Origin of the sequence: Nocardiopsis sp. NRRL B-16309 (assembly GCF_001279585.1) — a bacterium.
GTDB lineage: Bacteria > Actinomycetota > Actinomycetes > Streptosporangiales > Streptosporangiaceae > Nocardiopsis.
The window spans coordinates 1-57,671 of the sequence record NZ_LGEC01000002.1 but is presented as its reverse complement, the minus strand read 5'-3'; the positions used below and the strand labels follow the sequence as shown (position 1 = coordinate 57,671).

Below are 57,671 nucleotides of genomic sequence, written 5' to 3'. Positions count from 1 at the left end.
CGCCGTGCTCGGCGCTGGGTGCGTCGGGCAGCGCCTTGGGCGCGTGCTTCTCGACGACCGCCCGGTGGCGAAGGACCGACCGGGCCTTGTTGACCACGGCCTGGCGCAGGTACGACAGGGCCTTGTTCGGATCGCGGAGGCGCCGCCACGCGCCGTGCATGGCCACGAACGCGTCCTGGACGACCTCTTCCGCGGTCGCGTGGTCGCGGACCAGCAGCGCGGCGAGCCGGACCAGCGGACGGTAGTGCTCTCGGTAGAGCTCCGTGACCGCGTGGTCGGCGTCCCATTCCACGGAAAGCGGAGCCGTTGGGGCTCCAGCCACGATGGTTTCAGTCGTCACATCAGTTCGACGCACACCCTTGTCGCGGGGTTTACGAAAGGGCATACCTCTTCTTTTCCAGGTAGACACGCGTTTCAATCCGAACACGCACAAGGTCGGCCGGTGTCGGACATGGTCGGCGACACGGCGCACAGGGGGAAAGAGTACCGTGCCCGCCAGGCGCGCCGGCAGGCCCCGAGCCTCCCGTTTCCGACGCACGGGGGTGCCCGGTGCCGAGCGAACCGGTGGTCGGCTGCGGCATCATGGGTGGCGAAAGCCCCGAGTCCGCGGCCGGGCCGACGGCCGCGACCCCCGTACGGAGGTGCGTGATGGCCCAGGACGACTGCCTTTTCTGCAAGATCGTGAAGGGGGAGGTCCCGGCCGAGATCGTCCGCGAGGGAGAGCGCACCCTGGCGTTCCGCGACATCAACCCCCAGGCGCCGACGCACGTCCTGGTCATCCCGCGTGAGCACGTTCCGGACGCGGCCACGGCGGCCGCCGCCGACACGGGCGTGATCGACGAGATCGTGCGCGAGGCCCGCGCCGTGGCCGAGTCGGAGGGCGTGGCCGAGACCGGGTACCGGCTGGTGTTCAACACCGGCAGCGGGGCCGGACAGACGGTGTTCCACCTGCACGCGCACCTGCTCGGCGGCCGCGGGCTGAACTGGCCTCCCGGGTAGGCGACCGACCGGCTCCGGAGCGCGGGAAAACGGATCGAGGGGGCCGTGGCCGCCTTGGTAGACTCGGTGCGTGGGCCCCGAGCGACCGGTGGGACCAGCGAGACACCGGTGGTCGAGGGCCGCGGGGCGCCGCGGCGGCGCTTCGACCGTTCACCAAGAGCGTCGGCCGCCCGGGCCGGAAGCCGGAACCGAAGGGTAGGGACAGCGGCCGCAAGGCCACACCATGGCCGAGACAACGCACACGCAGTCGCGACAGGACACCCAGGTCAAGGTCGTGGTGCCGGACGAGCACACGATGATCAGCCTGCTGGGCTCCAGGGACGAGCTCCTGAGGGCGCTGGAGCGGGCCTTCGCCAGCGACATCCACGTTCGCGGCAACGAGTTCACCATCACCGGTACCCCGGACGAGACCGCGGTGGTCGTCCGTGTGGTCGAGGAGCTCATCGAGCTCGCCAAGAGCGGCACCCACGTCACGCCGGACACCATCGAGCGCATGGTCCACATGCTGACCACCCCCGGTCAGGACCGCCCGGCCGACGTGCTGACGACCAACATCCTGTCCAACCGGGGCCGGACCATCCGCCCCAAGACGGTGAACCAGAAGCGCTACGTCGACATCATCGACCGGCACACGGTGGTCTTCGGCATCGGACCCGCGGGTACCGGCAAGACGTACCTGGCGATGGCCAAGGCGGTGAAGGCGCTCCAGGACAAAGAGGTCAACCGGATCATCCTCACCCGCCCGGCCGTCGAGGCCGGCGAGCGGCTGGGGTTCCTGCCGGGCACCCTCTACGACAAGATCGACCCGTACCTGCGGCCGCTCTACGACGCCCTGCACGACATGCTCGACCCCGACTCCATCCCCAAGCTGATGGCGGCCGGCACCATCGAGGTGGCCCCCCTGGCGTACATGCGTGGGCGCGCGCAGCCGGTCCACACCAACGTGCTGACACCGGACGGCTTCCGTCCAATCGGCGAGTTGGAGGTCGGTGACCTCGTCGTCGGCTCGAACGGTGAGCCGACCCCGGTGCTGGGCGTCTACCCGCAGGGTCCGAAGGCCACCTATCGGGTGACGTCGCAGGACGGTGCGTCGACGCTGTGTTCGGAGGACCACCTCTGGTCCGTCCGGACACGGGACGACACCAGGCGGAACAAGCCGTATCGAGTGCTCACCGCGAAGGAGATCGTGGAAAGCGGCCTCCGTACGGCCCACTACCGCAAGTACGAGCTCCCGATGCTCAGCGCACCGGTCGAGTTCCCGGCGCAGGACGTCCCGATGGACCCCTACGCCCTCGGGCTGCTTCTGGGGGACGGGTGCCTCACGGGCAGCACGACTCCGGGCTTCGCCACGGAGGATCCGGAACTCGCGGAGAGCCTCGAACGCCTTCTGCCTGGTGTCCGGGTGAACTGGAAGTCCGGTCCGGACTACGTCCTGAACCGTGAGACGCAGCCTGGCGACGTGATCACCATCGCCAACCCGGTGACGGCCGTCATGCGGGAACTGGGCCTGTGCGGCACGAATTCGGGCACGAAGTTCGTCCCGGACGCCTATCTGTACAACACGGCCGACGTTCGGCTCGCCGTACTGCAGGGGCTTTTGGACGCCGACGGTGGACCGGTCACGCAGGAGGGCCGGACGTGCCGCGTCCAGTACGGTTCGGCCTCACCACGGCTGGCCTCTGCGGTGCGCTTCCTCGCACAGTCCCTCGGAGGCGTCGCGTACGGTCGTACGCGGCCCGCAGAGGGCCGGGCGCCCGGCCGGGCCAAGGGGAGGGAGGTCTTCCATCGACAGGACGCCCACCTCCTCGACCTACGGCTTCCCGAAGGCGTGGAGCCCTTCCGGCTCAGGCGCAAGAGGGACACGTACAGGGCGTCCGGCGGCGGTCGGCCCATGCGGTTCATCGAGAGCATCGAACCGGCGGGGACCGAGGAGTGCGTCTGCATCCAGGTGGCGGCGGAGGACTCGCTCTACGTCACCGAGGACTTCCTGCTGACCCACAACACCCTCAATGACTCCTTCATCATCCTGGACGAGGCCCAGAACACCTCGCCCGAGCAGATGAAGATGTTCCTCACCCGGCTCGGCTTCGGCTCCAAGATCGTGGTGACCGGTGACGTCACACAGGTCGACCTCCCCGGCGGACAGTCCAGCGGCCTGCGCACCATCGAGAAGATCCTGCGTGACATCGACGACATCGCGTTCTGCCGGCTGACCAGCGCGGACGTGGTCCGGCACAAGCTGGTGGGCAAGATCGTGGACGCCTACGGCCGCTACGACGAGGCCCAGGGCGGCCGTCACGGCGCGAACGAGCAGCGCGGGCGCGACCCGCGGCGCGGTTCCGCCGACACCCCGAGCGAGACCCGGTCGCGGTCCGGGCACCCCGAAGACGGGGCAGACTGAACCAGTACAGCGTTCGAGCCGGTGGGCCCGCCGTGTGCGGGCCCACCGGTGTCGGGTGCCCGGAGACCCCGGACGCCCGGCCATGACGATTCCAAGTGAGGCATCCGAATCAGATGAGTATCGACGTCGCCAACGAGTCCGGCGTCACCACCGTCGACGAGGCGCGGCTCTCCCGGCTGGCCCGGCACGTGCTCGACGCCATGCGCGTCCACCCGTTGGCGGAGCTGTCCGTCGTGCTGGTGGACGAGGGGCCCATGGCCGACCTGCACGTGCGGTGGATGGACGAGCCGGGCCCCACCGACGTGCTGTCCTTCCCCATGGACGAACTGCGCCCCGGAGGCCCCGGCCGCACGAGCGAGCCGGGCGTGCTCGGTGACGTGATCATCTGCCCGCAGGTGGCCGAGCGCCAGGCGGAGAAGGCCGGGCACGGCACCACCGACGAGATCGACCTGCTGTGCACCCACGGCATCCTGCACCTGCTGGGCTACGACCACGCGGAGCCGGACGAGCACAAGGAGATGTTCGGACTCCAGGGCGAGATCCTGGCGGCCTGGCGTGAGCGCGAGGCCGTCGACGACGAGGGTGAGAGCAAGGCATGATTCCGTCGGTGTGGATCGACCCCGCGTCCGCGGGTGAGCCCGCCGCGTGGCTCAGCGCTTTCGCGGCCGCCCTCGCCCTGACTGCGGCGGCGGGCTTCCTGGTCGCGGCCGAGGTCGCCTTCACCCGGGTGGTGTCGGTCGGTACGCCGGTCGCCGGCACCGACCATGACACCTCGGCCGCCTCCGCCTGGGACCGCGTGTCGGCCGACCCCACGAGCCACCTCAACGCGCTGCTGTTCCTGCGCGTGGTGTGCGAGGTGTGCGCGGTGCTGGCCGCGGCACTGGGCATGGTGTTCCTGGTGGGCTTCGGCTGGCTCGCGCTGCTGCTGACCGCGGTGGTGATGGTGGTCGTGGAGTCCGTCCTCATCGCGATCGCGCCGCGCATCCTGGGCCGTCAGTTCGCGGAGCCGGTGGCCCGGGTCGCCGCGGTCGTCGTCCACCCGCTCCAGATCGTCGTGGGACCGTTCGTCCGACTGCTGGTGTGGGCGGGCCGGACGCTCACCCCGCGCGGCAAGGGCGACCGGGACGGCCCCTTCAGCACGGAGGTGGAGCTGCGCCGGCTCGTCGACCTCGCGGAGCAGGGGGAGGTCATCGACCCCGAGGAACGCCAGATGATCCACTCGGTGTTCAAGCTCGACGACACGTCCGTGCGCGAGGTGATGGTGCCGCGCCCCGACATCGTCTTCACCAACCGCGACGCCGACGCCGACGCCGTGCTGTCCCTGGCGCTGGCCAGCGGGTACTCGCGGATCCCGGTCACGGGGGCGGACGAGGACGACGTGGTCGGCATCGTCTACCTCAAGGACCTGGTCGAGCGGCTCCGGGACCGCTGGGCGGCCGCCTCGGGCGCCAACGGTGCCGACGTGCCGCTGTCCGCCGCCGACGTGATGCGCTCGGCGACCTACGTCCCCGACACCAAGCCCATCGACGAACTGCTGCGCGAGATGCAGAAGCAGCGCAACCACGTCGCGGTGGCCATCGACGAGTACGGGGGCACCGCGGGCCTGGTCACGCTGGAGGACATCGTGGAGGAGATCGTCGGTGAGATCACCGACGAGTACGACCACGAGATCCCGCCGGTGGCCTGGCTCGACGACGACCGGGTCCGGGTCACCGCCCGCCTGCCGCTGGGCGAGCTCGACGAACTCTTCTCCGACCGCGAGCTCGACGTGGCCGACGTGGAGACCGTGGGCGGACTGGTGGCGTTCGTGCTGGGCCGGGTGCCCGTCGGCGGGGCGCAGGCCGAATACGCTGGTCTCAGACTCACCCTGGAGGGCAAGAGCAGCCGCCGGAACCGGATGACCACGGTGCTGGTGGAGCGCCTGTCCGAGGACGCCGGCCACGGCGACGGGGGCAGGAACGACGACGTAAGGAGCACGGAGCAGTGACGGACACGACGGGGCTCGGCCCCGAGGACGGCAAGCTCATCACCCTCGCGCGCGCCTCACGCGCCCGCAACGCCGCGCCGGAGGGCGCGGCGGTGCGCGACGAGACCGGGCGCACGTACGTGGCGACGACGGTGGCACTGCCGTCCCTGTCGCTGACGGCTCTGCAGGCGGCGGTGGCCGCCGCCGTGTCCAGTGAGGCCTCCGCCCTGGAGGCCGCGGTGGTCGTCACCCAGGCGAAGGAACTGACCGAGGACGACCGCGCGGTGGCGGAAGACCTGAAGACCCAGGTGGTGGTGATCGCCGCCCCCGACGGGGTGCCCGCGAGCATCACCCGGCGCTGAGTAGGAACGATGAACGACCTCGACCTGGAGAGACTGCGCGTACCGCTGGAGATGCCCTCCTTCCCGGAGGGTTTCCGCAGCGGGTTCGCCTGTTTCGTCGGCCGCCCCAACGTGGGCAAGTCCACTCTGATGAACGCGCTGGTCGGGCAGAAGGTGGCGATCACCAGCAACCGGCCCCAGACCACGCGGCGTACCGTGCGGGGCATCGTGCACCGCCCCGAGGCGCAGCTGATCATCGTGGACACGCCGGGCCTGCACAAGCCGCGGACCCTGCTGGGGGAGCGGCTGGACTCGCTGGTGCGGTCCACGCTGGTCGAGGTGGACGTCATCGCGTTCTGCCTGCCCGCCGACGAACCGATCGGCCGGGGTGACACCTACATCGCCAGGGAACTGGCCGAGCAGACCAACACCCCGGTGGTCGCCCTGGTCACCAAGACCGACAAGGTCGACAAGGAGGCCGTGGGCAAGCACCTGATGGCCGTGGACGAGCTGGGCGACTGGGCCGACATCGTTCCGGTCTCGGCCCAGAGCGGGTTCCAGCTGGACACGGTCACCGGTGTGCTGTGCTCGCACCTGCCCGAGGGGCCGCCGCTGTACCCGGACGGCGACCTGACCGACGAGCCCGACGAGATGCTCGTGGCGGAACTCGTCCGCGAGGCGGCGCTGGAGGGCGTGCGCGACGAGCTGCCGCACTCCATCGCGGTGGTCGTGGACGAGATGTACGAGCGGGAGAACACGCGGCCGGGCAAGGAGCTGGTGGACATCTACGCGTCGCTGTACGTGGAGCGCCCCAGTCAGAAGGCCATCGTGATCGGCTCCAAGGGCTCGCGCCTGCGCGACGTGGGGTCGCGGGCGCGCAAGCAGATCGAGGCCCTGCTGGGTCAGCGGGTGTTCCTGGACCTGCGGGTGCGCGTGGCCAAGGACTGGCAGCGCGACCCCAAGCAGCTGCGGAAGCTGGGTTTCGACCAGCAGACGTAGTTTTCTGGGGGCCTCCGCTGTGTTTTTTGGGGCCTCCGCTCGTTCCTCGCGGCGGCCCCGTCTCCTCCTGCAGAACACTGGCGCGCCCCTCGCGACACCCCCTGTGGCCCCGCAGTCTGAACGCCCTACCTCCCCCTGGGGCTCACGCAGGACCACGCGTGCACGTTCCACCCCTGGGGCCTATGTCACAACCCGGGGGCCGACCTCCAACCCCCGGGTCTACGTCGAACCCCAGGGGCTGTGGGCGCGCGGTCGGCCCACCGGTGGGGCCGGGGTCAGCCCTGGTTGTTGAGGTCGGCGGCCAGGGCGGTGGCGCAGCGCTGCACGATCGGGGCGGCGCGGCTGACGAAGTCCCAGTGCACGCGGGCCTCGGGGCCGGAGACGGACACCGCCATGCCGGAGGGGGCGCCGTCGACCGGGACCGCGACGCAGCGGACGCCGATCTCCTGCTCGCCGTCGTCGATGGCGTAGCCGTCCTTGCGGATGCGGTGGAGCTCGGCGACGAACGTGTCGGGGTCGACGATGGTGCGGTCGGTGGCGGCGGGCATGCCCGTGCGCTGGACGGTGGCCAGCGCCTCCTCGTCGGTGAGCTGGGACAGCAGGGCCTTGCCGACCCCGGCCGAGTGCGGCAGGACCCGGCGGCCGACCTCGGTGAACATGCGCATGGCGTGCGGGGACGGGACCTGCGCGACGTAGATGACCTTGTCGCCGTCCAGCATGGCGAGGTTGGCGGTCTCGCCGAGGTCCTCCACGAGCTGGGCGAGGTGCGGGCGGGCCCAGGTGCTCATCATCTGCGAGGCCTTGTCGCCCAGGCCGATCAGCCGCGGGCCGAGCGCGTAGCGCCGCGAGGGCAGCTGGCGCACGTAGCCGTTGCCGACCAGGGTGCGGATGATGCGGTGGATGGTCGGAAGCGGCAGCCCGGAGGCGTCGGCCAACTGGCTGAGCGAGGCCTCACCGCCTGCCTCGGCCATGATCTCCAGCAGGGCGAAGGCACGGTCGAGGGACTGCACGCCGCCGGCGCGCTTGCCGGAGGTCTCCGGGCGCGGGGCGTCGATGGGGGGCAGCGAGTCTGACAAAGGTCATGCTCCCGAGTTGTGGGCCGCTGAAGTCATCGGTTCTATTCTGCAATACGAAAAGTACTTCCCGCCATCTCGATGCCGCGGTGAGGGCGACGGCCGCGTCGCGAACCGGGCACGGTGGGCGGCTTTCCCGCTGGGTATCCCTTGTTGTTCCGGATGGCAGAAGTTAGTATCCGCATATAGAAATCCGGAGTCCGGGCGCGGGGGAGCGCGGGGCTCCGGCCTACGGAGAGGACACTGAACACGTGGCATCGGACAGCCCTCTGGACCTCGGCGAACTCACGGCCGCGCTGGACGCGCGCCTGGCCGACGCCGACGCGCGCCTGGCCCGCGACTACCCGGGCGCGAACGCGGCCCGCCAGCCGGTCCACACCGTCTACGTCCCGGCGGACCGCGTCCGCGCCGGTCTGGCCGCCGACTGGGGGCGGCGTGCGTCGGAGGCGCTCACCGAGTTCGCGCCCAAGCCCGACGAGCTCGACCAGACGAGGAGGATGAGCGAGGCGGAGCTGTCCGACCTCCTCTCCCGCGTCCACGACAAGCTCGCCCGCGAGCCGATCGAGGACCTGCGCGCCGACCTGGAGGACGGTTACGGCGACCACGGCGACGAGGGCGAGGACGCCGACGTGACCGCCGTCGCCGAGGCGTTCGCCGCCGACCTCGCCCAGGGCGGCGCCACTCCCTACTTCGGCATCCGGATGAAGGGGATGGAGGCGGCCGGCCGGCACCGCGGCGTCCGCAGCCTCACCCTCTTCCTCCAGACCCTGCTGGACCGGCACGGCTCGCTCCCCGACAACCTGCTCCTCACGCTCCCCAAGATCACCTCCGTCGAGCACGTGGAAGCCATGGCCTGGGTGGCCGAGCGCCTGGAGCGGCGCTTCGACCTGCCCGAGGGGCGGCTGCGCTTCGAGCTGCAGATCGAGACACCGCAGTCGGTCCTGCTGCCCGACGGCACCGCGGCCGTGCCGCACATGATCCGCGCCGGGCAGGGCAGGGTCACCGCCCTGCACTACGGCACCTACGACTACAGCGCCGCCTGCGGGATCACCGCCGCGCACCAGAGCCTGGCGCACCCGGTCGCCGACCACGCCAAGGCGGTCATGCAGGTGGCCGCCGCCGGAACCGGCGTGTGGCTGTCCGACGGCGGCAGCAACGTCCTGCCGGTGGGCAGCCGCCAGGAGGTCCACGAGGCGTGGGACCTGCACGCCTCGCTGGTCCGGCGCTCCCTGGAGCGCGGCTTCTACCAGGGCTGGGACGTCCACCCCCACCAGCTGCCGATGCGCTTCCTGGCCACCTACGCCTTCTACCGGGAGGCCTTCGAGCCCGCCGCCGCCCGGCTCAGGGCCTACTTCGGAGCGGTCGCCGGCGGGGTGATGGACGAGCCCGCCACCGCGCAGGCGCTGGCGTCGGCCCTGGTCAACGGGCTGCGCTGTGGAGCGCTGGACGAGACCGAGGTCGCCGGGCGCACCGGAACGGACACCGCGACGCTGGTGGCCCTGGCCACGCGCCGCATCGGACAGGAGAACGCATGACCCACCACGACCTCCTCATTCGCGCCGCGCGCGCCATCACCCCCGACGGCGAGCGCGCGGTGACCGTGGCCGTCTCCGGCGGGCGCACCGCCGCGGTCCTGCCGGGCGCGGACGCGGACGCCTCCGGAACCCGGGAGATCGTCCTGGCCGGGGACGAGGTCCTGCTGCCCGGGCTGGTCGACTCCCACGTGCACGTCAACGAACCCGGACGCACCGAGTGGGAGGGCTTCGCGAGCGCCACGCGCGCCGCCGCCCTGGGCGGGGTGACCACGCTCGTGGACATGCCGCTCAACAGCGTGCCGCCGACCACCACCGTCGAGGGGCTGGCCGCCAAGCGCGCGGTGGCCCGGGCCCGGGTGAGCGTCGACGTCGGCTTCTGGGGCGGCGCGGTCCCGGAGAACTCCCAGCCGGGGCGGACCAAGGAGCTCGTGGCCCTGCACGAGCAGGGCGTGTACGGGTTCAAGGCGTTCCTGTCCCCGTCCGGCGTCGACGAGTTCGGGCACCTGTCGCCCACGGAGCTGGCGACCGCGATGGAGGCCATCGGCGCCTTCGGCGGCCAGATCATCGTGCACGCCGAGGACCCCGGGGTATTGGACGGCGCCCCGGCCGCGCACGGCCGCGACTACGCGGACTTCCTGGCCTCGCGCCCGGACGAGGCCGAGCACGCCGCCATCGCGCTGGTGATCGAGACCGCGCGGCGCACGGGGACGCGGGCCCACGTGCTCCACCTGTCCAGCGCGTCGGCACTGCCGCTGATCTCCCAGGCCAGGGCCGACGGCGTGCCGCTGACCGTGGAGACCTGCCCGCACTACCTGACGCTGGCGGCGGAGACGATCCCGGACGGGGCCACGCAGTACAAGTGCTGCCCGCCCATCCGCTCCTCGGCCAACCGCGACCTGCTGTGGCGGGCGCTCATGGACGGCCTGATCGACTGCGTGGTCAGCGATCACTCTCCCAGCACCGAGGACCTGAAGGACCTGGACACGGGTGACTTCGGGACCGCCTGGGGCGGCGTGTCCGGGCTCCAGGTGGGCTTCTCGGCGGTGTGGACCGAGGCGCGCCGCCGGGGGGCGACGCTGGTCGACGTGGTGCGGTGGATGGCCGAGGGGCCGACCCGTGTCGCGGGGCTGCGCGGCAAGGGCGCCATCGCGGAGGGCAACGACGCGGACTTCGCGATCGTGGCCCCGGACGAGACGATCCGGGTGGACGTGCGCGAGCTGGCGCACAGGAACCCGGTGAGCGCCTACGACGGCGCCGAGCTGCAGGGGCGGGTGCGCCGCACCCTGCTGCGCGGTGAGGAGATCGACCTCGCGCAACCCCGGGGCCACCTGCTCGCCCGCGACTGATCGCGAGGGCTCGACCTCATGACCTCCCTGGGTTGCAATACTTGTATAGCAACCCAGGGAGGTCCACCATGCTGGCACTGCGGCTTCCGGCGGAGATCGAGGAGAGACTCGAAGCTCTGGCCAAGGAAACGGGCAGGTCGAAGAGCTTCTATGCCCGGGAAGCGATCGTCGCCCACCTGGATGAGCTGGAAGAGGTCTACCTCGCGGAGAGCAGGCTTGAAGACCTGCGGGCGGGGCGGGGCGGTACGACGCCGCTCTCCGATGTGATGGACGAGTATGACCTGGAAAGTTGAGCTCTACGACGACGCCAAGCGTGAACTGCGCAAGCTGGATCACCAGGCGGCCAGGAGGATCCTTCGGTTCCTGAACGACCGAATCGCTGGCTCCGATGATCCCCGAGCGATCGGGGATGCTTTGAAAGGCAACCGGCTGGGCGACCTCTGGCGCTATCGGGTCGGGGACTACCGGATCATCGCGGATATCCAGGATGGAATCGTCACGGTTCTCGTTCTTCACGTTCTTCACGTGGGGCACCGTCGCGAGGTGTATCGGGGCTGATGCCCCCTCCCGCTCGTGGCGGGTCAGGCAGGAGATGGTATCGGTCGACGACGCCTCGAAGGGCTGCGTTGACCGTGTCCTGCGGGGTCGTGGTGCCCAGTACGGAGGCGGCCTTGTCCAGCGCCTCTTGGTCGATGTCGATCAGGACCTTGGTCATGACGGCCTTCCCCGTGCTACGAACGTGTCCTCAGCCTAGGGCGAGGCGTGTCGAGCGGGGAGAACGAAGGAGCCGCGGCCCCGGACACGCGAGGTGTCCGGGGCCGCGGCGTGTGGCGGTCAGGAGCAGTACGCCTCCTCCTCACCGATGATGCGGTAGGGGCAGTCGGCGTAGTCGAGCAGCCGCAGGACGGCCTCCCTGTTGCGGGAGGTCTCCCGGTCGATCACGTACGAGGGCGGGTAGAAGCCGCCGCCCCACCAGCTGCGCGGGTACATCTCGTACGTGAAGTTGACGATGCGCTGGTCGCCCCAGAGCCAGTCGTTGATCGTCCCGTCGGTGATGTACAGGTCGCTGGACTGCTGGGGCGTGTAGCCGTTGGCGTCGGCCATGTGGGTGCCCAGGGCGGCGTGGGTGTCGTACTCCTCGCGCGTCATGCCCGGGCCGACCTCGTCGTAGGTGTAGCCGTAGGGCCACAGGATGAGCTCGCTGTAGGTGTGGAAGTCGATGGCCGCGGTGATCTGCTGCTCGCCGCCGACCACCCGGCCGCGCACGAAGTCCGCGACCGCCGACACCTCGGGCGCCGACTCCGGGGCCGCGCCGCGGTAGGTGCTGCTGGACGGACTGCCGGAGGAGCCGTTGCAGCAGCCCCAGAGGTGGTCCCAGTTGCGGTTCATGTCGGTGCCCACGGCGGACGATCCCTGGTTGGGCTGGCGGTTCTTGCGCCAGCTCCGCCAGTCGGAGCCCGCCATGTCGTACTCGGAGCCGTCGGGGTTGACGTTGGGCAGGATCCAGATCTCCCGGGAGTCCACCAGGTCCGTGATCCGCGCGTCGCTGCCGTACTCGTCGGTCAGCAGGCGCATCAGGTAGACGGCCATCTCCACGGTGAGGTGCTCGCGGGCGTGCTGGGAGTGGGTGAACAGGACCTCCGGCTCGTCCTCGTCCACGGCGGCGTTGTCGCTGATCTTGACCGCGACCAGGTCACGGCCCTCATACGACTGGCCGACGACGGACTGCGTGACGATGCCGGGGTGGTCGGCGACCACCTCGTCGATGGTCTCGCGCAGTTCGCCGAAGGTGGTGTAGCCCTCGTCCGGTGCGAGCGGGCGCACCGGCGAGGGGGTGATCTCCGTCAGTTCGTGGCCGAGGTCGGCGAGGGTCTCGGCCTCGGAGGGCGTGGCGGTGACGACGACGGAGCCGTCGCGGACCTCCTCGACGGCGGCGCCGGTCGCGGCGACCGCCGTGCGTTCCACGGGGGTGTTCGGCCCGTGGACCTCGAACAGGCGGGGGTCGGAGTCGGCGCCCGCGCCGGTGGGGCCGATGAGGCCCAGCGTCAGGGCCGCGAGAGCGAGGGGAATGAGGGTTCGTCGGACGAGCGTGGTTCTCACGAGGCCTCCGGGGGAGCGGGGTCGAGGCGTCGAATACTTGACGGTCATTGGAGAAGAGCGCCCTACACGTTGTCAATGTGTCTGACTATGCGTGACGTTCGTAGCGGAATGCCTTGTTTACGAGGTCGCGCAGGTGAAGCCCGCTCACCCAGCGGACCGAAACGAACACGCTGTGGCCGGATGTGGCCACAGCGTGATCACGGTGCGCGGTCGGGGCTTGGGGCGCGGGTCCCTCAGGCGCGCTCGGGGACCGACGGCTCGCCCAGCGCCCGCAGGACCGCTTCCGAGAGCACCCACTCGTGCCCGTGGCTCCACTCGCGCTCCAGGGCCGCCTCCCCCAGCAGCCCGCGCACGGCGGCGATGATCCGGTCGACGTCGAAGCGCTCGGCCTCGGGCAGGGGAGCGCCCGTCTCCTCCCGGGCGCGGGCGGCGGCGCCCAGCAGCCGGGCCGCGCGCACCCCCTCGCCGACCAGGGCGTCGGCCCCCGCCAGGCCCTCCAGCGCCATCGCGACCGCCCGCGGATCACGGGCGAGCCGCGCGCACTCCAGACCCTGCTCGTGCAGGTCCCGGGCGGCGGCCGCGTCGCCGCGCGCCTCGGCGCACATACCCAGCTCGGCCAGGGCGAAGGCCTGCCCCGGCCGGTAGCCGTCCCGGCGGTGGGCGGCCAGGATCTCGCGCAGGTACCGCTCGGCCTCCTCCCACCGGCCGCGCCGCCGCGCCGTCATGGCCAGGCCGCCCCGCACGAACAGCACCTTGGTGTCGAACGCCTGCTCCTCGGACACGCGCAGCGCGCCGTGGTTGTACTCGTCGGCCAGGGCGAAGTCGCCGGTGAGCATGTGCACCCGCGCCAACCGGGTCAGCTCCTCCACGACCACGGTCCACAGGCCGATCCGCTCGGCGTGGTCCAGCGCCGTGCGGTGCAGGTCGGCGGCCTCCTCGTAGGAGCCCTCGATCTCGGCCAGGATCCCGAGCAGGCCGCACGAGCGCACCTGTCCCCAGGGCTCCGCGAGCGCGACGAAGTGCTCCAGGCTCTCCCGGCCGTGGCGGCGCGCCTCGGCCAGCTCGCTGTGCCGCATCGCCCACCAGCCGCACAGGTTCTGCGCGAAGGCCTGCCACCAGCGGTCGCCGGACGACGCGAAGGTGCGCAGGGCCTCCTCCACGACCTTCCCCGGTGAGCTCACGGGTGCCGAGGGCCCGGACGCGGCCGACGTCATGTACACGAGCACGGTGCGGACCCTGGCCGCCAGCAGCGGGTCGCCGGAGCGCTCCGCCAGGGCGATCGCCTCGCGCGCGAGGTCCTGGGGGCCCTCGTGGGGGCATTCGGCGAAGGCGAGTGAGAACCGCCAGAGCAGGGCGACGGCGCGCTCGGCGTCGGTGGCCGGGCCAGGCGCGGCCAGCGCTCGCGCCAGCAGCCGCACGCCCTCGCGGTAGCGGCCCCGCAGGTACCAGGACCAGCCCAGGGCTCCGGTGATGCGCAGTGCCAGGCCCGCGTCCCCGTTGTCGGCCGCCCACTCCGCGGCGGCCCGGACGTTGGGCGCGTCCTGGTCCATCAGGTCCAGGGAGCGCCCGATGTCCACGGTCAGGGTGAGCGGATCCTTCCGCGTCAGCCGGTCGGCGGTGTGGTGGGCGTGGCGGCGGCGGACCTCGGATTCCTCCCCGGACTCGGCCAGCTTCTGGCGGGCGAAGGCGCGGATGGTCTCCAGCAGCCGGAAGCAGGTGCCCGCGCGGTCCTGGTGGGCCACGACGAGGGACCGGTCGACGAGCGCGGCCAGCACACCGGCCGCGTCGGCGGTCTCCACCCGGCCCCCGCCGGGGAGCGGGCCGATCGCGACGGCCTCGGCGGACTCCAGCGAGAACGATCCGACCTGGACGGAGAGCCGGCCCAGCACGGTGCGCTCGGCCTCGGTCAGCAGCCGCCAGCTCCAGTCGACCATCGCGCGCAGGGTCCTCTGCCGCTCGTGCAGCCCCGTCCCGCCGCCGCCCAGGAGCTGGAAGCGGTCGTCCAGCCGCGTGGCGAGTTCGCGGACGCCGAGCGAGCGCACCCGGGCGGCGGCCAGCTCCAGGGCCAGCGGCAGTCCGTCCAGGCGGCGGCAGATCGTGGCCACGGCCTCGGCGCTGTCCTCGTCCAGGGCGAACGAGGGCAGGGACGCCGTCACCCGCCGGGTGAACAGCTCGACCGCGTCTGATCCGGCCATCTCGGCGGGGGAGTGGTCGTAGGGCACCCGCAGCGGCCGGACCTGGTGCAGGCGCTCGCCGGGCACGCCCAGCGGTTCGCGGCTGGTCGCCAGTATCCGCAGGCCCGGCGCGGAGCGCAGCAGGCGCACGGCCAGGGCCGCGACGGCCTCGGTGACGTGTTCGCAGTTGTCCAGGACCAGCAGGGCGGGCTGTGTGCCCAGCGAGGCCGCCAGGCGGTCGGCCGAGGAGCGGCCCCGGGCCTGGCCGCCGACGCCGTCCGCGTCGCCCTCGTCGTGCAGCCCCATGGCGGCGGCGACCGCGTCGGCGACGTCGTCGGGGGTGGTGGCCTCAGTGGCTTGGCCGACCAGTTCCACGAACCACACGGGGTTCGCCGTGGAGCCCTCGGAGAGCGCGCTCAGGGCGAGCGTGGTCTTGCCGACCCCGCCGGGGCCGACCAGGGTGACCAGGCGGAAGCGTGCGAGGTCGCCCCGGAGCCGTTGCGCGGACTCCTGGCGGCCGACCACGTCGGTCAGCGGGGCCGGGAGGCGGACCGCGGCCATGCCCATGGACGCGGGCGCGGGTGCGGCCGTGGGCGCGGGTGCAGACGTGGGTGAGGGCGTCGCATTGGGCTCGGTCGCCGACGTGGGAGCGGTGGGGGACGCGGGTGCGGCCGTGGGTGCGGGCACGGAGGCGGTGGCGGAGGTGGGAACGGCTGGGGACGAGGGCGCGGTGTCGGGCTCCGTGGCGGAGGGGGGTACGGCGGTACGCGGGGTGGCGGTGTGTGCGGGCGCGGTGTCGGGCTCCGTGGCGGAGGGGGCGACGGCCGCGCGGTCGAGGTCGGGCGACTGCGCCAGGATCCGCTCGTGCAGGCGGACGAGTTCCGGGCCCGGCTCCACCCCGATCTCCCGCGCCAGCAGGTCGCGGCCGCGCCGGTAGCTCTCCAGAGCCCCGCTCTGGCGGCCGGAACGGTACAGGGCGAGCATGTGCGCGGCGCGCAGGCGCTCCCGCAGCGGTTCGGCGCGCAGGTGTTCGTCCAGCTCCGCGACGAGCGCGGCGTCCTCCCCCAGGTCGAGGCGGGCCCGGGCGCGGTCCTCGACCGCGGTCAGGCGCATCTCCTCCCACCGGGCGATGGCGGGCGCGGCGAAGGGGGCGTCGGCGTGGTCGGCCAGGGCGGGGCCGCGCCACAGCTCCAGGGCCTGCCCCAGCAGGGCGGCGGCCCCGGCCGGGTCGGCGCCGCGGGCCCGTGCGACCAGCTCCTCGAAGCGGTCGGCGTCGACCTGGCCCGGGTCCACGCGCAGCCGGTAGCCCGAGGGGCCGGACTCCACCCGGCCGCGCGTACCGGCCTCGCCGCGGTCGAGCGCTCCGCGCAGGCGCGACACCGCGGTCTGCAGTGCCGCCGAGGTGTCGTGCGCGGGCCGGTCCCACAGCTCGGCCGCGAGCCGGTCGGCCGACACCGACGTCCCGCGGTGCACCAGCAGGTGGGCCAGGAGCGCCCTGACCTTGGCCCCGGGCACGCGGACCGGCTCGTCGTCGCCGGTCCACACCGCGAGCTGTCCCAGAACGCCGAATCGCATGGGGACCAGCGTATGCCGACCGTCCGCGGCGGACGCCGCCCGGGCCGTGGGCGGGCGGACCCGGGGGCGACAGCGGACGGACGGCGCACCGACAGCGGACGGACAGCGAACGGCAAGCGGTGGCCAGCGGACGGCGAGGAGACGGTGAGCGCCCCTGCCTAGGTTGAGGACATCAGCCAGGGGCACCCGCCCCGAGACAGTGCGGAGACACCACGATGACCACCCTGTTCGACCCCATCAAGCTCGGCGGCCTGGAGCTGCCCAACCGTCTGTTCATGGCGCCGATGACCCGGTCCCGCGCCCACGTCGGCGGCCAGGTCGACGCCCTCGTCGCCGAGTACTACGCCCAGCGCGCCTCCGCCGGGCTCATCGTCACCGAGGGCACCCAGCCCAGCGTGCGGGGGCAGGGCTACATCAACACGCCCGGCCTGCACTCCGCCGAGCAGGTGGAGGCCTGGAAGCGCGTCACCGGCGCCGTCCACGAGCGCGGCGGCCGCATCTTCGCCCAGATCATGCACACCGGCCGAATCGGCCACCCGAGCCTGTACCCCGACGGCGGCCTGCCCGTCGCCCCCTCGCCGATCGCCTCGGGCGAGTCCCTGTTCGACGGTTCCGGCATGGTCGAGCACCCGGTCCCCCGCGAGCTCACGTCCTCCGACATCGCCGAGGCCCTCGACGACTTCGCCTCGGCCGCCCGCAACGCGGTGACCGCCGGCTTCGACGGCGTCGAGCTGCACGGCGCCAACGGCTACCTCATCCACCAGTTCCTCGCCGACGGCGCCAACCGGCGCACCGACGAGTACGGCGGCAGCCCCGAGAACCGGGCCCGCTTCGCCCTCCAGGTCGTCGACGCGGTCGCCGACACCATCGGCGCCGAGCGCACCGCGCTGCGCCTGTCCCCGGGCAACCCCTTCAACGGCATCACCGAGAGCGACACCCGCACCCAGTACATCGCCCTGCTCGACGGCCTGAAGGACCGTTCCGACCTGGCCTTCCTGCACCTGGCGATGGCCTCCCGCGAGACCGCGGAGCTCTTCCGCAAGGAGTGGCAGGGCGCGCTGGTGCACAACCCGGCGGCCGGACTGGACCTCGCCCCGGCCGTCTCCGCGCTGGAGGACGGCGTGGTCGACGCGGTCGCCCTCGGCACCGCCTGGCTCGCCAACCCCGACCTGCTCGACCGCGTCCGCGCCGGAGGTCCCTTCAACGAGCCCGACTCCGGCACGTTCTACGGTGGCGACCACCGCGGCTACACCGACTACCCCGCCCTCGACCGGGCCTGATCCGCACACGCCGCGAGCCCGGCTCCCGCGGGGGGCCGGGCTCCGGGCGTCGAGGGGTCGGTAGGGGAGTGAGGGGTCGGTGTGCGGACGAGGGCGGCGTGTCGGCCTCGTCTCCGCCCGGCCTCCCGACCGGGCGGAGACGTCGTCGGCCTCCGTCAGTCCCGGGGCTCCTCCGGGCGCTCCTGGTAGGCCGCGTCGGCGTGGCTGGTGTACTTGGCCTCACCCGGACCGGCGGTGCCGATCTCCTCGGAGTCGATCTCCTCCGGGGCGCCGCCTCCGCGCGCCCGGCCGAGGACGTTGAAGCAGATGTTGAGCACGATGGCGACGACGGCGGCGCCGATGATGCCCGAGTGCACGACCATCTCGATCGGCTCCGGCAGGAACGCGTAGAAGGTCGGGTAGGCCAGCGGGATGATCGCGACGCCGAAGGACGCGGCCACCAGGACCAGGTTGAGGTTGTGGGTGAAGTCGACCTTGGCCAGGGTCTTGATGCCGCTCGCGGCCACGCTGCCGAAGAGCACCAGTCCCGCGCCGCCGAGCACCGGGGTGGGGATCGCGGCCATGACCCCGCCCAGGACGGGGAACAGTCCCAGCACCAGCAGGATGCCCGCGCCGGTGGCGACCACGAATCGGCTGCGGATCCCGGTCAGGGCCAGCAGGCCGATGTTCTGGGCGAACGAACTGGTCGGCGTCGCGCTGAAGATCGGGCCGATGATCGACCCGCTGACGTCGGCGCGCAGGCCGGCGGAGATGCGCTTGGCGTCCACCCTGGTCCCGGTGATCTCGCCGACCGCGATGATGTGCGAGGCGCCCTCGGTGAGCACCACCAGCATGATGATGCACATCGTGATGATGGCGGTCACCTCGAACCGGGGCGGGCCGAAGTAGAACACCGACGTCGGGTCGAACACCAGGTCGGCCTCGCCGACCCGGCTGAAGTCGGCCATCCCGAAGGGCAGGGAGGCCAGCACCCCGGCGACGAGGCCGAGCAGGACCGACAGGCGGCCCCAGATCCCGGGCAGCACCCGGGAACAGAGGAGGATCAGCGCCAGGGTGAACCCGGCCAGCGCGAGGTTGGCCAGGGGAGCGGCGGGGACGGCCGAGCCGTCCTCCCGGACCATCGTCGCCCCGTCCATGATCCACCGGGCGGCCACCGGCATCAGGCTCAGCCCGATCACCGTGATGATCGTGCCGGTGACGATCGGGGGGAAGAAGCGGATGAGCTGCCCGAAGAACGGCGTGAGCAGCAGGGCGAACAGGCCCGCCGTGATCGACGCGCCGAAGGCCACGGGGAGGTTCTCCCCGTTGTCCCCGGCGGCCAGGGCGGTGATCGCGCTGACGGGGACGAAGGAGCAGGCGACCACGATCGGCATCTGCGCGCCCACGCGCCGGTGGCCGATGGTCTGCAGGAGGGTGGCGATACCGGCGACCAGGAGTGCTCCGCTGACGAGGATGCCGATGGCGGCGGGGTCGTTCGCGAGTCCGGCGGCGGCGCCGATGACGAGTGCCGGGGCCACGGCTCCGGCGTACATGGTGAGGATGTGCTGGAGCCCGTAGACGATCTGCAACCGGAACGGGAGCTTCTCGTCCTCGGGGCGGGGGGTCGGGTGCGGCGTCGTTGTGGCCGAGTCCTTCGCGGACGGACTGTCGTTCATGGCCAGTGTCCAGCCTTCGCTGTCGGCGGTCATCCGGTGGGGGGTGACCGGTTTCTCGGGTACGGGACCCGGTGGTGTGGCCCTGCTCGGCGGGCGTTCTCCGGCATGCCTGAGGTCGGGGCCGCGGCCGAAGCCCGTCGGTCGAGGGCGGTAGCCCTGCTCCCCGCGTAGCGCCCGAGCGTCGTGGCGGGTGAGGAGAGGGGACCAGTTCAGTGCGGCCTCGAACGGTGGAACCCCGGGGCGGAGAGGGGCCGGGACCCGGCCCCGCGGCGCGCGCGGCGCCGCGTCGGGCCCCGGCGGGGACGACCCTGTCGGTCTGGGTCGTGATTCCTGCGGCATTCCGGGCTCGCGGCCGGCAGGCCGCCTCTCGCCGCGCCTCTGCGCTCGTGCGGCACGACCAGGCTGAACGTCGCACATCGCCTTGCGAGAGATGGTCTGGCGACCGCTCGCTCACCCGAAAGCCAGAACACTCCCTAGATGAAGCCGGGCACGCTCTTCCAGGCGTCGCCGGCGTCGGGCGCGTCGTCGCGCTCGACCGTGGCCTCGATCTTGCCGTAGGGCCGGTCCGCGGCGAAGAACACCTCGCCGGGGTTGTCCAGGTCGAACGGCGACAGGTCCACCAGGAAGTGGTGGTTGTTGGGCATGGAGAAGCGGATCTCCGCGACCTCGGGGTGGGCCTCCAGGACGGCCCGGCCCATCTCGTACAGCGTCTGCTGGAGGGCCAGGCTGTGCGTCTCGGCGAAGGCCTCCAGGCACAGGGCGCGGATGGAGGCGTAGGCCTTGTCGAAGTCGTGCTCGGTGCCCGTGTAGCGCCAGCGCGCGGTCACGTCGGTCGCCAGGATCCGGTCGGTGGTCTCGGCGAGCGTCGTGTACTTGGTCTTGGGGTAGCCGTGGAACTCCGAGCCGGTGGACTTCAGGACCGTCAGGCCCTCGAAACCGGAGACGACCCACTCCCGGTCGCCGTCCTTCTGGACCACCGTGGTGCGCGTTTCGGCCCCGCGTCGGGAGAAGGCGTGGTCGTGCGGGCCGTTGGCGGTGGCGATGCGGTCCCAGGAGTACTCCTGGATCTCCTGGCGCGCGCCGTGCACGTAGTCGTGCTCGTCGACGAAGTGCCGGGCCAGGCGCAGGGCGAAGTCCTCGATGGCGCCGACGCCGCCCCACTCGCGGGCCTTGGCGTAGACGGTGTTCTTCTGGGTGTCGGTCGGCAGACACGTGCTGTTGTCGCCGAGGGTGTGCACTGTCTCCAGATCCCCGCGGAGCTGTGAGGTGACGTTGACGTCCTTGATCTGGTGGACGTCGGTGTCGCGGTCGACGTGGACGAGGCGTACCTCGGCCTTGCCGTACTGGTTGTCTCCGAGTCGGATGCCCATCAGGGTGAACTCCGTTCGCTTTCGTTCATGAACTGAAGTCGTCATCGTTCGCGCTGTCGCGCCGTGCGTACGAGGGAGGACCGCTGTGGTCATGCGGAAGGACCTGTCGCGCACTCGAAGAGGGTGGGTGTGTTCGCGGTGGATACCGTCCGGCGGCTCCTTTCCGGGGACGTGCGGCGGGCGGCCGGTGGCCCCGCCGTTCTGGGCGGCGGTGGGCTAGGAGCCGCGGTAGGTCGAGTAGGCGAACGGGCTCAGGAGCAGCGGCACGTGGTAGTGCGCGTCCTCGTCGGCCAGGTGGAAGACGATGGTGACCTCGGGGTAGAACCCGGTCTGGCCGGTCGCGTCGAAGTAGGCCTGGGTGTCGAAGACGACCCGGTAGAACCCGGTCGGCAGCTGGTCGGGGCCGAAGTCGGGAACGCGCCCGTCGGCGTTGGTGCGTCCCTCGGCCACGGGCTTCCAGGAGGTGCGCGCGGAGTCGGCCGCCGCCTCCAGCCGGACGGGGACCTCGCGCGCGGGCCGGCCCAGCGCGGCGTCGAGGATGTGCGTGGTCACGTGGCTCATGCGGCGTCCAGGAGTTTCTCGAGCCGGAGTCCGGCGATCTTGCGGAGTTCGTTGCCGACCACGGCCAGCTCGGTGCCCTGGTCGTTCTCCAGTCGGCCGATCAGGTCCGCGAGGAGTTCGCGGCTGGTGCGGCCGCTGGCGCACACCAGGTAGATCTGCCCGAACCGGCCCTCGTACTCGCCCTGGGCGAACTCGAAGATCCGCTGGACGCGGAGCGAGGCGTCGTCGGTGTCGGCGGCGAAGGCCGACTGCTCCCCGCGCGACCAGGCGGCCTCGGTGCTCTTCCCCTCGGCCTTGTCCCCGATGCGCGGGTGGCGCGCGAGCGCGGAGGCGACCTCGTCGGTGCTCACCGCGCGGGCGTGCTCGTCGGCGTGCGCCAGCAGGTCCCGCCGGTCGGCGAAGGGCGCTGCCGACGCGACGGCCTCGACCCAGCGTTCGATGTCGAGGCACTGCGCGAGCTCGGTGCGCAGCTCCGCGGGGGAGAGCGCGTTGAGGCGGTCCAGGCCGGGGTCGAAGGCTCGGCCCGGCGGGCTCGCGGTGGTCTCGGGCATGTGGGCTCCCGTTGTACGGCCGGTCGTGGTGCTGCGGAGGTCCTCTACCCGCGTTCGTGTGGAGGATGCGGGTGGTCTCGCCCCGCACGGCCAGCCGTTTTCGTAGTGCAGATGGCTGTTTCCGTATGACGGAGTAAACGGACTCTAACCCGGGTGGGTGTGACCTTGTCAACACTGGCTAGGGGGCTTTGCGCAAAAAGTCGCGCCTTCGTTCCGTGCAGTGAACAACCAGCGAAGTTGTCCGTACCGGGCGTGCTGTGTGTCGAGTAAAGCCACGGGTGGCCGGGGGCGCGTGTGCCTGACGGGGCCGATCACCTGCTCCCGGGGTGTGAGGGGAGGTTGACAAGTCGGGGTGGCGCCCCGCACACTCAGATTATTCCTTCAAGTGAAAATCAGATTCCACAAAGCGGAATCAAAGGTGACGGAGGCAAGGCATGAGCCACGCTCTGGGCTACACGGTGAACTGCTCGCTGCTGTTCACCGAGCTCCCCCTGAACGAGCGCCCGCAGGCCGCACGGGACGCCGGGTTCCACGCCGTGGAGTTCTGGTGGCCGTTCGAGGAGGCCACCCCGCCCCAGGACGAGGTGGACGCGTTCGTCGCGGCCGTCGACGCCGCCGGGGTGCGGCTGAGCGGGCTCAACTTCTTCGCGGGGGCCCTGCCCGGACCCGACCGCGGGGTGCTCTCCCAGCCCGCGCGCGGCGCCGAGTTCCTCGCCAACCTCGACGTGGTCGCCCGCATCGCCGAGCGCACCGGCACGACCGGCTTCAACGCGCTCTACGGCCGCCGCCTGCCGGGCGTCGACCCCGCGGAGCAGGACCGCCTCGCCCTGGAGAACACGGTCGCCGCCGCCCAGGCGGTCGCCAAGGTCGGCGGCACCGTCCTCGTCGAGCCGATCAGCGGCGCCGACGACTACCCGCTCAAGACCGCCGCGGAGGGCCTGGCCTTCGTCGCGAAGGTCAAGGAGGCCGGAGCCGACAACGTCGCCCTCCTGGCCGACTTCTTCCACCTTGCGGTCAACGGCGACGACGTGGCCGCGGTGGTCCGCGCCCACGCCGCCGAGTTCGGCCACATCCAGATCGCCGACGCCCCCGGCCGCGGTGAGCCCGGCACCGGGGAGCTGCCCGTCCACGAGCTGCTCGCCTCGGCCGAGGCGCACGGCTACCGCGGGCTGGTCGGCCTGGAGTACAAGCCCACCGTCCCGACCCACGAGAGCTTCGGCTGGCTCCACTAGCCCACCCGTCGCCCACCGCCGCTCCGGGGGCCTTCGGCGGGGGGAGCCTCCCTCAACGGACGGCCTCCGGCCGCGGACCTTCACCCGTCGCCCACCGCCGCTCCGGGGGCCTTCGGCGGGGGGAGCCTCCCTCAACGGACGGCCTCCGGCCGCGGACCCTCACCCGTCACCCGCCACCGAGCGGTCTCCGCACACACCAAGCACAGCCACGAAAGGGGCCACCATGCCCGCCACGAACGTCGCCTTCATCGGACTGGGGATCATGGGCCTGCCCATGGCCGCCAACCTCGTCCAGGCCGGTTACACCGTCACCGGCCACAACCTCACCCCCGACCGCGTCGACTCGCTCGTCCAGCAGGGCGGCCGCCGCGGGGGCAGCATCGCCGGAGCGGTCGCCGACGCCGACATCGTCATCACGATGGTCCCGGACTCCCCGGACGTGAAGGAGGCCATGCTCGGAGAGGGCGGGGTCTTCGAGAGCGCCAAGCCCGGCACCCTCGTCATCGACATGAGCACCATCCGCCCGGACGTCTCCCGCGAGATCGCCCAGGCCGGCACCGAGCGCGGCTTCCGCGTCCTGGACGCGCCCGTCAGCGGTGGCGAGGCCGGAGCGATCGAGGCCAAGCTGTCCATCATGGTCGGCGGCGAGCAGGCCGACTTCGACGCCGCGCGCCCCGTCTTCGACGTCCTGGGCACCACGCCCGTGCTGGTCGGCCCGCACGGGTCCGGCCAGACGGTCAAGGCCGCCAACCAGCTCATCGTCGCGGGAAACATCCAGCTCCTGGCCGAGGCCCTCGTCTTCCTGGAGGCGCACGGCGTGGACACCGAAGCGGGCCTGGAGGTCCTGGGCGGCGGACTCGCCGGCAGCACCGTCCTCCAGCGCAAGGGCAAGGTCATGCGCGAGCGCGACTTCAAGCCGGGCTTCCGGATCGCCCTGCACGACAAGGACATGCGGATCGTCACCGACTCGGCCCGCGAGGCCGGGGTCGCGCTCCCCGTGGGCGCCACCATCGCGCAGCTCGTGGGCGCGCTCAAGCTCCAGGGCGACGGCGGTCTCGACCACTCCGCGCTGCTGAAGACCGTCCTGCAACTGTCGGGTCGTGGCGAGTAACGACCGCCGCGAGTGGAATTCCCGTCGGCGGTACCGGCCGTCCGCCACCACGGCTGACGTGTGAACCGCGTGGCCGGCGGCGGCCTCGGGTGTTGGCCGCACCCTGGGTCCCGCCGACGGAAATCCGTTCAACCCCCCTAGCACTGAAGGGTTCGCTTCAAATGGTACAGATGCCCGCGATGAACGCCGTCGTCGAGGTTCTCAAAGACGAGGGCGTGGACACCGCCTTCGGCTGCCCCGGTGCGGCGATCCTGCCGCTCTACAAGGCCATGGAGGACGTCGGTGGGATCGAACACCTGACGGTCCGCCACGAGGAGGGCGCCACCCACATGGCGGACGGGTGGTCGCGCACCACCGGCAAGGTGGGTGTCGCCATCGGCACCTCCGGCCCCGCCGGCACCAACATGATCACCGGTCTGTACACGGCCATCGCCGACTCCGTGCCGATCGTGTGCATCACCGGCCAGCAGCGCACCGACCTGCTGGACAAGGAGGGCTTCCAGGCCGTCGACATCGTCGAGATCGCCAAGCCCGTCACCAAGTGGGCCGTGCAGATCAAGGAGGCGGCGACCGCCCCGTGGATCTTCCGCGAGGCGTTCCGGATCGCCCAGTCGGGCCGCCCCGGCCCCGTGCTGGTGGACATCCCGGTCGACATCGCCCAGCAGCTGATCGACTACGACCCCACCATCGACGCCCCGCTCAAGATCAACACCGTCGAGCCGCACCTGCCGCGGGTCGAGCGCGCCCTGGACCTTCTGCTGGAGGCCGAGCGCCCGCTCATCCTCGCGGGCGGCGGCGTGATCCTGGCCGAGGCCTCCGACGAGCTGCGCGAACTGGCCGCGTACCTGAACGTGCCGGTGCAGGTCACCCTGATGGGCAAGGGGTCCTTCGACGAGGACTCCCCGCTCTACTCCGGCATGACCGGCGTGCAGACCTCACAGCGCTACGGCAACGCCTCGTTCCTGGAGTCGGACCTGGTCCTGGCCGTCGGAGCCCGGTTCGCCGACCGCCACACCGGGCAGATCGACGTCTACCGCGGCGACCGGAAGTTCATCCACGTGGACATCGAGGCCACGCAGATCGGACGGGTCTTCGAGCCCGACCTGGGCGTGGTCTCCGACGCCAAGCTGTTCCTGCGCGAACTGCTGGCCGCGGCCAAGCGCCGTGACGCCAAGGCGGCCGTGCAGCCGTGGATCGACCGGATCGGCCGGCTCAAGTCCGAGCTGACCCGGCGCGAGGACTTCGACACCGTCCCCGTCAAGGCGCCGCGCGTGTACAAGGAGATCAACGAGGTCTTCGACGAGGACACCTACTTCGTCACCGCGATCGGCCTCTACCAGATCTGGGGCGGGCAGCACCAGAAGGCCTACAAGCCGCGCCGCTACCAGATCTGCGGCCAGGCCGGGCCCCTGGGCTGGGAGATCCCCGCGGCCATCGGCGTCAAGAAGGCCCTCAAGCACACCGAACCGGACGCGGAGGTCGTCGGCATCGTCGGCGACTACGGCTTCCAGTACATGGTGGAGGAGCTGGCGGTCGCCGCCCAGTACGACGTGCCCTACGTCATCATCATGCTCAACAACGAGTACCTGGGCCTGATCCGCCAGGCGTCCATCCCGTTCGACATGAACTACCAGGTGGACATCCACTACGACGAGTACGGCACGGACAACGTCAAGCTCATGGAGGCCTACGGCTGCTCCGGCCGCCGCGTCTTCGAGCCCTCCGAGATCCGCGAGTCGCTGGAGTGGGCCCGCAAGGAGGCGCGTGCCACCTCGCGGCCGGTCCTGGTCGAGATCATGATCGAGCGCGAGGCCAACACCCCGCACGGACCGGCGATCAACGCGGTCAAGGAGTTCGAGCCGGTTCCCGGCGCGTAACCGACCCGCGGGCGGTCGGACAGCCACGCGACCGCCGCCACAGCCCGCCGCGGCCCGGACCTGCACCCCGGGCCGCGGCGACCAGGGCGTGTTCCCCGGAACACGCGCCAGGCCCCCACGGGGGAGAGGGGCGCCACGGTGACCACTTGGCCGGGTCACCGCGGCGCCCCTTCGCCGTGCGCGGGAATAGCGGAGCGCCCGCCACCGTAGGAGAGGGTGACGTCCGCCGAACAGGGTGGCGTCCCACCATCCCAGTATGTGGACGTCGGGTACCAGGGTCTCGGATCCGTCTGCTAGCGTGAACCCCGTTATGCTGCGCGAGCTGCTCCTTCTTAGCGGCCGCGGCGGGGGTCGTTAAAAGGTCGGCTCCCTCGCCGCGGGGCTTCGGCTTGTCCTGGTCGACCTTTGACCACGCGAACTCTCACCGAGGAGCCACCGACATGGTGCCGCAGCAACAGAACAGTCCGATGCCCTTCCACCGTTATGAGCCCTTCGCTCCGGTGGACCTGCCGGACCGCACCTGGCCCACCAAGACCATCACCGAAGCGCCCCGGTGGCTGTCCACGGACCTGCGCGACGGCAACCAGGCGCTGATCGAGCCGATGGACTCCGCGCGCAAGCACGAGATGTTCCAGCTGCTGGTGCGCATGGGATACAAGGAGATCGAGGTCGGCTTCCCCTCCGCCAGCCAGACCGACTTCGACTTCGTACGGTCGCTGATCGAGGACGGGCTGATCCCCGACGACGTCCAGATCTCCGTGCTGACCCAGGCCCGCGAGGACCTGATCGAGCGCACCGTGCAGAGCCTGGTCGGCGCTCGGCGCGCCACCGTCCACCTGTACAACGCGACCGCGCCGACCTTCCGCCGCGTCGTCTTCCGGGTCGACCGGGAGGCCTGCAAGAACATCGCCGTCGAGGGCACCCGCCACGTCATGCGGTTCGCCGAGCAGTACCTGGGCGAGACGGAGTACTTCGGCTACGAGTACTCGCCCGAGATCTTCGTCGACACCGAACTGGACTTCGCGGTGGAGGTCTGCGAGGCGGTCATGGACGTCTGGCAGCCGGGCCCGGGCCGCGAGATCATCCTGAATCTGCCCGCCACGGTCGAGCGCGCCACCCCCAACGTCTACGCCGACCAGATCGAGTGGATGAGCCGCAACCTGACCCGGCGCGAGCACGTGGTCCTGTCCGTCCACCCCCACAACGACCGGGGCACGGGCGTGGCCTCCGCCGAACTGGCGGTCATGGGCGGGGCCGACCGCGTCGAGGGCTGCCTGTTCGGGCACGGTGAACGCACCGGCAACGTCTGCCTGGTCACCCTGGGCATGAACCTGTTCAGCCAGGGCGTGGACCCCAAGATCGACTTCTCCGACATCGACGAGATCCGCCGCACGGTCGAGCACTGCACCCAGCTGCCCGTCGCCCCGCGCCACCCCTACGGCGGCGACCTGGTCTACACGGCCTTCTCCGGCTCGCACCAGGACGCCATCAAGAAGGGCTTCACCGCGCTGGAGGAGACGGCCGAGGCCGCCGGGACCCCGGTCGACGAGTACACCTGGGACGTGCCCTACCTGCCGATCGACCCCAAGGACGTCGGGCGCAACTACGAGGCGGTCATCCGCGTCAACAGCCAGTCCGGCAAGGGCGGCGTCTCCTACATCATGCAGCGGGACCACTCGCTGGACCTGCCGCGTCGCCTGCAGATCGAGTTCTCTCAGGTCATCCAGGGCTTCACCGACGCCGAGGGCGGCGAGTTCCCGGCCGGCCGCATCTGGGACATCTTCTCCGACACCTACCTGTCCGAGCGCGGCCCGGTCGCGGTGCTGGCCCACCGCTCCACCACCGCCGAGGACGGCACGTACCGGATCGAGGCCGACGCCCGCGTCAACGGCGAGATCCGCGAACTGACCGGTACCGGCAACGGACCGATCTCCGCCTTCTGCGACGCCCTGACCGACGTCGACGTCAAGGTCCGCGTCATGGACTACGTGGAGCACTCCATGGGCGGTGACGGCGAGGCCCGCGCCGCCGCCTACGTCGAGGCCGAGATCGACGGCCGCGTCGTGTGGGGCGTGGGCATCCACAGCAGCATCACCACGGCCTCGCTGAAGGCGCTGTGCAGCGCCATCGGCCGCGGCTGAGCGCGCACCGAGCCGCCCGCGGCTGAGCCTGCACCGGCCCACCCGGGGCCGGGCCCCGCCGGGCCGCCGGTCCGGGCTCGGGCCCCACCTGACGCCGTCCGCCACGACCCCGGTCGCGGCGGACGGCGCTCCCGTGCGCGAGGGGTGCCGGCCCGAGGTCCCATGGCGCGGCCGAGCGGCCCGCCTCAGGACGCCGTGCGCCGCCGGCCGGTGGGGCCGTCACCCCCGCCGGGCCGACGCGGTCCGGGGCCCCTGGCTACCGAAAAAAGGCGTGGCGGCCGCATACCGCACGGTGCGACGATGCTGCGCATGCTGCACTCCGAGATCGTCAAGCGGACCCTGCGCGTACCGGAGCCGTCCGGGAAGCCCGGAGACGGCACCGCCGCCACGCGCCAGTTCGACGCCGCCCTGCTGACCGCGGGCTTCACCTGCTCCACGGACCTGCTGCGACACCTGTCCGCGCTCCGGCCGGAGGACGTCCTGGCCACGGCGGGGCCGGTCCTGGCCGCCGTCGGCGCCGCGGTCGGCGACCACGTCCAGCACAACGTGTACTTCGCGGACTTCCCGGAGCACGTGCCGGACACGGCCGACTTCTGGCTGAAGTGCCTGGCCGACGCCCTCACCGACCCCGACGTCAAGCCGGAGGCCGTCTTCTCCGCCGGCGGGGTCGACCTGCTGGAACTGCCGGAGTACGGCCGCTACCAGCACGGCTTCGACGCCCTGCTGCGGGTGCGCGAGCCCTTCGTCGCCAGCGCCAAGGACCGCGTCAGCGTCCTGCACCTCGGGCGCCCCCTGGCCGAGGAGGCGCGGGCGCTGTACCTCGACCTGGCCGCCGGTCCGCTGCCGCTGAGCGAGGACGACCTCGTCCTGCTGGAGGTCCTGGCGGGCGAGTGCTCCGACGGCGAGCAGCCCGAGCGCATTCCGGTGCGCGAGAACCGGGCCGTCATCAACCGCGCCCGGATCGCCCAGGGCCGTGCACCGCTCGTGGACACGGTCACCGACGTCCTGCGCCTGGCCTGCGCGCTCTCCGACGGCGACGTCAGCCTCGACGAGCCCACCCGGTTCCGGTCATTCCGCCGGAGCGAGCGCCGGGCCCTGATGACCGCGCTGGAGGGCGTGGTGGGGAGCAGCCGGGCCAAGCTCGGCGACGTGGCCCGCCACCGCGAGCGGTTCAAGCGGCTCGGCGAGCGGATGCACCCGCACGAGTACCCGAAGCTCCCCCACGCGCGCGAGGTGTTCGCAGTCGCGCGCGGCGAGACCCGGGTGCACGGGCTCAACGCGCGGATCGAGGCGGCCTTCGCCGACGGCGACACCGGCCGCGTGCTCGACCTGCTCGCCACCGCGCCCGGGATGCTCGTCCGGAGCCTCGACCGGGTCCTGCGCCAGGCCACCGAGGAGGGGGCCGAGCGCGTCGCGGCGACGGTGGACGAGCACGCCGACCAGGTCGCGCCCCGCGTCCTGGTGTCGGCCCGCGAGCACCTGGCCTCCCGCCGTCGGGAGGGGGTCGTCCGGATGTTCGTCAACCAGCGGGCCCGGGCCTGGGTCCAGCGGGACGAGCGCGAGCGGCTGCCCGCCGAGCGCGTGGCCCCGGTGGTCGCCGCCCTGGACGCGGCCGTCGCCCGGCGCCTGCCCCGGTTCGACCGGGTGCTGGTGGACGACGCCGTGCGCACCGTCGCCGTGCCGCGGTCGGGCAAGGGCGTGGCCGGTGGCGTGGGCGTGCTGCCGCGCGGATCGGCCATGCCGGTGGACGGCGAGCGGCTGCGGTTCTTCGTGCACTGGCGCCAGGAGGCACAGCGCACGGACCTGGACCTGTCCGTGCAGCTGCTCGACGCCGACTTCGCCGGAGCGGGCCAGGTGTCGTGGACCAACCTCAGGGGCGAGGGGCTGGTGCACTCCGGCGACATCGTCGAGGCTCCCGAGGGGGCCACCGAGATGATCGACCTGGACCTGGCCAAGCTGGCAGGCGACGTGAGCCATGTGGTGCCGCAGGTGCTGCTGTACTCCGGCGAGGGCTTCCTGGAGCTGGCGGAGAGCTTCTTCGGCTTCATGACCCGCGACGGGGAACAGGAGGGCATGCCCTTCGAACCGAGGACTGTGCGGGCCAAGTCGGATCTGCGCGGCGCGTCGCGGGTCGCGCTTCCGCTGGTCTTCTCCCGCGCGAAGGGCGGGGGCTGGACCGCCCGGTGGCTGCACCTGTTCATGACCGGCCGGCTCGCGTCCAACCGGGTGGAGGAGACCGGTGTGACCGCGGGCCTGCTGGCCCGGGCCCTGGTGGAGCGCGACGCCTTCACCGTGGGCGACCTGCTCACCATGACGGAGCGGGCCGGAGCCCGGGTGGGGCCGTTCGAGGCCGGGGAGAGCGCGGAGGAGGCGGTACCGGAGGGGGAGCGCTGGGCCTACGTCGGACTGGAGCGCCCGGACGGGCTGCCCGAGGGGACCGAGGTGTTCACCGCGCGCGAGCTCGGCGCACTCCTGCCGGACTGACCGGCCGGTCGGAGCCGGTCCCGGTGTCCGCACCCGGAAAACCGGGTGCGGGCACCCGGCCCGCCCGGCTAGGCTCGGGCGCGGTGAGGCCATGCGGCGGCTTCCTTCTCCGGCCTCCGGCCGCCCTTCAGATAGATGCCAGTCGCCGCGCCCTCCTCACCGTGCACGCACGAGGCCATGGAGCCGCTTCCTTCTGAACGGCCGTGAGGCCGTCATCCACCGCAGCGGCCCCGCTTTCCTCGACCTGCGCGCACGAGGCCATGCGAGGGCTTCCTTCTCACCCTTGGCTCCGGTAGCCACGCGAGTGGGCCGGACGGCAGCCCTCGCGCTTCCCTCGCCGCGGGCACACGGGCGGCCCTGCGACGGCTTCCTTCTCGGGGTTCGACTCCCTTTTCACACTGGTACTAGCCGTCGCGCTCTCCGCCCGCCCATCGCGCCCAGGGGCGCCGTGGCCCGGAGGGTCCGCCATCCGTCGATGGGCGGCCCTCGGGCGCGGTACTCCGCGGCCGCGAGGCCATACCGGGGCTTCCTTCTCAAGCCTCCTGGAGGCTTCGACCACTGATCGACGCAGTCCCGGTGCCCTCCTCGCACGAGGGGCGGGCCGCACCCGTACGGTGCGGCCCGCCCCTTCGCGTTGGCCCGGTGCTACTCCCAGCCGAACATCTGCGTCCAGGCGTGGCCCGACTCGCCGACACCGATCGCGACCAGGTCGCAGTTGAGGATGTTGGCGCGGTGGCCCAGGCTGTCCATCCAGGCGTCCATCACCTGCTCGGCGTCGCGCTGGCCCTTGGCGACGTTCTCCGCGCCCCAGGCGTCGTACCCGTGCCGGGCGGCCCGGTCACCGGGACCCTCGCCCTCGGGGCTCTCGTGGGCCATGTATCCGCGGGCGTCCATGTCCTCGCTGTGCTCCTGGGCGGCGGCGGTGAGCCGGTCGTCCACCCGCAGTGAGCCGCAGCCCTCGTCCGCGCGCTCGGAGTTGACGATCTCCACGACCCGGCCGACCTGCGAGCTCGCCGCGGTGAGCGTGTCGTCGCCCCCGCCGTCGCCGCCGCCACTGCCGGCGCCGCTCCCGCCGCTGTCCCCACCGCCGTCACCGCTCCCGCCGCCGGACTCACCGCGCTCGCCGTCGGTGTCCTCCGGGTCCTCCTCGTCTCCGGGTGCGGCCGAGGCGGTGACCTCCGCCGCGACGGAGTCGTCCGCCGCGGGTGCGGACTCCCGGGGCGTGCCGGTGGGGTCCTCGAAGAAGTCCGCTCCGTCGTCGGCCTCCGGCGCCCGCGCCGCGTCGTCGGTGACGCCGGAATCGGCGGAGGCCGCGGATTCGCCGGACGTGTTCGTGAACGGGTTCAGCCGCTCGGCCGGGTCGGTCACGAGGAGCGCCCCGGCCAGGACGGCCCCCACCGGGACCGCGGCGACACCCGCCGCCAGGGGCAGGAGGCGGCGCCGCCCCTCCCGGCCCGAGGGGCGTTCGTGAGCGCTCTTCCTGCGCTTGCCTCTGCGGCCACGCGCCATGTCGCTCTACCTCCGTGGGGATGGATGACTTTCGGGCAGTCCCCATGTGGGGTTTCGTCCCCTCCGAGGGGTCGATGGAGCGCCCTAGCGCGTGAGAGTAGAGCAATTATGTTGAAAAGGGAATCCAAATCGTAACAAAGCAGGTCACGGCAGCGGGGGCTCCGGCGCCGCGGGGCTGTGGACGGCGTCCGGGTGGTCGGTGGCATCCGCGACAATGGGGGTGTGAGTCTCTACCGCGACGAGGGCGTCGTTCTGCGCACCCAGAAACTGGGCGAGGCCGACCGCATCGTCACCCTGCTGACCCGGCGCACCGGACTGGTCCGGGCCGTCGGCAAGGGCGTGCGCCGTACCAAGTCGCGGTTCGGCGCCCGCCTGGAACCGTGCACCCACGTGGACGTCCAGCTCCACACCGGCAGGACCCTGGACATCATCACCCAGGCCGAGACGCTGCGCCCCTACGGCGAGTCGGTGGTGTCCGACTACTCCCGGTACACCGCCGCCACGGCCATGCTGGAGACCGCGGAGAAGATCGTCGCCGTGGAGAAGGACCCGGCGCTGCGCCAGTTCCTCCTCCTCATCGGCGCGCTGCGCACCCTGGGGGAGGGGTCCCACGACTCCCGCCTCGTCCTCGACGCCTACCTGCTCCGCTCGCTCGCCGTGGCGGGCTACACCCCCGCCCTGGGCGAGTGCGCGCGCTGCGGCAGCCGGGGGGAGCACCGCGCGTTCGCGGTGCACGCCGGCGGTATGGTCTGCTCGGTGTGCCGTCCGCACGGCTCCGTGCACCCGTCCCCCGAGACGCCGAGGCTGATGTCGGCGCTGCTCGGAGGCGACTGGGAGAGCGCGGACGCCAGTCAGGACCGGCACCGCTCCGAGTGCAGTGGGTTGGTCGCGGCCTATCTACAGTGGCACCTGGAGAACGGAATCCGATCACTGCGCCACGTGGAGCGTTCTTGAGCCTGTTCAACTTCGACGCCGACAAGCGGCGGCGGTACGCCGACCCGGTCCCGCACCCCAGCGGGGCGCGACCGCCGGAGCTGCCCGCCGACCTCGTGCCCCGGCACGTGGCCGTGGTCATGGACGGCAACGGCCGCTGGGCCAAGGCACGCGGGCTGCCGCGCACCGACGGCCACAAGGCGGGGGAGTCCTCCCTCTTCGACGTGATCGAGGGCGCCCTGGAGATGGGCATCCCCAACCTGTCGGCCTACGCCTTCTCCACGGAGAACTGGAAGCGCTCGCCCGACGAGGTGCGCTTCCTCATGGGGTTCAACCGCGACACCATCCGCAACCGGCGCGACGAGCTGCACGCCAGAGGCGTGCGCATCAAGTGGGCGGGACGCGCCGGGATGCTGTGGAAGAGCGTGATCAAGGAGCTCCGGGAGGCCGAGGAGCTGTCCAAGGACAACACCCGGATGACCCTGCAGTTCTGCGTCAACTACGGCGGGCGCGCGGAGATCGCCGACGCCGCCCGCGAGCTGGCGCGCCAGGCCGCGGCGGGGCGGATCTCCCCTGAGAAGATCACCGAGGACGCGATCGCCCGCCAGATGTACGTGCCCGACATGCCGGACGTGGACCTGTTCGTGCGCTCCTCGGGCGAGCAGCGCACGTCCAACTTTCTACTCTGGCAGTCCGCCTACGCCGAGTTCGTGTTCCTGGACGCCCTCTGGCCCGACTTCGACCGCCGCCACCTGTGGCGGGCCTGTGAGATCTACGCGAGCCGGGACCGCCGCTACGGCGGTGCTGTGCCCAATCCGGTGGGAGACCCGTTGGGCGAGTCCGTTTCGGAAGTGGAGGAGTGACGGTGGGAACCGAGACCGCCGGGCCGCTGCGCCCGGGCATGTCGCTGGTGTCGGTGGGGGACAGCTTCACCGAGGGCGTGGGCGACCCCTACCCCGGTACCGCGCCCGGGGCCGTCCCGGGCTCCGGGGTGGACGCGGCGGAGACCGTCGTCTTCCGCGGCTGGGCCGACCGCCTCGCCGAGCACCTGGCCGACCACCTCGGCGAGATCCGCTACGCCAACCTCGCCGTGCGCGGCAAGCTCATGCGCCAGATCGTCACCGACCAGATCCCGGCCGCCCTGGAGATGGCCCCCGACCTGGTCACCCTGTGCGCGGGCGGCAACGACCTGCTGCGTCCCGCCGGGGACCCCGAGCGGATGGCGAAGGTCCTGGACCGCACCGTGGCCCGGCTGCGCGCCCAGGGCAGCCAGGTGGTGCTCTTCACCGGGGTCAACGTCTCCACCGGCTACATGCGCGGCACCATCGGCCTGTTCGCGCGCTACTACATGAACGTGCGCGCCATCGCCGACCGGTACGACTGCTACCTCGTCGACCAGTGGTCGATGGACGTGCTCACCGACTCCCGCGCCTGGGACGACGACCGGCTGCACATGTCGCCGGAGGGCCACCGCCGCCTGGCCCTGCGCGTCGCCGAGGTGCTGGGCGTACCCACGGCGGAGCGCTGGGACGCGCCCTGGCCCGAGACCGCGCCGGTGAGCTGGTCCCAGGCGCGCAGGGAGGACCTGACGTGGGTCCGCGAGTCGCTGGGGCCGTGGATCGGGCGCCGTCTGACCGGGCGCTCCTCGGGGGACTCGGTGACCGCCAAGCGCCCGGAGCTCACCCCGCTCACCAAGGACCGGGGCTGACCGGCGCGTCCGGTCACCGGCATCGCGCGCCGGGCCGCGCGTCCGCGGCCCCCGGTTGTGATGTCCCGCCCAAAAGGGCGGAAACCGTCAACCTACTGTCGCGTAACCATGCCGTGGAGCTGCATCATCGAGCACTATGAGCGGCTTGCACAGTGATCTGACGCAGAAGGACATCGTGTCCTACGTGGCCCTCGGTGACAGCTTCACCGAGGGCATGAGCGACCCCTACCCCGACAGTGACAGTGTGCCCAGCGGTCGCTACCGGGGCTGGGCGGACCGGGTCGCCGAGCACCTGGCGCGGCACGTCGGCGAGGTGCGCTACGCCAACCTCGCCGTGCGCGGCAGGCTCGCCGGCCAGATCATGACCGAGCAGGTGCCCCGGGCGGTCGAACTCGCGCCGGACCTCATCACCCTGTGCGCGGGCGGCAACGACATCATCCGCCCCGGCGGCGACCCGGACGCCACCGCGCAGATCGTCGAGGCGGGGGTCGCCCGGCTCAGCGCGACCGGCGCCCGGCTGGTGCTCTTCACCGGCTTCGACACCGGCTCCCTGTCGGTCATGCGCCACCTGCGCGGCAAGGTCTCCACGTACAACATGCACCTGCGCGCCATCGCGGACCGGTACGACTGCGACGTCGTGGACATGTGGAGCATGCGCGTGCTCGCCGACCCGCGCGCGTGGAGCTGGGACCGGCTGCACTTCTCGTCCGAGGGGCACCGCCGCATCGCGCTGCGCGTGTGCGAGGTCCTGGGCGTGCCGGTGGACGAGGACTGGGGCGCGCCCTGGCCGCCGGCCGAGCCGCGCGACTGGCGGGTGGCCCGCCAGGAGGACCTGCACTGGGCCCGCGAGTACCTGGTGCCGTGGATCGGGCGACGCCTCACCGGGCGCTCCTCCGGCGACGGCCTGAGCGCCAAGCGCCCCAACCTGGAGCCCTGCTCGCCCCGCGAGTGAACCGGCCGTTCCGACGAGCGGCGCGTGCCGTGCCCAGGGACCGGCCCCACGGGGAGCAGGATGGTCCCGACGGCACCGCACGACACAGGGAGACCGCCTTGGGACGCCTCGTCCGCGCCGAGGGCGCCGTAGGGGCGGCTCCGGGTGTGGGCGCCGGTCAGGTGTGCCGGTGCCGCGGCACCCCGGGCCGCGTGCGCTCGGCACGCGGCCCGGGGGTACGGGCTCGCGCGGTCACGAAGAGCAGCGCGGGCAGGTGCCGAACACCTCGACGGTGTGCGTCACGTCCGTGAACCCGTGCTTGGCGCCGGTCTCGGCCGCCCAGGACTCGACGGTCGGTCCCTCGATCTCCACCGCCGTGCCGCACACGCGGCACACCAGGTGGTGGTGATGGCTCTCCGTTCCGCAGGCGCGGTAGACGGCCTCGCCGTCGTCGTTGCGCAGTACGTCGATCTCGCCGGAGTCGCTCAGCGCCTGCAGGGCGCGGTAGACCGTGGTCAGGCCGATCTTGGAGCCATCGGCCCGCAGGTCCGCGTAGAGGTCCTGCGCGCTGCGGAAACCGGAGGACTCGGACAGTGTCTGGCGAACGGCGTCGCGTCGTGTACTCATGGTGTCATCCTCCCCGCGCGGTCTGGGGCATCGTATCGGCCCCGAGCGGTACTTCCGGTCGTCGGGGGGTTCCGGCCCGGCGTCGGCCCCACCGGCGGGTGAGCCCCGCGGCGGCGACGGCGACGCAGAAGATCGCCAGCGCGATCAGCACGATGGTGGCCCCGGGCGAGAGGTCGGAGTAGAAGGCCGTGGACAGCCCGCCCACCGAGGACACCAGGCCGATGGCCACCGCCAGTCCCATCGTCACCCGGAAACTCCTGGTCAACTGCTGCGCGGCGGCCACGGGCACGATCATCAGCGCGCTGACCATCAGCAGGCCGACCACGCGCATCGCGATGACGACGGTCAGCGCGGCGGTGACCGCCAGCAGCATGCTCAGGAAGCGCACCGGCAGTCCGTGCGCGCGGGCGACGTCCTCGTCCTGGCACAGGACGAACAGCTGGCGGCCGAACACCGCCACCACCGCGACCACGGCGGCGGCCAGCACGGCCACCACCCAGATGTCCTGCTCCTCCACGGTGCTCACCGAACCGAAGAGGTAGCCGGTCAGGGTGGCGTTACTGGCACCGGGGGTCAGCCCGATGAGCAGGACGCCGCCGGCGATGCCGCCGTAGAACAGCAGCGCCAGGGCGACCTCGCCGCTGGCCCGCGTGCGCACCCGCACCGCCTCCATGAGGACGGCGCCCAGGGTGGCCACCGCGGCGGCGGTCAGGACGGGGGAGGTGCTGGTCAGCAGGCCCAGCGCCACGCCGGTCAGCGCGACGTGGCCGATGCCGTCGCCCAGCAGCGCCAGGCGGCGCTGGACGAGGAAGGTACCGATGACCGGGGTGACGAGCCCGACCAGTACGGCGGCCAGCAGCGCGCGGCGCATGAACTCGTACTGGAGAAGTTCAGTCACTGCCGGGCACCTCGAGTCGGATCAGGTCCGCGGGCGCGGCCTCGGCGCCGGTCGCCCGCGGGTCGGGGTCGTTGGGGTCGGGGTGGGGGTGCTGGTGCTCGTGCCCGGGGCGCGCGCAGGCACCGGTGGCGGCGGGTGCCCGGCGCCCGTCGTGCCCGATCCGGCCGCCGTCCAGGACGACGGAGCGCTCGATGACGTCCTCCAGCGGGCCCAGCTCGTGCAGGACCAGCACGACGGTGGCCCCGGTGCCGCGCAGGTGGTCGATGGTGCGCGCCAGTTCCCGCTGGTTCTCGGCGTCGACGCCGGCCATGGGCTCGTCCATGACGAAGGTGTCGGGCCGCCCGGCCAGCGCGCGGGCGATGAGCACGCGCTGCTGCTGGCCGCCGGAGAGCTCGCGGACGGAGTGGCGCGCCCGGTCGGCCAGGCCGACGGTCTCCAGCGCCTCGTCGATCGCGGCCCGGTCGGAGCGCGTGGGCAGCGACAGCAGCCGCCGCGAGGCGACCTGGCCCGAGGCGACGATCTCGCGGACCGTGGCGGGGACCGCGCCCCCGGCGGTGAGCCGCTGGGGCACGTAGCCGATCCGGCGCCAGTCGCGGAAGCGCCGCAGCGGTGTGCCGTGGACCAGGATCCGTCCGGCGGAGAGCGGTGCGATGCCGAGCATCGCGCGCATGAGCGTGGACTTGCCCGACCCGTTGGGGCCCATGACGGCGATCGTCTGGCCCACGGGGATGTCGAGGTCCACGCCGTCGAGCACCGGCGCGCCGTCATAGCCCACGACGGCGTCGGTGATCCGGAAGGCGGGCGGTGCGTCGGGATCGCCGACCGCGGTCCCCGTGAACTGGTCAGACACCTGCCCAGTATGCCGAAAACGAAAATGATTGTCAAAACGCGACGAACGGGTCGGCGCCCGCCGCCGCCCGCCGCCGCGCACCTCGGGACTCAGGAGAACCCGAGTTCAGAACCCCAGGAAGCGCGCCACCGTCAGCACCAGCACGACCACCACCATGATCACGCGCGGCACCCGCTGCCGGCGGTCCAGCTCGGGCCAGGTCAGGAACGCCAGCCAGGAGAAGAACGCCGCCACCGCGAGCAGGCACAGGCCGCCCACCGGGCCCGGGGCCATCAGGCCCGCGATGAACAGGGCGCCCAGCGCCACGGGTGGCAGCCACCGCGGCTGCCGGTGCAGCCACACGAGGGGGACGGCACTGCGCCGCTCCACCGCCGCGCGCAGCCGGCCGGCACCGGGGGTGTAGAACGCTTCGCCGTCGGGGAGGGGGCGGCCGGGGACGGGCCGCTGTTCGTCGCCGTGTTCGGGAGGGGCCATGCCGTCCGTTCCGCAGTCCGCCACCGTCGAGGACTCGCCCGCACCGGGGGTGCGCGACCCGCCTCCGGGGCCGTGATCGGTTGTCCAGCGGGCCCCGGGCGCGGCCGGGGGTGAGCCGCTGTGCGTTCCTGTGACATGTTAGGAGTGCGGGGCCCTCCGTGGACACCCGTCGCGCGGAATCCGGACCGGTGCGCGTCGCGGTGTCGGCTCTCCCACCAGGTACGTGCCCCTCGCGGCGCACGTTGGGTCAGGGATCCTCTACATTCGGTGGGTACCCCACTGACAACGCGGACCGCGTCGTGTCCGCACGTTGCCCGTAGCGACGGACCCTTCGGAGGGTGTCTTCTTCCGTGCCCGAACCCACAGTCATCGTGACGTTCGACGTCACCGAGCCCCATCTGCAGAACTGCCTCGACTCCCTGGCCCGCCAGCGCGACGGGGGCGGCGGCGCCGCGACCGATCCCGCGCCGGGGTTCGAGGTCGTCCTCGTCCCGGTCCGTGCCGCGACCGGTGAGGACCCCCGCTCCTCCGACTCCTCGGCGGAGGACGCGGACGTCGACCTCTCCGGCGACGACGACGGCGCGGAGGAGAGCGACACCTCCGACCAGGGCGAGGACGCCGACCAGGGTGACGAGACGGTCCAGGACACGCGCGCGGACGCGCTGGCCGTCGCCCGGGCCTTCGCCGCCGCGCCGCCGCCCGGGCTCTCGGTCGTGCTCCCGGACACCGCTCCCGTGCCGGACCACCCCTCGGCCCGCGTGCGCGGTGCCGCCGCGGCCACGGGCACCCACCTGCTCTTCCTGGACGGCGGTGACGCGCTCACCGGGTACGCGGTGTCCTACCTCGCCGCCAGCGCCGCCGACACCCGCTCGGACCTGGTCGTGGGCAACGTCCACCGGTTCAGCGAGCTCGGCGCCACCCCCTCCAGGTTCCACCGCAAGCTCTGCGGCAAGCACCGTGTGGCGGAGGACCCCCGCGCCGTCCACGGTCTGGTGTCGGACACCGCCCTGGGCAACAAGCTCTGGCTCCGGGCGTTCTGGAACTCCCTCACCGACCACGGGCTCGCTCCCGAGGACGCGGGCCTGGGCCTGCGCCGCGCCGTCCTGGCGGCCGCCGCCGTCGACGTCCTGCCGGCCACCGTGCTGCTCAAGCGCCAGCGCGAGACCGCCCCCGTCCCCCTGGAACCGCAGGCCCTCACCCGTCGCCTGCACGCCATGGGCGTCCTGGCCGCCAGCCTGAGCACCGCCGACCGGCAGCTCTGGGACCGCCCCCTCCTCCAGGGCGAGCTCCGCCAGCTGCTGCTGCGCCTGGACGACGCCGACGAGGAGGTCCGCGAGCTCGTCTTCGACCTGCTCAACACCTACCTGGACCACGTGTCCCCGCGCCTGCTGCGCGGCCTGGGCGTCCTGGACCGCCTCCTGTACCACCTGGTGCGCAAGCGGCGCGTGGACGACCTCCTGGAGGTCGCGACCTTCGCCAAGAGCGTGGAGATCAAGAAGGCGAACGTGGTCCGGCGCGGGCTGGGCTACTACATCCGCTATCCCTTCTTCGACGCCACCGACCCCGCCAAGGCCGTGCCTCGCGACGTCTACCGGCTCGACGACGAGCTCAGGGTCCGCCAGAAGACCGAGGACGTCCACTGGAAGGACGGCCGCCTGCACATCAGCGGCCGTGTCGGCATCCAGCACCTGCGCGCCCGAAAGCGCTGGCAGCAGCACGTGGTCGCGTTCGCCGTCAACACCTCCACCCGCCGCCGGGTCAGGCTCCCCGTGCACACCCGCCTGGCCGCGGAGTACCGCCTCCCGGACCTGGTCGACGCCGCCCGCCACGACTACGGCGGGTTCACGGTGATCGTCGACCCCCGCCGCCTGCGGACGGGCGGGCGCTGGGAGCCCGGGGACTGGAAGGTCGAGCTGGTCGTGGTCAACCGCGGCCTGGCCCGCCGCAGGATCATCGGCAACCCGGTCGCCGGACCCCCGGAGCGGCCCGGCTACCACCAGATCGACGACGACCTCTGGGTCCGGCCCCGCTGGAACAGGGACCGCCACCTGATCGTCGCCGTCGAACCCTCCCGCGCACGGATCACCGACCACCGCTACGACGCCGGTACGGGGCAGCTCGAACTGGACGGCGAACTGGTGTCGCCGCCCGCAGCCCGGGCGACCGAGCTGCGCCTGGTCCGCCGGCCCGGGACCGCCGTACTCAGCTACCCGCTGACGGTGCACGGCGGGCGGGTGAGCGCCCGGGTGCGCGCCGCCGACCTGCTCGACCGGAGCGTCGCCGAGTGCGGCGGCGTGATCCGCCAGGAGGTGTGGGACGCCCACCTGGTCACCCCCGACCAGGAGAGCGTCGCGCCGGTCCTGCCGGACACCGTCCACGGGCGCACCTACGCCGCGGGGGGCTCCCACCAGGAGCTGGCCGTGCAGCGCACGCCGACCGGCCACCTCGCGCTGCGCGCGGGGCACGCGCGCCCCGTGGTCGAGGAGGCCGCCTGGGAGGGCCGCCGGCTCGTCCTGCGGGGCGACTTCACCGCCGACGCCGAGTTGCGGCTCGTGGCCAGGGCGCACGGCCGCGACGAGGAGCACCCGCTGGAGGTGAAGCGTTCCGGAAGCCGCTTCACCGCCGAGTTCGCGCCCGCCGACGTCCCCACCCTGTCCGGTGAGCTGTCCCTGGCCGCGGGCGGCTACCAGCTGTGGGGACGGGTGCTCGGCGGCGACGGGCAGGAGGCCACCGACGTCGGCGTGGAGTTCGCCGAGGACCTCATCTCGCACCTGCCCCTGGCGCTGCAGACCTCCGAGCGCACCTACACGCTCTCCTACAAGGGCCACGGCCTGCCGGTCCTGCGGGTCGGCACGGACCTGCACCCCTCCGAGCGCGGCGCCTTCGCCCAGCGCGAGCTGCGCGAGACCTTCTACCGTGCCCAGCGCCACGAGCCGGTCGTGGAGGGCGTCCTGTTCGACAGCTACACCGGGCGCCAGTACTCCGACAGCCCGCAGAGCATCTACGCCGAGCTGCGCGGGCGCGAGCGCTGGGCCGACTACCCGATGTCCTGGCTGGTCGCCGACGGGCAGGTGCGACCGCCCGCGGACCTGGAACCCGTGCGCCACCGGGGCCGGGAGTACTACGAGGCCCTGGCCCGCAGCCGCTACCTGGTGTCCAACTCGCGCCAGCCGGCGTGGTTCCACCGCCGCCCCGACCAGGTGGTCGTCCAGACCTGGCACGGGTCGATGCTCAAGCGGATCGGCTTCGACGTCGAGAACATCCGGGGCAAGTCCCGCGACTACTTCGACAAGCTCGCGTGGGAGACCCGGCAGTGGGACTACCTGGTCTCGCCCAGCCCCTGGGCCACGCCCATCCTGCGCAGCGCCTTCCGGTTCGAGGGCGAGATCCTGGAGACCGGCTACCCGCGCAACGACATCTTCTTCTCGCCCGACGCGGAGGCCGTCGCGGAGCGGACACGGCGCCGGCTCGGCCTGCCCGAGGGCAAGAAGGTCGTGCTCTACGCGCCCACCTGGCGGGACGACAAGTACTACACGCGCGGCAAGCACAAGCTCGACCTGCACCTGGACCTGCGGCGGATGTACGAGGCGCTGGGCGACGACCACGTCCTGCTGGTCCGCCGCCACCCGAGGGTCGTGGACAGCGTCCCGATCGTGGGCGAGGACTTCGTGTACGACGTGTCCCTGTACCCGGAGATCATGGAGCTGTTCCTGGTCACCGACGTCCTGGTCACCGACTACTCGTCGATGATGTTCGACTTCGCCAACACCGGGCGGCCCATGCTCTTCTTCACCTACGACCTGGAGAGCTACCGGGACAACCTGCGCGGGTTCTACTTCGACTTCGAGGAGACCGCGCCCGGCCCGCTGCTGACCCGGTCCGACGACGTCATCGGAGCCCTGCTGGACATCGACCGCGTCGCGGAGGAGCACCGGGGCACCTACCGGTCGTTCGTGGACCAGTTCTGCCCCCTGGACGACGGCCACGCCGCCGAGCGCGTCGTGGACCGGGTGTTCGGCAAGGACTGACCACGGTGCGGGCCCGGGCCGCGCGCCCGGGCCCGCACCGCCCGCGGGGACGATCGCGGCGGCGGCCGTCCGCGCCGCCCCGTTCCGGCGCCGCGGGTCCGCCGGGTAGGCCAGAATGGTGGCGTGATCGTCATCACCCGCTACTCAGTGCCCGAGGCCGACACCGAGGCCTTCCAGTCCGACGCCGCGGTCGCGGTCGAGGTGCTCTCCCGCCGTCCCGGCTTCCTGGGACACCGGCTGGGCAGGGCCGCCGACGATCCGTCGCTGTGGACCGTGGTCACCGAGTGGGAGGGGGCCGGGTTCTACCGCCGGGCGCTCTCCGACTTCGACGTCAAGGTCCACGCCGTTCCGCTGCTCTCCCGCGCCATCGACGAACCGACCGCCTTCGAGCTCCTCACCAGCGGCGGGTCCCGAGGCTGAGCGGACCGCGGGGTCGCCAGGCCCCCGGGCCACGTGGGAAATCGTGCGCACCAGGGTCCCCGCGTGCTCTAGCCTGGGTGGACGCGGCCGCCTGACGTGCCACTCCCTGGTTCGTCATGCGTTTCGCGCCCCGACCACAACGATGTATCGCGCACCGCGATCCACCGACCGCCAGCCGGATGGAGAGTCACCCATGGCCGCCAAGTCAGAGGCAATGGACGCACTGGTCAACCTCGCCAAGCGTCGAGGCCTGGTCTACCCCTCGAGCGAGATCTACGGCGGCCTGCGCGCCGCCTGGGACTACGGTCCCCTGGGTGTGGAGCTCAAGGCCAACGTCAAGCGCCAGTGGTGGCGCTCCATGGTGCAGGAGCGCGACGACATCGTCGGCCTCGACTCCAGCGTCATCCTGGCCCGCGAGGTCTGGGAGGCCTCCGGCCACGTCAAGGCGTTCGTCGACCCGCTCACCGAGTGCCAGTCCTGCCACAAGCGCTTCCGGGCCGACCACCTCATCGAGGCCTACGAGGAGAAGCACGGCCGCGAGCCCGAGGAGGGCCTGAAGGCGCTGGCCTGCCCCAACTGCGGCGCCAAGGACTCCTTCACCGAGCCGCGCATGTTCAACGGCCTGCTGCGCACCCACCTGGGCCCGGTCCAGGACGAGAAGGGCCTGGCCTACCTGCGCCCGGAGACCGCCCAGGGCATCTTCGTCAACTACAAGAACGTCGAGCAGAGCGCCCGCCGCAAGATCCCGTTCGGCATCGGCCAGATCGGCAAGTCGTTCCGCAACGAGATCACCCCCGGCAACTTCATCTTCCGGACCCGCGAGTTCGAGCAGATGGAGATGGAGTTCTTCGTCCGTCCGGGCAGTGACGAGGAGTGGCACCAGTACTGGATCGACACCCGTCACCAGTGGTACCTGGACCTGGGCATCGCCAAGGACAACCTGCGCCTGTACGAGCACCCGAAGGAGAAGCTCTCCCACTACTCCACCCGGACCGTGGACATCGAGTACCGGTTCAACTTCCAGGGCAGTGAGTGGGGCGAGCTGGAGGGCGTCGCCAACCGCACCGACTACGACCTGCGGACGCACTCGGAGGCCTCGGGCACCGACCTGTCCTTCTTCGACCAGGAGAAGAACGAGCGGTACTTCCCGTACGTCATCGAGCCCGCGGCCGGTGTCGACCGCACGGTGCTCACCTTCATGCTGGACGCCTACAACGTCGACGAGGCGCCCAACGCCAAGGGCAAGCTGGAGAAGCGCGCCGTGATGCGCCTGGACCCGCGCCTGTCGCCGGTCAAGGTCGCGGTACTGCCGCTGTCGCGCAACACCGACCTGTCGCCGAAGGCGCGCGACCTGGCCGCCGCGCTGCGCAAGCGCTGGAACGTGGAGTTCGACGACGCCGGCGCCATCGGCCGCCGCTACCGCCGCCAGGACGAGATCGGCACCCCGTTCTGCGTCACGGTGGACTTCGACACCCTGGAGGACAACGCGGTGACCGTGCGCGAGCGCGACACCATGTCCCAGGAGCGCGTGTCCCTCGACCAGGTGGAGATGTACCTGGTGGAGCGCCTGCCCGGCTGCTAGTTCCAGTCGACTGAGCAAGCGACGGCCGCCCGTCCCCGTGTGGGGCGGGCGGCCGTGTGCTTCTTCCTGGAGCCAGAAGGCAGGCCGGCAAGCCGTCGAGCGCTGACTGCGCTGGTGCTGTGCCGGAATTTCACCCAATACGCACGAATCGCCACACAGAGCATCGGTAAACGGTTAGGCTCCTTACGGAGCCACACGAACAATGTGGACCGCCTCCTCCTCCCCCCCGAGCACGGAGTACCGATGAACGCCGTCCCACCGGACGCCCCCCGGCCGCGGACCATCGACAGTATGGCCGCGCGGGTCGTCTCTCGATGCGCTCCTGCGGAGTCCGCCTACTATCCCGTGGTCAGAGACGAGTTCTTCGCCCGCGGCGCAGTGCCGCGCCGCCCGGGCGACGACCCTCTGGGATTCGGCGCGGTCGCCGTCGGTGTGGTCGCCGGAATCGTCCTGACGGTCCTCAACGAGCTGATCGTCGGGTCGCTGACCGACGTGTTGCGCCCCTGGTGGGACCGGGCGTGGCGGGCCGCGCTGCGCCGCCTGCGGCCGGGAGCGGCCAAGCGCCTCACCCCGGAGACGGAACTACCCGTTCTCCCGGCGGCGAGCGTCCCCGACGTGGCAGCGGCCATCACCAAGCACGCCGTCCGCTCCGGGCTCTCGCCTGAGGACGCGGCGCGGCTCACGCGCGAACTGGTGGCCGAACTCGCCGAGGGCGGGCGGGACTCGAAGCCGGATGACGGGGAGGAGGATGCGGCCTGACGCGCGCTTCGACCCGTTCGTCCTGCCGTCCGCCACGAGCCTGCGTTTCGTCTTGCTGATCATCGGCGCGGCGGTCGGAGCCATGTACATCACACTCTGGCAGGTCGCCCTGCTCGAACTCGCCGGGGTCCCATCGATTCTCGACCCTGCCGCCTGCTCGGCCCGGGCCCGCGCCGACGCGGGAGCCGTTCCGGACGGGGTGCTGCTGGACGACTACCTGTCCTGCGCGGCGGGGCAGGAGAAGCGTCTCGTGGTGATCATGCTCGGGGGCGCTCCCGTGTGGGCCGCCCTCACCGTGGTCGTGTACGCCGCCTATCCGCTCCTCCTGCGACTCCGGCTGCGCCCGATTCCCGTCCGTGACGACGATCCTCGGCTCCTGAGGGCCGAAGGCGACCTTCGGGCGGTGCTCGGTGACCGTGGGCGTGAGCGTGTCCAGGTTCTGGTCACGCTCGGGACGGCGAAAGGAGCTCGCGCCTTCGGCGCCTTCGGCCGCTACTCGGTCGCCGTCGACAGTACTCTGCTCGCCGCGCGTGGTGACTCCGACCTGGACCGGCAGTGCTCGGCGATGATCCGGCACGAGGCCGCCCACCTGCGCAACCGCGACATCGACATCACGTACCTGACCATCGGGGCCTGGTGGAGCTTCTTCGTGCTGCTGGCCCTCACCATGGCCGCTCACGCCGCCGTGGTCGCGACGGCGCCGAGCGCGGGTGAGGCGTTGTCCGTCATCGTGGTGACCCTGCTTCCGCTCGCCGTGGCGGCCGTCCCCCTCCTGCTGCTCCAGCCGGCGCGTGCCCTCGTCCTGCGCACCCGCGAGCACTACGCCGACGTCCGCGCCGCCAGCTCCCCGGGCACCGCCTCCGCGCTCCGATCCGCGTTCGCCGCCATGGCCGAGGGGCGCCCACGGGAAAGCGTCTGGCAGCGGGCACGTTCCTACCATCCCCGACCGCGGGACAGGGCCGAAGTGCTCCGCGACCCGCGGCGCCTGGCCCGGGTCCGCCCGGCCGACCTGCTGACCGCCGGTCTGATCCTCGGCGCCGGACAGCCGCATCTCGGTACGGCCGGGAGGCTGGTGACCGAGGGTGAGGAGCGTCTCGGCATGCTCGCCGTGGCGGTCCTCTTGGGCGCCGTGGTCGGTGTCGTGGTCGCCGCCGTCGTCTGGAATGCGGTCCGTGCGGCGGCCGGTGATCCACCGCGCCTGGGGAGGTGTGCTGCGTTCCTCGCCGCCGGGATCGCCGTGGGCGGTTCGGTGCCGCATCCGTTCGTTCCCTGGGGCTGGTCCTCCACCAGCGCCGCGCCCGTCGTCACCACCGCCGTCTCGGTCCTCGCGTTGTGGCTGACCTGCTTGCTCTTCCTTGCGTGGAGCGCGATGTGCGCTCGCCGCTGGCTGTCCTCCTCGGCATCGCCACGCCTGGCGGGCGTCCTCGGGTTGGGCTGCGCGGGACCGGTGTTCGGGTGCCTGTTCGCGCTGTGGGTGACCTTCGACGGGATCCTTGGCACGTTCGTGGTCCCGGGACCGAGCGCCGTGGCGATGAGCTTGTTCGGCGTGGGATCCGTGTGGCCCGTGCCGCTTGCCGCGGGCCTCATGGTCGGATGCGTCCTCGCCATTCCCGCTCAGGAGACCCGGCTCGCGGCGGCGTGGGTGCTCCGGGCACTCGGTGGCGTCGTCGTCTTCTTCGCGTTCTTGGTGGCCCTCGCCGCCACTGCGGCGGGTGGCGCGTCCGTTCTGCTCGCGTTGATCGTGGCGCTGACGCTGGTGGTGGCCGCTGCCGTCTCTGCGGCACTCGGCGCCCGCCGTGGCGGCCGGGGGCGGACCGGGGTCGTCGCGTGCGCAGCAGGCGCGATGGCGTGCGCGGCGGGATTCCTCGAACCCGCTGCCTTCGAGTCGGGGATATGGGCCGCCTGTCTGGGGTCGGCAGGGGTGCAGTCGTGCTCGGCCATCATGGGGAACTCCCTGCTGACCGCCTACGGCTCGGGTGGCGGCCTTGCTGGGCTCGCCGTTTCCGCGCTAATGCTCGTCTGCGTGCCGGCCGCCGTGGCGGGATCGGCGGTACGCACAGGCGTCGACCGGCGCCGCCGAAGGGGGCCCGGGGCATGGCCCGGGCGGCCGAGATCGGGTCTTCAGGCGGTCGCGGTGGCGGCGGTCGCGACGGCGGCGGTCTTCGTTGCGGCCTTCCACGCTGGGCCGGTCGGTGCCCCGCTCGACCCTTTCGGACCGGAGGAACGCCGGGACCTGCGGGCGTCGGTGGTACCCGGCAGCACGGACGGCGACGAGGCATGCCAGGCAGTGCTCGGCGTCCACGACTCGGCCGCGCGCGGAGACATGTCCAACGAGAGCTGGTCGTCCACACTGGTCACGCTCGCCTCCAGCGACGATCCCGCCCTCGCCGCCTTCGGGCGGGCCATGCTCAACGGCGCCGATCACTCCTACACGAGGTTCTTCCAATTGGTGGACAACTACTGCCCGTCACCGGCGCTCCCTCTGCATGACGTGGATGCGTCAGGGGACTGAACGGCGGGCCACCGGAAGCCGTGCAGGGCGTGGCTCCACCGCCTGGGCCGGCCCACGGCCCCTCTTGTTCTCCTACTTGGAGTAGTAGAAGTACCAGTTGCCGAAGAAGGCCGGCGACTGGAAGCAGTAGCTCTCGATCTCGTAGTAGCGGTCGTACTCGCCCCTCGCGATTTTGCAGTCGCGCTCGGAGTAGTAGGGGCCAGCGGTGTGTAGGGAGGCTGCGCCGGCTGTCCCACTCGCAGAGAAAGCCATCGCCAGGGCGAAGAGGACAAGGGCCAGCCCTCGGGACAAGCGCTTCATCTGGCACCCCTCCATACTGAGTTGTTCTCTACGACAGTTTCCTACATTGTGACTCAAGGGAACGTAGAAATCCACCAATCCCCTCCGACCCCTGCGGACACTCCGTGTCTCCGATGAGCGTGCGCGGTGGGCTGGTCCCCGGCGGGCCGCTCCGACGGGCGCCACGAGCCCGCCTGCCTCGGAGGCTGCCTGCTCATCCGCAACTCCGCCAGTATCGACGCTCTGCCGAGCCTTCCCACGGGCTCCTGGGGGCGGACAAGGCGAGGCGGCCGGGCCGGGTGGCCGGTTTCGGGCCGTCGAGCGTTCCGGCACGGAGTCGATGCCTCGCTCTTCTATGCCTAGCTCTGCTAGGGTAACCATCCCTAGCGGATCTAGGTATGGGAAGTACACGTGCACATCGACAAGGACCTGGTGGCCGCGTCGGCCACACCGCTCGTCCTGGGCATCCTCGCCGAGGGCGAGTCCTACGGCTACGCCATCGTCAAACGCGTCAACGAGCTCTCCGACGGCCGCATGCAGTGGACCGACGGGATGCTCTACCCGCTGCTGCACCGCCTGGAGCGCAACGGCTACGTCCAGGCGTCCTGGGGCAGGTCCGACGCCGGCCGCCGCCGCAAGCACTACGCCATCACGGAGGCCGGGCTGGAGGCGCTGGCCGAGCGGCGGAAGCAATGGGACGTCGTCGCCGACGCGCTCACACAGGTGTGGCAGGCGGCGTCGCGTCCCCCGGCCCTCGGGGACGCCACGGCAGGGGGGTTCGCCTGATGGGCGACACAGCGGGCGAGGGCGTCCTGGAGGCGCAGATCGAACAGTGGCGCGGCTTCGTGCGGCGCCGCCGGGCCATCTCCCCGCAGGACATCGAGGAGATGGAGGACCACCTGCGCGAACAGATCGCCGACCTGGGATCGAACGGCCTCGACGAGGAGGAGGCCTTCCTGGTCGCGGTCAAGCGCATGGGCAACCTGGACGAGGTGTCGCGGGAGTTCGCCCGCGAGCACGCCCACCGGCTCTGGAAGCAGTTGGTCCTCGTTCCCGAGGCCGACGACGGCGCCGGCGGCCTCGGGCGCTGGCGCGACCTCGGGGTGGTCCTCGCGTTCGCGCTCGGCGCGGGCCTGGCGGTCAAGCTCCTGCTCACCTCGGTCGACGGCGAGTTCGCGCAGTTCCGCAACCTCGCCTTCGTGGTGCTTCCGTTCCTGGCGGGATGGTTCGCCTGGAAGCGGCGCGTCCCGTGGCGCGTGTGCGCGGCGGCGGTCGCCGTCGCGGCGGTACCGGCCCTGGCGGTGAACCTCTACCCGTTCGAGACGACGTCCGGCCCCTACCCGGCGCCCGGGATGACGGCGGTGCTCGCGTTCACACACGCCCCGGTGCTGCTGTGGCTGCTCGTGGGCGTCCTGCACACGGGCGGGCACTGGCGGTCCCACGAGCGGCGCATGGACTTCGTGCGGTTCATGGGCGAGCTGGCGATGTACCTGGCGCTGATCATGCTGGGGTCCGCGGTCCTGGTCGGACTCACCTTCGGTGTGCTCTCCCTGGTCGAGATCGACCTCGAACCGGTCCTGGAGGACTGGCTCCTGCCGTTCGGCCTGCCCGGCGCGCTGATGGTGGCCGCCTGGCTGGTCGAGGCCAAGAAGAGCGTGGTGGAGAACATCGCGCCCGTCCTGACGCGGGTGTTCACGCCGCTGGCGTTCCTGATGCTCGTCGCGGACCTGGTGGCGCTCCTGGTGAACGGTCCGCTGACCACGGTGGACCGCGAACTGCTCATCCTCATGGACGGCGTCCTGGTGCTGGTCCTGTTCCTCCTGCTCTACTCGATCTCGGCCCGCGACCCGCTGGCGCCGCCGAACGTCTTCGACTGGCTCCAGCTCGCGCTGGTCGGTGCGGCGCTGGCGGTGGACGCCGTCGCGCTGACGGCGATGCTGACCCGCATCGCCGAGTTCGGGTTCACCGCCAACAAGACCGCCGCCCTGGGCCTCAACCTCGTGCTGCTGGTGCACCTGGTGTGGTCGGCGTGGCTGCTCGCGGGCTTCGTGCGGGGGAGGCGGCCCTTCGCGGCGGTCGAACGCTGGCAGACGGCCTACCTGCCCGTCTACGCGGTCTGGGCCGGGCTGGTCGTGGTCGTGTTCCCGCCGGTGTTCGGCTTCGCCTGATCCCCCGCCGGCGGTTCCGGCCGCCCGCCCCGCCGGGGGCGGGCGGCCCTCACACGTCCGGTCGGTTGTGCCGCCGGTGGTGCGAGCGGACCCGCGCGCGGTTGCCGCAGGCGGCGCCGTCGCACCAGCGGCGGTCCGCACGGGTCGCGACGAAGAGCTTGAGGCAGTTCTCCCCCTGGCACACCGCGAGGGGCGGCCCGGTCACGAGGAGGCCGACCGCGGCGCTCGCCAGGTGGTGGGCCAGGGCCGCGGCCGGCGTCCCGTCCGGGGGGACCGTCAGCTCGTACCGGTCCCCGCGCCACCCGAGGCCGAAGGGCGGCGGGGTGCGGGCGAGCCACAGCAGCCGTTCGGCCGCAGCGTGGTCGGGGGTCCGCGCCAGCGCCGCGGCGCGCAGGACCTCCTGGACGTCGTCGCGCACCGCGCGCAGTTCGGCCAGCCCGTCGGCGTCGACGGCGCGGCCCAGGGTTCGGAGGCCGTCACGGGCGTCGGACCAGGCGTGCCACCGGTCGATCCCCTCGATGCGGTCGCGGCGCGGGGACGAGCGGGTGTTCGCGAACCCGACGGCCACGGGTTCAGCGGGCACGGCTGTGCCCCACGGATCGGAGCACGTTGCGGCCCGCCGTCCCGTCCGACCACGTGAAGTCCTCGACGAGCACCAGGCCGCCGTCGCCCTCGCCGGTCAGGCGCATGGCGGTCGTCCCGGTCCGCGCGCGCCCGGCGGTGTCCATCTGGGTGTAGGCCGCGGTGACGCGGTCGCCCTCGCGTCGGCCGAGGAGGAAGCCCTGCTCGACGGCGCCGCCGGAGTAGCGCGCCTCCACACGGCCGTCCCGCTCCCGGAACTCGAACCGGGCCCCCGGTGAGATCGCACTCGCGCCGGAGGTCTCGGCCACCTCGAACACCCGCAGGTCGAGCCCGGTGCCGTCCCCGGACGGTGCCCGCCGCAGTTCGTCGATCACGGCCCGGACGCCTGCGGCGGCCTCCAGCGGATAACCGAGGTAGTCGAAGATCCCTCCCCGGCCGGGGTTGTCGCCGCACACGACGAACACGCCGCTGCCGGTGCCGCGCTTGACGGCCGTCGACAGCCACCCGACGTATCCGCTGTTGTCGATCCCGTGCGGGAAGGTGCTCAGTGTGAGCCCGAACGGTTCCGCCACCTCGCCCTCGGCGGGGGTGAGGGCGCACCAGCCGTCGGCGTCCCTGACCGTGGCGACGGCCCCCTCCGGCACGGTCCCGGTGAAGCGCCGGAAGCACCAGACCCCGGGCAGGTGGTCGATGTCGGTGTCGCGCAGGACCTGTCGGAGGCGGGCTTCCGACTCGACTTCGAGTTCGTGCGAGATGGAGACCATGCCGCCACTGTATCTAATGGGTTTCCCCATTAGTCAAGAGGGGGCAAGAATCCCCGTGGGAGGTCAACCCTCTTCGAGGCGGGCGTCTCGGAACTGCTGCCCCCGGTTGAAGAGGCGCACGACGCGGGCGGCGAGGTCCACGGGGCGCCGAAGCCGTGGGCCGATCCGCCCACGGCTTCATTGCTGCGCCCCTCGCCTGGCACCGGCGGCGGGCGGCGGGCTACCGGGCGTCGATCTCCACGCCCGAGGCGAGCAGGCTGCTCAGGGACAGGCCGAACGTGCGGCGCACGGTCTCGCTCAGGTGGGACGGGGAGGAGAATCCCGCGTCGGCCGCGCAGCGGGTGAGGTCGTGCCCCCTGGTCAGTCCGTCACCCACCACACGCAGCCTGGCCCACTGCCGGTAGCGGCGGAAGGTGGTCCCGGTGACGGCGGCGAAGGTCCGCAGGAAGTGGGAGACCGACATGCCGGCCGCGTCGGCGGCGTCCTGGGCGCGCCCGCATGACGAGGGGTCCGAGCGGATCGCGTGCACGATCCCCATGATCCGGTCGTCGGCGGGACCGGGCGGGGGCACGGCCCCCGAGACCAGGCGGTCGAGCTCGTCCACTCCGGCCCGGACCGCGCTCAGCAGGGCGGACTCGTGGCGCGAGTCGAAGCCGTAGGGCCCCTCGGTCAGGGTCATGCCGTCGAGCAGCGTCCTCGACGCGGCTCCTCCGGGCTCGGCGTACAGCAGCAGGATCCAGCCGTCGGTGACGATGCGGTGCCGCGCGCGGGCCGCCGCGAACACGCTGCGTGCCGTGTGCCGACCGTGCTCGGCGGTCTCCAGGAGGAACGGGCCGTCCACGCCCAGCCCCAGGCAGGACACGGGGGTGGAGTGCACGCCGACGTCGAGCTCGGGGCCCAGGTACCCGACGTGGCCGGGGCGGAGCCACACCAGCGGGGTGCGGGCGCACGTTCGTGAAAGCGCCGACGGAGGCATGCCCGCGATTCTAGGCGCAGGCGGGCGCGGCCGAACGGGGCGGCGCCGCGGGCAGGGAAGGCGGCCGGTGATGGCGATGCGGATCGTGTGCGCGGGTGACAGCAACACACGTGGAGAGTACGGAGTGGGATACGTGCCGATGCTCGGTGAGCGCTGGGACGGCGACGGCATCGAGGTCGTGGGGGAGGGGGTTGACGGGGACACGGCGTACGACCTGCTGCGGCGCCTGGACCCGATCATCGAGCGGCGTCCCGACGCGGTCACCGTGCTCATCGGCTCCAACGACGTGTGGGGGTCCCTCACCGAGGTGAACGGGCGGCGGCTGGTCGAGCGCAAGGAGCTGCCGGAGCCGCCGACCCTGGACGGGTACCGTCTCCGCCTCGGGGAGATCGTGGACCGGCTGGCGGAGGAGACCGCCGCGCGGATCGCGGTGCTGTCGCCGCCGGTGCTGGGCCAGGACCTGGACGGTCCCGCCGCGCGGGCGGGTGAGCGGTTCCAGGAGGTGGCGCGGGAGGTCGCCGAGGCGCGCGGGGTCACCTACCTCCCGCTGTTCGAACGGCAGAGCCGCTACCTGCGCGACAGCGGCGCGCGGCGTCTCCCGCTGCCCGCCGGGCTGCGCGAACGGTACACCTCGGTCATCCGGCACCGCCTGCTGCGCCAGTCCTACGACGCGATCTCGGCTGGTCGTGGGCTGGCCCTGACCACGGACTTCGTGCACCAGAACAGTCACGGCGCGGCGATGATCGCCGATCTCGTGGACGGCTTCGTACGCCAGGAGGTGGTGGCGTCCCGGTGAGGCGCCGGCCCCCTGGACCCCGTCCGAGGGGGCGACGTCCAGGTCAGCTCGCCGTGTAGACCACGAAGGACACGGCGATGTAGTGGCAGACGAAGGCCGCGATGGTCAGCGAGTGGAAGATCTCGTGGAAGCCGAACCACCGCGGCGCGGGGTTGGGCCATTTGAGGCCGTAGACCACGGCGCCCACGCTGTAGAGCACCCCGCCGACCAGGATGAGGATCCACGTCGCCGGGTGCGTGCCGCCGATCAGGTCGGGGATGAACAGCACCGCGACCCACCCGATGGCCAGGTACAGCGCCGTCGACAGCCACCGGGGCGCGTTGAGCCACAGCAGCTTGAAGGCCACGCCCGCCGTGGCACCGCCCCAGATCAGCGCGAGCATCGCCGTGCGCAGCGCTCCGTCCAGGACCAGGATGACGAAGGGCGTGTAGGTGCCCGCGATGATGAGGTAGATGTTGGAGTGGTCCAGGCGGCGCAGGACCCGCTGCGCGCGCGGTGACCAGCGGCCCACGTGGTAGACGGCCGAGGTGCTGAACAGCAGCACCGAGCTGAGCGCGTACACCGCGCTCGCGGCCATCGCGGGGAGGGTGGGCGACAGGCACACCAGGACGATGCCCGCCGCCAGGGCGAGCGGCGCCGTGCCCAGGTGCAGCCACCCGCGCAGTCGGGGCTTGACCGCCTCCAGGAGGTCCTCGGCGGCTTCACGCGCCCTGGTCCTCACCGTTTCGCCTTGGTGTTGCTGCTCCTCCGGCACCGTCGCACTCCTCGCGTCCACCCGTCCCGCGTCGATGCGGGCCTCACGGGCAGCCTAACTTACGGCCCCGTAGGTTACTGCGAGGTAATGCTGTGTCGAGTCGCACATCTCGGCAGTCGGGCCCGTGTGGGCGCTACCGTCGGCATCCGGCGTGGCGGGTGTGGTTCTGGAGGGTCGTGTGCCTCCAGCGGCCGGTTCCGGCCTCGGTCGCCTCCTGTCGCCGGGGAGGAGTTCCCAGGTCGGCGGCGGTGTCGCTCGGATCGGGGCCTCCTGCGGTCGTATTCTGGACACCAGGGGCAGGTGTACCCGAGCTGAACCATTGGTATAGACCTGTTTAACATCTCTGAACTGCGAAAACGCCGCAATCGGGGAGTTCATGACAGGGGAGTCGCGCACGGTGCGGATAGAGTCCGGACCCATCCGGGCGAGGGGCCGATCCCACCGCGGAGCCGTCGAGAAGAACGAGGGAGCACCCCCGTGGCCAAGTACGTCTACAACTTCACCGAGGGCAGCAAGGACCAGAAGGATCTCCTCGGCGGAAAGGGGGCCAACCTCGCCGAGATGACCAACCTCGGTCTGCCGGTGCCCCCCGGTTTCACGATCACCACCAAGGCGTGCCGGCACTACCTGGAGAACGGCAGCGTTCCGGCCGGGCTCGACGCCGAGATCGAGGACAACCTCAAGGAGCTGGAGAAGGCCATGGGCCGCCGGCTCGGCCAGCCCGACGATCCGCTCCTGGTGAGCGTACGGTCGGGCGCCCGGTTCTCCATGCCCGGCATGATGGAGACCGTCCTCAACATCGGCCTCAACGACGAGTCGGTCGTCGGCCTGGCCGCCCAGGGCGGCAACGAGCGCTTCGCGTGGGACTCCTACCGCCGCCTCATCCAGATGTTCGGCAAGACCGTCCAGGACATCGACGGCGAGCTCTTCGAGGACGCCATCGACGAGGCCAAGGCCGCCAAGGGCATCACGAACGACCTCGACCTGGACGCCTCGGACTTCCGCGACCTCGTCGCCCGCTTCAAGGACATCGTCCACGAGCAGACCGGCCGCCCCTTCCCGACCGACCCCCGCGAACAGATGACCCTCGCCGTCAAGGCGGTCTTCGACTCCTGGAACGCCCCCCGCGCGGTGCTCTACCGCCGCCAGGAGCGCATCCCCTCCGACCTGGGCACCGCGGTCAACATCTGCTCCATGGTCTTCGGCAACCTCGGCATGGACTCGGGCACCGGCGTCGCCTTCACCCGCGACCCCGCCTCCGGCCAGCAGGGGGTCTACGGCGACTACCTCCAGAACGCCCAGGGCGAGGACGTGGTGGCCGGTATCCGCAACACCGTCCCCCTCGCCGATCTGGAGAAGATCGACGCCCGCAGCTACCAGGAGCTGATGGGCATCATGGAGACCCTGGAGAACCACTACCGCGACCTGTGCGACATCGAGTTCACGATCGAGCGCGGCAAGCTGTGGATGCTCCAGACCCGCGTGGGCAAGCGCACCGCGGGCGCCGCCTTCCGCATCGCCGACCAGCTCGTCGACCAGGGCATGATCACCCTCGACGAGGCGGTCCAGCGCGTCACCGGCGACCAGCTCGCCCAGCTGATGTTCCCCCGCTTCGACGACCGCGCGGCCACCGACCCCGACGTGCGCCGGCTCGGCCGCGGCATGAACGCCTCGCCCGGGGCCGCGGTCGGCAAGGCCGTCTTCGACTCCTACACCGCCGTCAAGTGGTCCCGCAGCGGCGAGAAGGTCATCCTCTGCCGCCGGGAGACCAACCCCGACGACCTGGAGGGCATGATCGCCGCCGAGGGCATCCTCACCAGCCGCGGCGGCAAGACCTCGCACGCCGCCGTGGTCGCCCGCGGCATGGGCAAGACGTGCGTGTGCGGTGCCGAGGAGCTCGACATCGACACCAAGAACCGGCGGATGACCGGGCCCGGCGGCGAGGTGGTCGAGGAGGGCGACGTCATCTCCATCGACGGCACCAGCGGCCAGGTCTACCTCGGCGAGGTCCCCGTCGTGGACTCGCCGGTCGTGCGCTACTTCGAGGGGGAGATCGACCCCGCCTCGGACCAGGCCGACGACCTCGTGCGCGCCGTGGACCGGCTGATGCACTACGTGGACGCCGCCCGCCGCATGTACGTGCGCGCCAACGCCGACACCCCCGAGGACGCCGCCCGCGCCCGCCGCATGGGTGCCCAGGGCATCGGGCTGTGCCGGACCGAGCACATGTTCCTCGGCGACCGCCGCCAGCTGGTCGAGCGGCTCATCCTGGCCGACACCGAGGAGGAGCAGGGCGAGGCGCTCGGCGCGCTCCTGCCCCTCCAGCGCGAGGACTTCAACGGCATCCTCGGCGCCATGGACGGCCTCCCGGTCACCGTGCGCCTGCTGGACCCGCCGCTGCACGAGTTCCTGCCCGACATCACCGAGCTGTCGGTGCGCGTGGCCGTGGCCGAGGCGCGCGGTGAGAGCCACGAGAACGACCTGCGGGTGCTCCAGGCCGTGCACAAGCTGCACGAGCAGAACCCGATGCTGGGCCTGCGCGGCGTGCGCCTCGGGCTGGTCGTCCCCGGCCTGTTCACGATGCAGGTGCGCGCCATCGCCCAGGCAGCGGTGGACCGGATCAGGGCGGGCGGACAGCCGCGCCCGGAGATCATGATCCCGCTGGTGGGCACGGTGCAGGAGCTGGAGATCATCCGCGACGACGCACTGCGCGTCCTGCGCGAGGTGGGCGAGGAGAACGGCCTCGACCTGGACTTCCCGGTCGGCACCATGATCGAACTGCCCCGCGCCGCGCTCACCGCCGGGCAGATCGCCGAGCACGCGGCGTTCTTCTCCTTCGGCACCAACGACCTCACCCAGACCGTGTGGGGCTTCTCCCGCGACGACGTGGAGGCCTCGTTCTTCTCCGCCTACCTGGAGAAGGGCGTCTTCGGGGTCTCGCCGTTCGAGTCGCTGGACGTCGACGGCGTCGGCCGCCTCATCCGCATCGCCGTCGAGGAGGGGCGGGCCGCGCGCCCGGGGATCAAGCTCGGCGTGTGCGGTGAGCACGGCGGCGACCCGGCCTCGGTGCACTTCTTCCACGAGGTGGGGCTGGACTACGTGTCCTGCTCGCCGTTCCGAGTACCGGTGGCGCGCCTGGAGGCCGGCCGGGCCGCGGGCCGCGCCTCGGGCTGACCGGCACCCGTCCTCCGCCCCACCGCCCCCGCGGGTCACCGCGGGGGCGGTGGTGTGCACCCCGACGGAAAGGGCCGGAAGGCCGCGGCGTGAAGCGCCCTGGCCGAAGTGAGGGACGAGCGGAGGCCTAAGGCGAGCACGGGTGAGGGGCGTGCCGGTGCCTGCAGGAGGAGTCT

46 protein-coding genes and 3 pseudogenes (1 of these 49 running past the window's edge) are annotated in these 57,671 nt (G+C 71.9%); 31 read left to right on the top strand and 18 right to left on the bottom strand.

The window, feature by feature from the left end; translation table 11 throughout:
* Positions 1 to 325, bottom strand: partial view of a SigE family RNA polymerase sigma factor gene (locus ADL05_RS00250; protein WP_053615024.1) — the 5' portion only. Its footprint begins 206 nt before the window's first position; only the first 325 of its 531 coding nucleotides appear in the window; its start codon is at positions 323 to 325; its stop codon lies beyond the left edge, outside the window.
* Between the two features lie 323 nt (positions 326 to 648).
* Here ADL05_RS00250 and ADL05_RS00245 point away from each other — a divergent pair, with 323 nt between their 5' ends.
* The 8 genes and pseudogenes from ADL05_RS00245 to era all read left to right on the top strand — a co-directional run bounded on the left by ADL05_RS00245 (position 649) and on the right by era (position 6,706).
* A complete protein-coding gene (locus tag ADL05_RS00245; protein ID WP_053614780.1) occupies positions 649 to 999 on the top strand; it encodes a histidine triad nucleotide-binding protein in 351 nt (116 codons plus the stop codon).
* Between the two features lie 223 nt (positions 1,000 to 1,222).
* Positions 1,223 to 1,921, top strand: a pseudogene (locus tag ADL05_RS32360) (PhoH family protein); the annotation flags it as partial.
* Positions 1,910 to 2,728 (top strand): annotated as a pseudogene (locus ADL05_RS31440) (LAGLIDADG family homing endonuclease); the annotation flags it as partial. The pseudogenes ADL05_RS32360 and ADL05_RS31440, both read left to right, overlap by 12 nt.
* A gap of 273 nt (positions 2,729 to 3,001) precedes the next feature.
* Positions 3,002 to 3,400 (top strand): annotated as a pseudogene (locus ADL05_RS31435) (PhoH family protein); the annotation flags it as partial.
* Positions 3,401 to 3,513: 113 nt separating this feature from the next.
* Positions 3,514 to 3,999, top strand: coding sequence for an rRNA maturation RNase YbeY (ybeY, locus tag ADL05_RS00235; RefSeq protein WP_053614778.1), 486 nt, complete (start codon positions 3,514 to 3,516; stop codon positions 3,997 to 3,999).
* The gene (locus tag ADL05_RS00230) at positions 3,996 to 5,387 is read left to right on the top strand and encodes a hemolysin family protein (protein ID WP_053614777.1); all 1,392 of its coding nucleotides are present in this window, start codon (positions 3,996 to 3,998) and stop codon (positions 5,385 to 5,387) included. The genes ybeY and ADL05_RS00230 overlap by 4 nt, the downstream gene beginning before the upstream one ends.
* The gene (locus ADL05_RS00225; RefSeq protein ID WP_053614776.1) at positions 5,384 to 5,728 is read left to right on the top strand and encodes a hypothetical protein; all 345 of its coding nucleotides are present in this window, start codon (positions 5,384 to 5,386) and stop codon (positions 5,726 to 5,728) included. The genes ADL05_RS00230 and ADL05_RS00225 overlap by 4 nt, the downstream gene beginning before the upstream one ends.
* Positions 5,729 to 5,737: 9 nt before the next feature.
* Positions 5,738 to 6,706, top strand: coding sequence for a GTPase Era (gene era / locus ADL05_RS00220; RefSeq protein WP_053614775.1), 969 nt, complete (start codon positions 5,738 to 5,740; stop codon positions 6,704 to 6,706).
* Between the two features lie 275 nt (positions 6,707 to 6,981).
* Here era and ADL05_RS00215 read toward each other — a convergent pair whose 3' ends face one another.
* On the bottom strand, positions 6,982 to 7,716 hold the full coding sequence (locus ADL05_RS00215) for an IclR family transcriptional regulator (protein ID WP_053615023.1): 735 nt from the start codon (positions 7,714 to 7,716) through the stop codon (positions 6,982 to 6,984).
* A gap of 314 nt (positions 7,717 to 8,030) precedes the next feature.
* Here ADL05_RS00215 and ADL05_RS00210 point away from each other — a divergent pair, with 314 nt between their 5' ends.
* From ADL05_RS00210 to ADL05_RS00195, 4 genes are all read left to right on the top strand, one after another.
* A complete protein-coding gene (locus ADL05_RS00210; RefSeq protein WP_053614774.1) occupies positions 8,031 to 9,314 on the top strand; it encodes a DUF6986 family protein in 1,284 nt (427 codons plus the stop codon).
* Positions 9,311 to 10,660: an allantoinase AllB gene (allB, locus tag ADL05_RS00205; RefSeq protein WP_053614773.1), complete on the top strand. Its 1,350-nt coding sequence runs from the start codon at positions 9,311 to 9,313 to the stop codon at positions 10,658 to 10,660. The genes ADL05_RS00210 and allB overlap by 4 nt, the downstream gene beginning before the upstream one ends.
* A gap of 68 nt (positions 10,661 to 10,728) precedes the next feature.
* Positions 10,729 to 10,953, top strand: a complete 225-nt coding sequence (locus ADL05_RS00200) for a TraY domain-containing protein (protein ID WP_053614772.1) — start codon at positions 10,729 to 10,731, stop codon at positions 10,951 to 10,953.
* Complete coding sequence (locus ADL05_RS00195) at positions 10,937 to 11,218, top strand: type II toxin-antitoxin system RelE/ParE family toxin (protein WP_053614771.1); 282 nt, start codon at positions 10,937 to 10,939, stop codon at positions 11,216 to 11,218. Before ADL05_RS00200 ends, ADL05_RS00195 begins: the two co-directional genes overlap by 17 nt.
* A 276-nt stretch (positions 11,219 to 11,494) precedes the next feature.
* On the opposite strand, the gene ADL05_RS00190 is transcribed toward ADL05_RS00195, so the two are convergent.
* Positions 11,495 to 12,760, bottom strand: coding sequence for a M14 family metallopeptidase (locus ADL05_RS00190; protein WP_053614770.1), 1,266 nt, complete (start codon positions 12,758 to 12,760; stop codon positions 11,495 to 11,497).
* A 233-nt stretch (positions 12,761 to 12,993) separates the two neighbouring features.
* A complete protein-coding gene (locus ADL05_RS00185) occupies positions 12,994 to 16,509 on the bottom strand; it encodes a BTAD domain-containing putative transcriptional regulator (RefSeq protein WP_053614769.1) in 3,516 nt (1,171 codons plus the stop codon).
* 215 nt (positions 16,510 to 16,724) lie between these two features.
* Between ADL05_RS00185 and ADL05_RS00180 the strand changes: the two genes are divergently transcribed.
* Positions 16,725 to 17,789 carry an alkene reductase gene (locus ADL05_RS00180; protein WP_053614768.1) on the top strand — a complete coding sequence of 355 codons (1,065 nt, stop codon included), beginning with the start codon at positions 16,725 to 16,727 and terminating at the stop codon, positions 17,787 to 17,789.
* 155 nt (positions 17,790 to 17,944) lie between these two features.
* Here the strand turns inward: ADL05_RS00180 and ADL05_RS00175 are convergent, their stop codons facing one another.
* The 4 genes from ADL05_RS00175 to uraD all read right to left on the bottom strand — a co-directional run bounded on the left by ADL05_RS00175 (position 17,945) and on the right by uraD (position 21,926).
* Positions 17,945 to 19,444, bottom strand: a complete 1,500-nt coding sequence (locus tag ADL05_RS00175) for a nucleobase:cation symporter-2 family protein (RefSeq protein ID WP_053615022.1) — start codon at positions 19,442 to 19,444, stop codon at positions 17,945 to 17,947.
* Positions 19,445 to 19,917: 473 nt separating this feature from the next.
* Positions 19,918 to 20,814 carry a factor-independent urate hydroxylase gene (pucL, locus tag ADL05_RS00170; RefSeq protein WP_053614767.1) on the bottom strand — a complete coding sequence of 299 codons (897 nt, stop codon included), beginning with the start codon at positions 20,812 to 20,814 and terminating at the stop codon, positions 19,918 to 19,920.
* 216 nt (positions 20,815 to 21,030) lie between these two features.
* Positions 21,031 to 21,375, bottom strand: a complete 345-nt coding sequence (gene uraH / locus ADL05_RS00165; RefSeq protein ID WP_053614766.1) for a hydroxyisourate hydrolase — start codon at positions 21,373 to 21,375, stop codon at positions 21,031 to 21,033.
* The gene (gene uraD / locus ADL05_RS00160) at positions 21,372 to 21,926 is read right to left on the bottom strand and encodes a 2-oxo-4-hydroxy-4-carboxy-5-ureidoimidazoline decarboxylase (protein ID WP_053614765.1); all 555 of its coding nucleotides are present in this window, start codon (positions 21,924 to 21,926) and stop codon (positions 21,372 to 21,374) included. The genes uraH and uraD overlap by 4 nt, the downstream gene beginning before the upstream one ends.
* Positions 21,927 to 22,360: 434 nt before the next feature.
* Between uraD and ADL05_RS00155 the strand changes: the two genes are divergently transcribed.
* The 5 genes from ADL05_RS00155 (at position 22,361) to ADL05_RS00135 (ending at position 30,771) form a co-directional block, all read left to right on the top strand.
* On the top strand, positions 22,361 to 23,158 hold the full coding sequence (locus ADL05_RS00155; RefSeq protein WP_053614764.1) for a hydroxypyruvate isomerase family protein: 798 nt from the start codon (positions 22,361 to 22,363) through the stop codon (positions 23,156 to 23,158).
* Positions 23,159 to 23,381: 223 nt separating this feature from the next.
* Positions 23,382 to 24,269: a 2-hydroxy-3-oxopropionate reductase gene (locus ADL05_RS00150; RefSeq protein ID WP_053614763.1), complete on the top strand. Its 888-nt coding sequence runs from the start codon at positions 23,382 to 23,384 to the stop codon at positions 24,267 to 24,269.
* 161 nt (positions 24,270 to 24,430) lie between these two features.
* Positions 24,431 to 26,146 (top strand): glyoxylate carboligase, encoded by a 1,716-nt coding sequence (gene gcl / locus ADL05_RS00145; RefSeq protein ID WP_053614762.1) that lies wholly within the window; start codon positions 24,431 to 24,433, stop codon positions 26,144 to 26,146.
* A gap of 440 nt (positions 26,147 to 26,586) precedes the next feature.
* Positions 26,587 to 28,287, top strand: a complete 1,701-nt coding sequence (leuA, locus tag ADL05_RS00140; protein WP_053614761.1) for a 2-isopropylmalate synthase — start codon at positions 26,587 to 26,589, stop codon at positions 28,285 to 28,287.
* A gap of 300 nt (positions 28,288 to 28,587) precedes the next feature.
* Complete coding sequence (locus ADL05_RS00135) at positions 28,588 to 30,771, top strand: TerD family protein (protein ID WP_053614760.1); 2,184 nt, start codon at positions 28,588 to 28,590, stop codon at positions 30,769 to 30,771.
* A gap of 645 nt (positions 30,772 to 31,416) precedes the next feature.
* Here ADL05_RS00135 and ADL05_RS00130 read toward each other — a convergent pair.
* On the bottom strand, positions 31,417 to 32,280 hold the full coding sequence (locus ADL05_RS00130; protein WP_053614759.1) for a CAP domain-containing protein: 864 nt from the start codon (positions 32,278 to 32,280) through the stop codon (positions 31,417 to 31,419).
* Between the two features lie 222 nt (positions 32,281 to 32,502).
* Here ADL05_RS00130 and recO point away from each other — a divergent pair, with 222 nt between their 5' ends.
* From recO to ADL05_RS00110, 4 genes are all read left to right on the top strand, one after another.
* A complete protein-coding gene (recO, locus tag ADL05_RS00125; protein WP_053615021.1) occupies positions 32,503 to 33,234 on the top strand; it encodes a DNA repair protein RecO in 732 nt (243 codons plus the stop codon).
* Entirely contained in the window at positions 33,231 to 34,076 is an 846-nt protein-coding gene (locus ADL05_RS00120) for an isoprenyl transferase (protein ID WP_053614758.1), read from the top strand. The genes recO and ADL05_RS00120 overlap by 4 nt, the downstream gene beginning before the upstream one ends.
* Before the next feature lie 38 nt (positions 34,077 to 34,114).
* Entirely contained in the window at positions 34,115 to 34,921 is an 807-nt protein-coding gene (locus tag ADL05_RS00115; RefSeq protein ID WP_053615020.1) for an SGNH/GDSL hydrolase family protein, read from the top strand.
* Positions 34,922 to 35,057: 136 nt separating this feature from the next.
* On the top strand, positions 35,058 to 35,873 hold the full coding sequence (locus ADL05_RS00110) for an SGNH/GDSL hydrolase family protein (protein ID WP_053614757.1): 816 nt from the start codon (positions 35,058 to 35,060) through the stop codon (positions 35,871 to 35,873).
* 231 nt (positions 35,874 to 36,104) lie between these two features.
* On the opposite strand, the gene ADL05_RS00105 is transcribed toward ADL05_RS00110, so the two are convergent.
* From ADL05_RS00105 to ADL05_RS00090, 4 genes are all read right to left on the bottom strand, one after another.
* Complete coding sequence (locus tag ADL05_RS00105; protein WP_053614756.1) at positions 36,105 to 36,479, bottom strand: Fur family transcriptional regulator; 375 nt, start codon at positions 36,477 to 36,479, stop codon at positions 36,105 to 36,107.
* 4 nt (positions 36,480 to 36,483) lie between these two features.
* Positions 36,484 to 37,377, bottom strand: a complete 894-nt coding sequence (locus ADL05_RS00100) for a metal ABC transporter permease (RefSeq protein ID WP_053614755.1) — start codon at positions 37,375 to 37,377, stop codon at positions 36,484 to 36,486.
* A complete protein-coding gene (locus ADL05_RS00095; RefSeq protein ID WP_053614754.1) occupies positions 37,370 to 38,227 on the bottom strand; it encodes a metal ABC transporter ATP-binding protein in 858 nt (285 codons plus the stop codon). The genes ADL05_RS00100 and ADL05_RS00095 overlap by 8 nt, the downstream gene beginning before the upstream one ends.
* A gap of 105 nt (positions 38,228 to 38,332) precedes the next feature.
* Positions 38,333 to 38,701 carry a DUF6703 family protein gene (locus ADL05_RS00090; protein ID WP_053614753.1) on the bottom strand — a complete coding sequence of 123 codons (369 nt, stop codon included), beginning with the start codon at positions 38,699 to 38,701 and terminating at the stop codon, positions 38,333 to 38,335.
* A 350-nt stretch (positions 38,702 to 39,051) separates the two neighbouring features.
* On the opposite strand from ADL05_RS00090, the gene ADL05_RS00085 reads away from it, so the two are divergent.
* From ADL05_RS00085 to ADL05_RS00065, 5 genes are all read left to right on the top strand, one after another.
* Positions 39,052 to 42,729 (top strand): CDP-glycerol glycerophosphotransferase family protein, encoded by a 3,678-nt coding sequence (locus ADL05_RS00085; RefSeq protein ID WP_053614752.1) that lies wholly within the window; start codon positions 39,052 to 39,054, stop codon positions 42,727 to 42,729.
* A gap of 123 nt (positions 42,730 to 42,852) precedes the next feature.
* Positions 42,853 to 43,149 carry an antibiotic biosynthesis monooxygenase gene (locus ADL05_RS00080; protein WP_053614751.1) on the top strand — a complete coding sequence of 99 codons (297 nt, stop codon included), beginning with the start codon at positions 42,853 to 42,855 and terminating at the stop codon, positions 43,147 to 43,149.
* 193 nt (positions 43,150 to 43,342) lie between these two features.
* Positions 43,343 to 44,731 (top strand): glycine--tRNA ligase, encoded by a 1,389-nt coding sequence (locus tag ADL05_RS00075; protein WP_197285633.1) that lies wholly within the window; start codon positions 43,343 to 43,345, stop codon positions 44,729 to 44,731.
* Between the two features lie 243 nt (positions 44,732 to 44,974).
* Positions 44,975 to 45,490 carry a hypothetical protein gene (locus ADL05_RS00070; protein ID WP_053614749.1) on the top strand — a complete coding sequence of 172 codons (516 nt, stop codon included), beginning with the start codon at positions 44,975 to 44,977 and terminating at the stop codon, positions 45,488 to 45,490.
* The gene (locus ADL05_RS00065) at positions 45,480 to 48,002 is read left to right on the top strand and encodes a M48 family metalloprotease (protein WP_156365661.1); all 2,523 of its coding nucleotides are present in this window, start codon (positions 45,480 to 45,482) and stop codon (positions 48,000 to 48,002) included. Before ADL05_RS00070 ends, ADL05_RS00065 begins: the two co-directional genes overlap by 11 nt.
* A gap of 72 nt (positions 48,003 to 48,074) precedes the next feature.
* Here the strand turns inward: ADL05_RS00065 and ADL05_RS00060 are convergent, their stop codons facing one another.
* A complete protein-coding gene (locus ADL05_RS00060) occupies positions 48,075 to 48,302 on the bottom strand; it encodes a hypothetical protein (protein WP_156365660.1) in 228 nt (75 codons plus the stop codon).
* 390 nt (positions 48,303 to 48,692) lie between these two features.
* Between ADL05_RS00060 and ADL05_RS00055 the strand changes: the two genes are divergently transcribed.
* Positions 48,693 to 49,067, top strand: a complete 375-nt coding sequence (locus ADL05_RS00055; RefSeq protein WP_053614746.1) for a PadR family transcriptional regulator — start codon at positions 48,693 to 48,695, stop codon at positions 49,065 to 49,067.
* Positions 49,064 to 50,449 (top strand): permease prefix domain 1-containing protein, encoded by a 1,386-nt coding sequence (locus ADL05_RS00050; RefSeq protein WP_156365670.1) that lies wholly within the window; start codon positions 49,064 to 49,066, stop codon positions 50,447 to 50,449. Before ADL05_RS00055 ends, ADL05_RS00050 begins: the two co-directional genes overlap by 4 nt.
* 49 nt (positions 50,450 to 50,498) lie before the next feature.
* Here the strand turns inward: ADL05_RS00050 and ADL05_RS00045 are convergent, their stop codons facing one another.
* The 3 genes from ADL05_RS00045 to ADL05_RS30940 form a co-directional block, all read right to left on the bottom strand.
* Positions 50,499 to 51,032: an ABATE domain-containing protein gene (locus ADL05_RS00045; protein WP_053614744.1), complete on the bottom strand. Its 534-nt coding sequence runs from the start codon at positions 51,030 to 51,032 to the stop codon at positions 50,499 to 50,501.
* Positions 51,022 to 51,795 (bottom strand): DUF6196 family protein, encoded by a 774-nt coding sequence (locus tag ADL05_RS30945; RefSeq protein ID WP_053614743.1) that lies wholly within the window; start codon positions 51,793 to 51,795, stop codon positions 51,022 to 51,024. The genes ADL05_RS00045 and ADL05_RS30945 overlap by 11 nt, the downstream gene beginning before the upstream one ends.
* Before the next feature lie 220 nt (positions 51,796 to 52,015).
* Positions 52,016 to 52,771, bottom strand: a complete 756-nt coding sequence (locus ADL05_RS30940; RefSeq protein WP_197285632.1) for a helix-turn-helix domain-containing protein — start codon at positions 52,769 to 52,771, stop codon at positions 52,016 to 52,018.
* A gap of 70 nt (positions 52,772 to 52,841) precedes the next feature.
* Between ADL05_RS30940 and ADL05_RS00030 the strand changes: the two genes are divergently transcribed.
* Positions 52,842 to 53,567: a GDSL-type esterase/lipase family protein gene (locus tag ADL05_RS00030; RefSeq protein WP_053614741.1), complete on the top strand. Its 726-nt coding sequence runs from the start codon at positions 52,842 to 52,844 to the stop codon at positions 53,565 to 53,567.
* A gap of 43 nt (positions 53,568 to 53,610) precedes the next feature.
* Here ADL05_RS00030 and ADL05_RS00025 read toward each other — a convergent pair whose 3' ends face one another.
* Positions 53,611 to 54,321 (bottom strand): hemolysin III family protein, encoded by a 711-nt coding sequence (locus ADL05_RS00025; RefSeq protein ID WP_369800871.1) that lies wholly within the window; start codon positions 54,319 to 54,321, stop codon positions 53,611 to 53,613.
* Between the two features lie 477 nt (positions 54,322 to 54,798).
* Between ADL05_RS00025 and ppdK the strand changes: the two genes are divergently transcribed.
* Positions 54,799 to 57,495, top strand: coding sequence for a pyruvate, phosphate dikinase (gene ppdK, locus ADL05_RS00020; protein ID WP_053614739.1), 2,697 nt, complete (start codon positions 54,799 to 54,801; stop codon positions 57,493 to 57,495).
* Positions 57,496 to 57,671: the final 176 nt, after the last annotated feature.

Coding starts and splice junctions, on each gene's coding strand:
- ADL05_RS00075 (WP_197285633.1), top strand. CDS start 43,343: ATGGCCGCCAAGTCAGAGGCAATGGACGCACTGGTCAACCTCGCCAAG.
- ADL05_RS00200 (WP_053614772.1), top strand. CDS start 10,729: ATGCTGGCACTGCGGCTTCCGGCGGAGATCGAGGAGAGACTCGAAGCT.
- ADL05_RS00130 (WP_053614759.1), bottom strand. CDS start 32,280: ATGGCGCGTGGCCGCAGAGGCAAGCGCAGGAAGAGCGCTCACGAACGC.
- uraD (WP_053614765.1), bottom strand. CDS start 21,926: ATGCCCGAGACCACCGCGAGCCCGCCGGGCCGAGCCTTCGACCCCGGC.
- gcl (WP_053614762.1), top strand. CDS start 24,431: ATGGTACAGATGCCCGCGATGAACGCCGTCGTCGAGGTTCTCAAAGAC.
- ybeY (WP_053614778.1), top strand. CDS start 3,514: ATGAGTATCGACGTCGCCAACGAGTCCGGCGTCACCACCGTCGACGAG.
- ADL05_RS00150 (WP_053614763.1), top strand. CDS start 23,382: ATGCCCGCCACGAACGTCGCCTTCATCGGACTGGGGATCATGGGCCTG.
- ADL05_RS00090 (WP_053614753.1), bottom strand. CDS start 38,701: ATGGCCCCTCCCGAACACGGCGACGAACAGCGGCCCGTCCCCGGCCGC.
- ADL05_RS00110 (WP_053614757.1), top strand. CDS start 35,058: ATGAGCGGCTTGCACAGTGATCTGACGCAGAAGGACATCGTGTCCTAC.
- ADL05_RS00185 (WP_053614769.1), bottom strand. CDS start 16,509: ATGCGATTCGGCGTTCTGGGACAGCTCGCGGTGTGGACCGGCGACGAC.
- uraH (WP_053614766.1), bottom strand. CDS start 21,375: ATGAGCCACGTGACCACGCACATCCTCGACGCCGCGCTGGGCCGGCCC.
- pucL (WP_053614767.1), bottom strand. CDS start 20,814: ATGGGCATCCGACTCGGAGACAACCAGTACGGCAAGGCCGAGGTACGC.
- ADL05_RS00065 (WP_156365661.1), top strand. CDS start 45,480: ATGCGGCCTGACGCGCGCTTCGACCCGTTCGTCCTGCCGTCCGCCACG.
- ADL05_RS00230 (WP_053614777.1), top strand. CDS start 3,996: ATGATTCCGTCGGTGTGGATCGACCCCGCGTCCGCGGGTGAGCCCGCC.
- ADL05_RS00155 (WP_053614764.1), top strand. CDS start 22,361: ATGAGCCACGCTCTGGGCTACACGGTGAACTGCTCGCTGCTGTTCACC.
- era (WP_053614775.1), top strand. CDS start 5,738: ATGAACGACCTCGACCTGGAGAGACTGCGCGTACCGCTGGAGATGCCC.
- ADL05_RS00180 (WP_053614768.1), top strand. CDS start 16,725: ATGACCACCCTGTTCGACCCCATCAAGCTCGGCGGCCTGGAGCTGCCC.
- leuA (WP_053614761.1), top strand. CDS start 26,587: ATGGTGCCGCAGCAACAGAACAGTCCGATGCCCTTCCACCGTTATGAG.
- ADL05_RS00030 (WP_053614741.1), top strand. CDS start 52,842: ATGGCGATGCGGATCGTGTGCGCGGGTGACAGCAACACACGTGGAGAG.
- ADL05_RS30945 (WP_053614743.1), bottom strand. CDS start 51,795: ATGGTCTCCATCTCGCACGAACTCGAAGTCGAGTCGGAAGCCCGCCTC.
- ADL05_RS00060 (WP_156365660.1), bottom strand. CDS start 48,302: ATGAAGCGCTTGTCCCGAGGGCTGGCCCTTGTCCTCTTCGCCCTGGCG.
- ADL05_RS00195 (WP_053614771.1), top strand. CDS start 10,937: ATGACCTGGAAAGTTGAGCTCTACGACGACGCCAAGCGTGAACTGCGC.
- ADL05_RS30940 (WP_197285632.1), bottom strand. CDS start 52,771: ATGCCTCCGTCGGCGCTTTCACGAACGTGCGCCCGCACCCCGCTGGTG.
- ADL05_RS00105 (WP_053614756.1), bottom strand. CDS start 36,479: ATGAGTACACGACGCGACGCCGTTCGCCAGACACTGTCCGAGTCCTCC.
- ADL05_RS00245 (WP_053614780.1), top strand. CDS start 649: ATGGCCCAGGACGACTGCCTTTTCTGCAAGATCGTGAAGGGGGAGGTC.
- ADL05_RS00175 (WP_053615022.1), bottom strand. CDS start 19,444: ATGAACGACAGTCCGTCCGCGAAGGACTCGGCCACAACGACGCCGCAC.
- allB (WP_053614773.1), top strand. CDS start 9,311: ATGACCCACCACGACCTCCTCATTCGCGCCGCGCGCGCCATCACCCCC.
- ADL05_RS00115 (WP_053615020.1), top strand. CDS start 34,115: ATGTCGCTGGTGTCGGTGGGGGACAGCTTCACCGAGGGCGTGGGCGAC.
- ADL05_RS00070 (WP_053614749.1), top strand. CDS start 44,975: ATGAACGCCGTCCCACCGGACGCCCCCCGGCCGCGGACCATCGACAGT.
- ADL05_RS00135 (WP_053614760.1), top strand. CDS start 28,588: ATGCTGCGCATGCTGCACTCCGAGATCGTCAAGCGGACCCTGCGCGTA.